At 70.1% G+C, this 54,737-nt stretch carries 56 protein-coding genes and 4 pseudogenes (1 of these 60 running past the window's edge); 21 read left to right on the top strand and 39 right to left on the bottom strand.

The features are described from left to right. The first annotated feature begins 339 nt into the window (after positions 1-339). From ACTWQA_RS30290 to cysK, 4 genes are read left to right on the top strand one after another with little or no spacing between them, the layout of a single operon-like run. Positions 340-1,350, top strand: a complete 1,011-nt coding sequence (locus ACTWQA_RS30290; RefSeq protein WP_443162453.1) for a zinc-dependent alcohol dehydrogenase — start codon at positions 340-342, stop codon at positions 1,348-1,350. A 22-nt stretch (positions 1,351-1,372) separates the two neighbouring features. Then, on the top strand, positions 1,373-1,864 hold the full coding sequence (locus ACTWQA_RS30285) for a hemerythrin domain-containing protein (RefSeq protein ID WP_443162452.1): 492 nt from the start codon (positions 1,373-1,375) through the stop codon (positions 1,862-1,864). Between the two features lie 46 nt (positions 1,865-1,910). Continuing rightward, on the top strand, positions 1,911-2,141 hold the full coding sequence (locus ACTWQA_RS30280; protein WP_443162451.1) for a hypothetical protein: 231 nt from the start codon (positions 1,911-1,913) through the stop codon (positions 2,139-2,141). A 49-nt stretch (positions 2,142-2,190) separates the two neighbouring features. After that, positions 2,191-3,636 (top strand): cysteine synthase A, encoded by a 1,446-nt coding sequence (gene cysK, locus ACTWQA_RS30275; protein ID WP_443162450.1) that lies wholly within the window; start codon positions 2,191-2,193, stop codon positions 3,634-3,636. On the opposite strand, the gene ACTWQA_RS30270 is transcribed toward cysK, so the two are convergent. The 7 genes from ACTWQA_RS30270 to ACTWQA_RS30240 form a co-directional block, all read right to left on the bottom strand. Then, positions 3,606-3,956 carry a hypothetical protein gene (locus tag ACTWQA_RS30270; protein ID WP_443162449.1) on the bottom strand — a complete coding sequence of 117 codons (351 nt, stop codon included), beginning with the start codon at positions 3,954-3,956 and terminating at the stop codon, positions 3,606-3,608. The genes cysK and ACTWQA_RS30270 overlap by 31 nt on opposite strands. 608 nt (positions 3,957-4,564) lie before the next feature. Then, positions 4,565-5,002 carry a hypothetical protein gene (locus ACTWQA_RS30265; protein WP_443162448.1) on the bottom strand — a complete coding sequence of 146 codons (438 nt, stop codon included), beginning with the start codon at positions 5,000-5,002 and terminating at the stop codon, positions 4,565-4,567. Further along, positions 4,999-8,691: a multicopper oxidase domain-containing protein gene (locus ACTWQA_RS30260; RefSeq protein ID WP_443162447.1), complete on the bottom strand. Its 3,693-nt coding sequence runs from the start codon at positions 8,689-8,691 to the stop codon at positions 4,999-5,001. Before ACTWQA_RS30260 ends, ACTWQA_RS30265 begins: the two co-directional genes overlap by 4 nt. A gap of 247 nt (positions 8,692-8,938) precedes the next feature. Beyond that, a complete protein-coding gene (locus ACTWQA_RS30255; protein ID WP_443162446.1) occupies positions 8,939-10,162 on the bottom strand; it encodes an MFS transporter in 1,224 nt (407 codons plus the stop codon). A 124-nt stretch (positions 10,163-10,286) separates the two neighbouring features. Next, positions 10,287-11,567 carry a TIGR04053 family radical SAM/SPASM domain-containing protein gene (locus tag ACTWQA_RS30250; RefSeq protein WP_443162445.1) on the bottom strand — a complete coding sequence of 427 codons (1,281 nt, stop codon included), beginning with the start codon at positions 11,565-11,567 and terminating at the stop codon, positions 10,287-10,289. Next, positions 11,564-12,979: a nitronate monooxygenase gene (locus tag ACTWQA_RS30245; RefSeq protein ID WP_443162444.1), complete on the bottom strand. Its 1,416-nt coding sequence runs from the start codon at positions 12,977-12,979 to the stop codon at positions 11,564-11,566. The genes ACTWQA_RS30250 and ACTWQA_RS30245 overlap by 4 nt, the downstream gene beginning before the upstream one ends. Beyond that, entirely contained in the window at positions 12,972-14,075 is a 1,104-nt protein-coding gene (locus ACTWQA_RS30240; protein WP_443162443.1) for an Acg family FMN-binding oxidoreductase, read from the bottom strand. The genes ACTWQA_RS30245 and ACTWQA_RS30240 overlap by 8 nt, the downstream gene beginning before the upstream one ends. Before the next feature lie 249 nt (positions 14,076-14,324). On the opposite strand from ACTWQA_RS30240, the gene ACTWQA_RS30235 reads away from it, so the two are divergent. The 3 genes from ACTWQA_RS30235 (at position 14,325) to ACTWQA_RS30225 (ending at position 19,189) form a co-directional block, all read left to right on the top strand. Next, the gene (locus ACTWQA_RS30235; RefSeq protein WP_443162442.1) at positions 14,325-16,637 is read left to right on the top strand and encodes a phosphoketolase family protein; all 2,313 of its coding nucleotides are present in this window, start codon (positions 14,325-14,327) and stop codon (positions 16,635-16,637) included. After that, positions 16,613-17,776 carry an acetate/propionate family kinase gene (locus ACTWQA_RS30230; RefSeq protein WP_443162441.1) on the top strand — a complete coding sequence of 388 codons (1,164 nt, stop codon included), beginning with the start codon at positions 16,613-16,615 and terminating at the stop codon, positions 17,774-17,776. Before ACTWQA_RS30235 ends, ACTWQA_RS30230 begins: the two co-directional genes overlap by 25 nt. A gap of 90 nt (positions 17,777-17,866) precedes the next feature. Beyond that, complete coding sequence (locus ACTWQA_RS30225; RefSeq protein ID WP_443162440.1) at positions 17,867-19,189, top strand: wax ester/triacylglycerol synthase domain-containing protein; 1,323 nt, start codon at positions 17,867-17,869, stop codon at positions 19,187-19,189. A 14-nt stretch (positions 19,190-19,203) separates the two neighbouring features. Here the strand turns inward: ACTWQA_RS30225 and ACTWQA_RS30220 are convergent, their stop codons facing one another. The 4 genes from ACTWQA_RS30220 to ACTWQA_RS30205 form a co-directional block, all read right to left on the bottom strand. Continuing rightward, entirely contained in the window at positions 19,204-20,901 is a 1,698-nt protein-coding gene (locus ACTWQA_RS30220; protein ID WP_443162439.1) for a sensor histidine kinase, read from the bottom strand. A gap of 180 nt (positions 20,902-21,081) precedes the next feature. Next, a complete protein-coding gene (locus ACTWQA_RS30215) occupies positions 21,082-21,960 on the bottom strand; it encodes an HAD-IC family P-type ATPase (protein WP_443162438.1) in 879 nt (292 codons plus the stop codon). Then, positions 21,950-23,467, bottom strand: coding sequence for a cation-translocating P-type ATPase (locus ACTWQA_RS30210; protein WP_443162437.1), 1,518 nt, complete (start codon positions 23,465-23,467; stop codon positions 21,950-21,952). The genes ACTWQA_RS30215 and ACTWQA_RS30210 overlap by 11 nt, the downstream gene beginning before the upstream one ends. Beyond that, a complete protein-coding gene (locus ACTWQA_RS30205) occupies positions 23,398-23,577 on the bottom strand; it encodes a cation-transporting P-type ATPase (RefSeq protein ID WP_443162436.1) in 180 nt (59 codons plus the stop codon). Before ACTWQA_RS30205 ends, ACTWQA_RS30210 begins: the two co-directional genes overlap by 70 nt. 121 nt (positions 23,578-23,698) lie before the next feature. Between ACTWQA_RS30205 and ACTWQA_RS30200 the strand changes: the two genes are divergently transcribed. After that, entirely contained in the window at positions 23,699-24,652 is a 954-nt protein-coding gene (locus tag ACTWQA_RS30200) for an Acg family FMN-binding oxidoreductase (protein WP_443162435.1), read from the top strand. Positions 24,653-24,687: 35 nt separating this feature from the next. After that, complete coding sequence (locus ACTWQA_RS30195) at positions 24,688-25,377, top strand: CBS domain-containing protein (RefSeq protein WP_443162434.1); 690 nt, start codon at positions 24,688-24,690, stop codon at positions 25,375-25,377. A gap of 130 nt (positions 25,378-25,507) precedes the next feature. On the opposite strand, the gene ACTWQA_RS30190 is transcribed toward ACTWQA_RS30195, so the two are convergent. The 4 genes and pseudogenes from ACTWQA_RS30190 to ACTWQA_RS30175 all read right to left on the bottom strand — a co-directional run bounded on the left by ACTWQA_RS30190 (position 25,508) and on the right by ACTWQA_RS30175 (position 27,933). Next, on the bottom strand, positions 25,508-26,281 hold the full coding sequence (locus ACTWQA_RS30190) for a DUF6544 family protein (RefSeq protein ID WP_443162433.1): 774 nt from the start codon (positions 26,279-26,281) through the stop codon (positions 25,508-25,510). Beyond that, positions 26,278-26,451, bottom strand: a pseudogene (locus ACTWQA_RS30185) (universal stress protein); the annotation flags it as partial. The gene ACTWQA_RS30190 and the pseudogene ACTWQA_RS30185, both read right to left, overlap by 4 nt. Positions 26,452-26,728: 277 nt before the next feature. Then, complete coding sequence (locus ACTWQA_RS30180; RefSeq protein WP_443162432.1) at positions 26,729-27,709, bottom strand: nitroreductase/quinone reductase family protein; 981 nt, start codon at positions 27,707-27,709, stop codon at positions 26,729-26,731. A gap of 11 nt (positions 27,710-27,720) precedes the next feature. Further along, positions 27,721-27,933: a PLD nuclease N-terminal domain-containing protein gene (locus ACTWQA_RS30175; RefSeq protein WP_443162431.1), complete on the bottom strand. Its 213-nt coding sequence runs from the start codon at positions 27,931-27,933 to the stop codon at positions 27,721-27,723. A 181-nt stretch (positions 27,934-28,114) separates the two neighbouring features. On the opposite strand from ACTWQA_RS30175, the pseudogene ACTWQA_RS30170 reads away from it, so the two are divergent. The 4 genes and pseudogenes from ACTWQA_RS30170 to ACTWQA_RS30155 all read left to right on the top strand — a co-directional run. After that, positions 28,115-28,771: pseudogene (locus ACTWQA_RS30170) on the top strand (DUF4389 domain-containing protein); the annotation flags it as partial. A 524-nt stretch (positions 28,772-29,295) separates the two neighbouring features. After that, on the top strand, positions 29,296-29,664 hold the full coding sequence (locus ACTWQA_RS30165; RefSeq protein WP_443162430.1) for a helix-turn-helix domain-containing protein: 369 nt from the start codon (positions 29,296-29,298) through the stop codon (positions 29,662-29,664). A gap of 11 nt (positions 29,665-29,675) precedes the next feature. Continuing rightward, a complete protein-coding gene (locus ACTWQA_RS30160) occupies positions 29,676-30,011 on the top strand; it encodes a hypothetical protein (RefSeq protein ID WP_443162429.1) in 336 nt (111 codons plus the stop codon). A gap of 269 nt (positions 30,012-30,280) precedes the next feature. Then, positions 30,281-31,201, top strand: coding sequence for an NUDIX domain-containing protein (locus ACTWQA_RS30155; RefSeq protein ID WP_443162428.1), 921 nt, complete (start codon positions 30,281-30,283; stop codon positions 31,199-31,201). A gap of 628 nt (positions 31,202-31,829) precedes the next feature. Here ACTWQA_RS30155 and ACTWQA_RS30150 read toward each other — a convergent pair. Next, a complete protein-coding gene (locus ACTWQA_RS30150) occupies positions 31,830-32,348 on the bottom strand; it encodes a hypothetical protein (RefSeq protein ID WP_443162427.1) in 519 nt (172 codons plus the stop codon). Between the two features lie 218 nt (positions 32,349-32,566). Here ACTWQA_RS30150 and ACTWQA_RS30145 point away from each other — a divergent pair, with 218 nt between their 5' ends. After that, positions 32,567-33,214 (top strand): hypothetical protein, encoded by a 648-nt coding sequence (locus ACTWQA_RS30145; protein ID WP_443162426.1) that lies wholly within the window; start codon positions 32,567-32,569, stop codon positions 33,212-33,214. A gap of 86 nt (positions 33,215-33,300) precedes the next feature. Here ACTWQA_RS30145 and ACTWQA_RS30140 read toward each other — a convergent pair whose 3' ends face one another. From ACTWQA_RS30140 to ACTWQA_RS30125, 4 genes are all read right to left on the bottom strand, one after another. Further along, complete coding sequence (locus tag ACTWQA_RS30140) at positions 33,301-34,140, bottom strand: universal stress protein (protein WP_443162425.1); 840 nt, start codon at positions 34,138-34,140, stop codon at positions 33,301-33,303. 18 nt (positions 34,141-34,158) lie between these two features. Continuing rightward, entirely contained in the window at positions 34,159-34,665 is a 507-nt protein-coding gene (locus tag ACTWQA_RS30135) for a nitroreductase/quinone reductase family protein (RefSeq protein WP_443162424.1), read from the bottom strand. Positions 34,666-34,777: 112 nt separating this feature from the next. Beyond that, positions 34,778-35,692: a sigma-70 family RNA polymerase sigma factor gene (locus ACTWQA_RS30130; protein WP_443162423.1), complete on the bottom strand. Its 915-nt coding sequence runs from the start codon at positions 35,690-35,692 to the stop codon at positions 34,778-34,780. After that, the gene (locus ACTWQA_RS30125; RefSeq protein ID WP_443162422.1) at positions 35,689-36,504 is read right to left on the bottom strand and encodes a universal stress protein; all 816 of its coding nucleotides are present in this window, start codon (positions 36,502-36,504) and stop codon (positions 35,689-35,691) included. The genes ACTWQA_RS30130 and ACTWQA_RS30125 overlap by 4 nt, the downstream gene beginning before the upstream one ends. 147 nt (positions 36,505-36,651) lie before the next feature. On the opposite strand from ACTWQA_RS30125, the gene ACTWQA_RS30120 reads away from it, so the two are divergent. Next, complete coding sequence (locus ACTWQA_RS30120; protein WP_443162421.1) at positions 36,652-37,293, top strand: response regulator transcription factor; 642 nt, start codon at positions 36,652-36,654, stop codon at positions 37,291-37,293. A 5-nt stretch (positions 37,294-37,298) separates the two neighbouring features. Here ACTWQA_RS30120 and ACTWQA_RS30115 read toward each other — a convergent pair whose 3' ends face one another. From ACTWQA_RS30115 to ACTWQA_RS30050, 14 genes and pseudogenes are all read right to left on the bottom strand, one after another. Beyond that, positions 37,299-37,817, bottom strand: a complete 519-nt coding sequence (locus tag ACTWQA_RS30115) for a Kae1-like domain-containing protein (RefSeq protein ID WP_443162420.1) — start codon at positions 37,815-37,817, stop codon at positions 37,299-37,301. A gap of 8 nt (positions 37,818-37,825) precedes the next feature. Next, on the bottom strand, positions 37,826-38,482 hold the full coding sequence (locus ACTWQA_RS30110) for a Sua5/YciO/YrdC/YwlC family protein (RefSeq protein WP_443162419.1): 657 nt from the start codon (positions 38,480-38,482) through the stop codon (positions 37,826-37,828). Between the two features lie 9 nt (positions 38,483-38,491). Beyond that, positions 38,492-39,148, bottom strand: coding sequence for a CBS domain-containing protein (locus tag ACTWQA_RS30105; RefSeq protein WP_443162418.1), 657 nt, complete (start codon positions 39,146-39,148; stop codon positions 38,492-38,494). A 100-nt stretch (positions 39,149-39,248) separates the two neighbouring features. After that, positions 39,249-40,091, bottom strand: a complete 843-nt coding sequence (locus ACTWQA_RS30100) for a universal stress protein (RefSeq protein ID WP_443162417.1) — start codon at positions 40,089-40,091, stop codon at positions 39,249-39,251. A gap of 487 nt (positions 40,092-40,578) precedes the next feature. Continuing rightward, positions 40,579-40,821 carry an ATP-binding protein gene (locus tag ACTWQA_RS30095; protein ID WP_443162416.1) on the bottom strand — a complete coding sequence of 81 codons (243 nt, stop codon included), beginning with the start codon at positions 40,819-40,821 and terminating at the stop codon, positions 40,579-40,581. A 1-nt stretch (position 40,822) separates the two neighbouring features. Then, positions 40,823-41,816, bottom strand: a pseudogene (gap, locus tag ACTWQA_RS30090) (type I glyceraldehyde-3-phosphate dehydrogenase). 369 nt (positions 41,817-42,185) lie between these two features. After that, on the bottom strand, positions 42,186-42,704 hold the full coding sequence (locus ACTWQA_RS30085) for a flavodoxin family protein (RefSeq protein WP_443162415.1): 519 nt from the start codon (positions 42,702-42,704) through the stop codon (positions 42,186-42,188). A gap of 10 nt (positions 42,705-42,714) precedes the next feature. Then, entirely contained in the window at positions 42,715-43,185 is a 471-nt protein-coding gene (locus ACTWQA_RS30080; protein ID WP_443162414.1) for a CBS domain-containing protein, read from the bottom strand. 305 nt (positions 43,186-43,490) lie between these two features. Next, positions 43,491-43,943, bottom strand: a complete 453-nt coding sequence (locus tag ACTWQA_RS30075; RefSeq protein ID WP_443162413.1) for a pyridoxamine 5'-phosphate oxidase family protein — start codon at positions 43,941-43,943, stop codon at positions 43,491-43,493. An 11-nt stretch (positions 43,944-43,954) separates the two neighbouring features. Next, the gene (locus ACTWQA_RS30070) at positions 43,955-44,878 is read right to left on the bottom strand and encodes a universal stress protein (RefSeq protein WP_443162412.1); all 924 of its coding nucleotides are present in this window, start codon (positions 44,876-44,878) and stop codon (positions 43,955-43,957) included. A 13-nt stretch (positions 44,879-44,891) separates the two neighbouring features. Beyond that, positions 44,892-45,098 carry a universal stress protein gene (locus ACTWQA_RS30065; protein ID WP_443162411.1) on the bottom strand — a complete coding sequence of 69 codons (207 nt, stop codon included), beginning with the start codon at positions 45,096-45,098 and terminating at the stop codon, positions 44,892-44,894. A 269-nt stretch (positions 45,099-45,367) separates the two neighbouring features. Then, the gene (locus ACTWQA_RS30060; protein WP_443162410.1) at positions 45,368-45,727 is read right to left on the bottom strand and encodes a spore germination protein GerW family protein; all 360 of its coding nucleotides are present in this window, start codon (positions 45,725-45,727) and stop codon (positions 45,368-45,370) included. Next, on the bottom strand, positions 45,727-45,987 hold the full coding sequence (locus ACTWQA_RS30055) for a hypothetical protein (RefSeq protein WP_443162409.1): 261 nt from the start codon (positions 45,985-45,987) through the stop codon (positions 45,727-45,729). The genes ACTWQA_RS30060 and ACTWQA_RS30055 overlap by 1 nt, the downstream gene beginning before the upstream one ends. A gap of 223 nt (positions 45,988-46,210) precedes the next feature. Further along, on the bottom strand, positions 46,211-46,723 hold the full coding sequence (locus tag ACTWQA_RS30050) for a hypothetical protein (protein ID WP_443162408.1): 513 nt from the start codon (positions 46,721-46,723) through the stop codon (positions 46,211-46,213). A 171-nt stretch (positions 46,724-46,894) separates the two neighbouring features. Here ACTWQA_RS30050 and ACTWQA_RS30045 point away from each other — a divergent pair, with 171 nt between their 5' ends. From ACTWQA_RS30045 to ACTWQA_RS30025, 5 genes and pseudogenes are all read left to right on the top strand, one after another. Next, positions 46,895-47,908: an Acg family FMN-binding oxidoreductase gene (locus tag ACTWQA_RS30045; protein ID WP_443162407.1), complete on the top strand. Its 1,014-nt coding sequence runs from the start codon at positions 46,895-46,897 to the stop codon at positions 47,906-47,908. Positions 47,909-48,023: 115 nt separating this feature from the next. Continuing rightward, positions 48,024-48,128, top strand: a pseudogene (locus ACTWQA_RS30040) (MBL fold metallo-hydrolase RNA specificity domain-containing protein); the annotation flags it as partial. Between the two features lie 187 nt (positions 48,129-48,315). Next, positions 48,316-48,963 (top strand): DUF305 domain-containing protein, encoded by a 648-nt coding sequence (locus tag ACTWQA_RS30035; RefSeq protein ID WP_443162406.1) that lies wholly within the window; start codon positions 48,316-48,318, stop codon positions 48,961-48,963. 191 nt (positions 48,964-49,154) lie between these two features. Then, complete coding sequence (locus ACTWQA_RS30030; protein WP_443162405.1) at positions 49,155-49,709, top strand: AMIN-like domain-containing (lipo)protein; 555 nt, start codon at positions 49,155-49,157, stop codon at positions 49,707-49,709. Positions 49,710-49,750: 41 nt separating this feature from the next. Continuing rightward, positions 49,751-49,906 carry a DUF4342 domain-containing protein gene (locus tag ACTWQA_RS30025; RefSeq protein ID WP_443162457.1) on the top strand — a complete coding sequence of 52 codons (156 nt, stop codon included), beginning with the start codon at positions 49,751-49,753 and terminating at the stop codon, positions 49,904-49,906. A gap of 112 nt (positions 49,907-50,018) precedes the next feature. Here ACTWQA_RS30025 and ppk2 read toward each other — a convergent pair whose 3' ends face one another. The 3 genes from ppk2 to ACTWQA_RS30010 all read right to left on the bottom strand — a co-directional run bounded on the left by ppk2 (position 50,019) and on the right by ACTWQA_RS30010 (position 52,524). Beyond that, complete coding sequence (ppk2, locus tag ACTWQA_RS30020) at positions 50,019-50,819, bottom strand: polyphosphate kinase 2 (protein WP_443162404.1); 801 nt, start codon at positions 50,817-50,819, stop codon at positions 50,019-50,021. Positions 50,820-50,928: 109 nt separating this feature from the next. After that, entirely contained in the window at positions 50,929-51,486 is a 558-nt protein-coding gene (locus ACTWQA_RS30015) for a CBS domain-containing protein (protein WP_443162403.1), read from the bottom strand. A gap of 195 nt (positions 51,487-51,681) precedes the next feature. Continuing rightward, entirely contained in the window at positions 51,682-52,524 is an 843-nt protein-coding gene (locus ACTWQA_RS30010; protein ID WP_443162402.1) for a universal stress protein, read from the bottom strand. Positions 52,525-52,687: 163 nt separating this feature from the next. Between ACTWQA_RS30010 and ACTWQA_RS30005 the strand changes: the two genes are divergently transcribed. Beyond that, positions 52,688-53,128, top strand: coding sequence for a pyridoxamine 5'-phosphate oxidase family protein (locus ACTWQA_RS30005; protein ID WP_443162401.1), 441 nt, complete (start codon positions 52,688-52,690; stop codon positions 53,126-53,128). Here the strand turns inward: ACTWQA_RS30005 and ACTWQA_RS30000 are convergent. Together ACTWQA_RS30000 and ACTWQA_RS29995 are read right to left on the bottom strand one after the other, a co-directional pair. Continuing rightward, positions 53,123-53,455 carry a universal stress protein gene (locus tag ACTWQA_RS30000; RefSeq protein WP_443162400.1) on the bottom strand — a complete coding sequence of 111 codons (333 nt, stop codon included), beginning with the start codon at positions 53,453-53,455 and terminating at the stop codon, positions 53,123-53,125. The two genes, ACTWQA_RS30005 and ACTWQA_RS30000, sit on opposite strands and share 6 nt — an antisense overlap. Before the next feature lie 88 nt (positions 53,456-53,543). Further along, positions 53,544-54,737, bottom strand: the 3' portion of a protein-coding gene (locus ACTWQA_RS29995; protein ID WP_443162399.1) for a cation-translocating P-type ATPase. The gene runs 1,260 nt beyond the window's last position; 1,194 of the gene's 2,454 nt are visible here — the last part of the coding sequence; the start codon falls outside the window, past its right edge; the stop codon is at positions 53,544-53,546.

Genomic DNA, 54,737 nt, shown 5'->3' with positions numbered 1-54,737 from the left:
ACGGACAACGCGCGGTCCGGTTGCACGACCCATCACTCGTGACACCTATTCAGGCCATTTCAATAACAGCCCAGCAAGCCAGAGCAGAGGAATAGCGCACGGTCGGAATAACACCTTTCCACCAGTATCCTCCTTCCATGCCCGGCCATCGCACCACCGCGCCAAGGCAAGCCCGTAGGGCCGGAAGTCCCTCGTACCGAAGCTTTGGTGAGGGTGCTGCTCCGCGATAGGGCCCCGACATGGGGGACGGACGGCCATGCAGAGCGGGACTTTCGGCCCTGATTCCCGGGCCACCCCGGCGGCGAAGGTGGGGACAGGACCAAAAGGAGAGTGGAGAGCATGCGCGCTGCCGTTGTCACCGGATTCGACAAGCCCCTCGAGATCCAGGAGCTGCCCGTCCCCGAGCCAGAGCCGTACCAGGTGCTCGTGCGCATCGAGGCCAGCGGCCTGTGCCACACCGACATCCACGCCGCTCACGGAGACTGGCCGGTCAAGCCGTCTCTGCCCTTCACGCCGGGGCATGAGGGCGTGGGGATCATCGAGAAGATCGGCTCCGCGGTGATCGGCCGCAAGGTGGGTGAGCGGGTGGCCATCCCGTGGCTCGGTTCTGCCTGTGGCACCTGCGAGTACTGCGTCAGCGGTCGTGAGACCCTGTGCGAGTCCCAGCAGAACACCGGCTACGCCCTTAACGGCGGACACGCCGAGTACGCCGTGGCCCACGCCGGGTACGTGGTCCCCGTCCCCGACGGGGTCTCCCCCGTCGAGGCTGCGCCGCTGGCCTGCGCGGGTGTGACGACGTACAAGGCCGTCAAGGTCTCCGGGCTGCGCCCGTCCGAGCGGGCGGCCATCTTCGGCATCGGAGGGCTCGGCCACCTGGCGCAGCAGTACGCGCAGATCTTCGGTGCGCAGACCGTCGCGGTCGACGTCACCGAGGAGAAGCTGAGGCTGGCCAGGGAGCTGGGCGCCACACACACGATCAACGCCGCCACCGGCGACCCGGTCGCGGAGATCAAGGCGCTGGGCGGGGTGGACGTGGCCATCGTGCTAGCCGCCAGCCCGCGCGTGCTGGAGCAGGCCCACGCCTCGCTGCGCCGCGGCGGCCGCCTGGTGCTGGTCTCCCTGCCCAAGGACAACGCGATGAGCCTGCCCATCTTCCAGACCGTGCTGGGCGGCATTACCGTCATCGGCTCCATCGTCGGCACCCGCGCCGATCTCGCCGAGGTCTTCACGCTCCACGCCCAGGGACGTACCAAGGTCATCTACGAAACGCGCAAGATCGAAGACATCAACCAGTCCTTCGCCGAAGTCCTCGCCGGCACCGTCCCCGCCCGCCTCGTCTTCCAGATGTGACCGCGTCCAGAAGGATCGCACCATGTGCAACTACTGCGGCTGCCGAGAGTTCCCGCTGATCGGCCGGCTCTCCCAGGAACACTGGGACATCGCCGAGTGCGCAGGAGCGCTGCGCCGCGCCATCGGCGAGGCCCGGCACGACGACGCCACGGCCCTGCTCGACGAACTGCTCGCCCGACTCATCCCGCACACCGCCACTGAGGAGAGCGGACTGTTCGCCGAGCTACGCGCCGAGGGAGCGCTCGCGGATGAGGTGCAGCGGCTCTGCGCCGAGCACACCGACATCCACGGCGTGCTCGAGACGATCGACCGGACCTCACCCGACTGGCCCGCCGTGCTCAAGGCTCTGGACCGGCTGCACCAGCACATCGATCACGAGGAACACGGGCTGTTCCCCGCCGCCGTCATCATGTTGCCGCTCGCCGCCTGGGACCGCATCACGCCCGAGCAGCCGGGCTTCCTTGAGGGGCGAACGGCCCTGGAAGACAGGTCCAAAGTCCCTCCGGGCAGGTGACCTGTGGCCGTGCCGGCGGGTCCAGCTCCGGATCTACGGTTTTGATATGTCCGATGAGCGCCACCTGATCCGCCGCCTGCCTGGCAGGTGGTCGGTGGCTCCCATGACGGGCCTGCACCCTGACGGGCGGCGAGTCGCACTTGTGAAAGCCCATCCCCAGACCCGCCGCCCGTTCGCCCCGCAGGCTCAGGTCGCCGGTTTCGCGACCCCCATGACCGGTTTCCACGTCCGGCGTGTCTTCGACGAGCGCTGTCCCGCGGCCCTGATCCGCTCATAGCGGCCCTCAGCGGCACTTGTCACCGACGACTCGGACGGACATCACCCTCATGCTCGAAGACCTGCACGCGGCCACGCGCCGCGACCCTGCCCTGTACGGCCACCGCAAGCTGGAGGCCATCCTCTACCCCGGCGTATGGGCGGTGTGGATCCACCGCTTGGCTCATCGGCTGCACCGCCGCCGCGTGCCGTTCCTCCCCCGGCTGATCTCGCAGCTCGCCCGCACCTTCACCGGGATCGAGATCCACCCGGGTACCCGCATCGGGCGGCGGTTATTCATCGACCATGGAGCGGGCGTCGTCATCGGCGAGACCGCTGTCATCGGTGACGACGTCACGCTCTACCACCACGTCACGCTCGGCGGCCGCGGCTTCCACTCCGACGCCAAGGGAACGCCCCGCCACCCGGTTCTCGGCGACCGAGTCACCGTCGGCGTCGGCGCCTCCATCCTCGGCCGGGTCCGCGTCGGCGACGACGCCTCGATCGGCGCCCACGCCCTCGTGCTCGCCGACGTGCCGGCAGGTGCCCGCGTGCCCGGCCCTGTCACTCCATCCGTCATCAGGAGAGAGCCTGTGCCCGACATCCACCCCAACGTCCTGTCCCTCATCGGCGCGACCCCGCTCGTGAGCCTGTCACGCTTCGGCGCGGACTTGCCCGCCCGGCTGGCCGCCAAGCTGGAGTCCGCCAACCCGGGCGGCAGCGTCAAGGACCGCATCGCCCGCGCCATGATCGAGGCCGCCGAGGACACCGGCCTGCTGCATCCGGGCGCCCACATCGTCGAGCCCACCAGCGGCAACACCGGCATCGGGCTGGCCATGGTGGCGGCCGCGAAGGGGTACCGGCTGACGCTCACCATGCCGGAAAGCATGAGCCTGGAGCGGCGAGCGCTGCTGACGGCCTACGGCGCCGAGCTGGTCCTCACACCCGCCGCACTTGGCATGAAGGGCGCGATCGCGGAGGCGGAACGGCTGGCCGCAGAGCACGGCTGGTTCATGCCCCAGCAGTTCGCCAACCCGGCCAACCCCGACGTCCACCTGCGCACCACCGCCCAGGAGATCTGGGACGACACCGCCGGCGAGATCGACCTTCTCGTCTGCGGCGTCGGCACCGGCGGCACGGTCACGGGCGTGGGCCGCTTCCTGCGCGAGAAGAAGCCGCAGGTGCGCGTGATCGCCGTCGAACCCGCTGAATCAGCGGTGCTGTCGGGCGAGGCCCCGGGGCCGCACGGAATCCAGGGCATCGGCGCCGGCTTCGTCCCCGAGGTCCTGGACACCACGGTCTACGACGAGGTGATGCCAGTGTCCGTGGACCAGGCCCGGGACGCGGCGCGGCGGCTGGCCCGTACGGAGGGCATTCTCGCGGGCGTGTCCGCAGGCGCGGCCCTCCACGCCGCGTCCACAGTCGCCGCCCGCCCGAAGAACAACGGCCGACTTGTCGTGGTGGTCCTCCCCGACACCGGCGAACGCTACCTCAGCACCCCGCTCTTCACGCAGTAGAGACGACAGGAGGAATCCGTTTCATGACCATCCACGCAGACACGAGCAGCCAAGCCGCCTTGCGAGTTCACCAGGATATTGGTGATCCCCGAGCTGACAGACCGGACGGTCCTGACGTCCACGTTGGCGCAGGTGAAACTGCCCGCCTTGATGGTGTCGTTGAAGTTCCGCACCACCAGGGCGCCGTTCTCCACGTTGATGGTGATGTGGTCGCCGACGTTGCCGGCGTTGACGGACAACTTCCCGCCGATCGCCGTCACGTTGGTTAGCGCCTGCGCGGGCGTGGCGGTGATCGCCGCTGCCGAGATGGCCAGCAGCACCCCCGTGGCGAGAGCGCGGAGGCTGGTCCTGCGCGAGATGCTGAGATTCACGTGTCTCCTCGTGTGTCGTGGGCCCCCTAGCCCGCGAGGAAGTACATCGCGCCCAGCGCACGGGAAACACGTCCAAATACGCCCTTGTTCGCGGGCGATGTCGGTAGACACGCGAGCCGCAGGTGCTCGGCCCGCTCACCGGACCTCCAGGCGGGTGGCGTCCAGGCTGATGACGATCCGTAATCGGAACCGAAGGTGGTAGCCGTCAACTCAACCTGAACGCCGACACGATGCTGGTGTTCTCCGCCGCCACCAGCCCCGCCTACGGCTCACCCGGGGTGTAGTTGAATGCCGCGATCGGTCCGCGTTTCGGGCCGGGGCTGCGAACGGCGGTCCTGGCCGGAGTGATCTTATGACTGGCCGGCAAGCTGCTGCCGATGATCGGCTATGCGGGTATGGTCATCTTCCCTTCCAGCTCGTCGTCTTGAGCGCCAGGCTGGCCCGGGTGGAGTTCACGGCGATCGCGATCGGTTCGCGGCGCTACCGTGATCGGCCGTCGCGGTCGAGGGATCAGCGCCGGTACTCCCCTGGTTCGGTCTGCGTCACCTCTATGGGAATCAGGTCGCTGGGAGGGCGGTGGCCAGCAGGACGACACCGAGCGACCCCACCAGCGAGGCCACCGCCATGGCGCGCGCCAGCCGGGGACGTGCCGTGCCGGACGCCCAGCCGTGCAGGGCGGCGGCGACCATGACGGCGCAGAACAGCAGCAGCTTGGCGGCCAGGATCCGGCCGTAGCCGGGCTCGGCGAGCGAGGCCCAGGTGACGCCCTTGTGCCAGGCGATGGCCACACCGGTGGCCAGCTGAACGGGCAGGAACAGCGCGACAGTGAGCAGGCCGAAGCGGCGGCCCACGGCGGTCAGCACCTGGCCGCGCCGCTGCTCGTCCAGCAGTCGCCGGGCCAGCGGCAGCACCACCAGCGACACGGTGAGCTGGCCGCCGACCCACAACGCGGCCCCGAGCACGTGCAGGAACCGCACCACCGACCACCACGTCATGGCGCGCTCACCTTGAACTGGCCGTGTGCGCCTGCCTCGGCCCGGCGCATCGTGTGGTCCACGACCGGGTACGTGCCAGGCTCCGGGAAGGCCAACTCGGCGAAGCCGCCCTGAGCGGGGGCCAGGTCGAGCACCTGTGCCCCGCCTGGGTCATCGGCGCGGAGCAGGTAGGCGCCTTCCTTGTAGACGGTGTCGAACGGCGCTCCCACCACATGCAATGCCGTGCCTGAGCTGGGGCCGGCGGCCACGGCCCAGATGCGGACCCGCTCTCCGGCCTTGGCCTGCAGCGGGGCGTGGTCGTAGCCAGCGGCGGTGCCGTTGAACATCCAGCCGTCCGGTTCACCTTCCCAGATCTTGGTGACTTGAGCCTGTGTGCCGGGCTCGCCAAGGTGCAACTCACCCTGCACCAAGAGGTACTCGCGGTCCACCTTGGGCAGGTTCGGCGGGTCGATGATGACCGCGCCGTACATGCCGTTGGCGATGTGCTGGGTCATCGGCATGGTCGAGCAGTGGTACAGCCAGGCTCCGGCGAAGTCCGCCTTGAACCGATACGTCAGCCGCTCCCCCGGCTGGATCGTCCGCATCGGGCCGTCCGGCGCGGTCGCCCCGGCATGGAAGTCAATGCCGTGACCCATTGAACCGCCGTTGACGAACGTCACGACGAACACATCGCCGACCTTGCCACGCAGCACCGGCCCGGGCATGGTCCCGTTGAACGTCCACACGCGTTGCCGCACCCCTGGCGCGACCTCCTGGATGATGGTGTCGTCGGCGCGGATCTCGATGTGGTGTTCCGTGCCGCCGGGAGCGGGCTTCAGGGTTGCGTCGTACGGGGTCCAGCCCGGTGACATCGGTGCGGCCAGGTCCAGCCGGGTGGGGCCTCCTCCCTGCGAGGCGGCGTGCGTGCCGTGTCCGTTGTGGCTGGTGCTCGCCTCCGGCTGGGATGCTGCGGCCGTGCCGGTCGGGACAATCCGCATGGTCATGCCGGCCGCGCGGTGCCCGGCGACCGTGCACCAGCCGTCCACGGCCTCCCCCAGCGGTTGGAGCTTCAGCGTGGCGCTCTGGCCGGAGGCGAGCATCGGGGTACGCTCGCCGGTTTCGAGGCGCAGGTCGTGGCGCTGAGCATCGGCGTTGGTGACACGCAGCGTCAGGACCGTGCCCGCGGCTGCCTCGATCACGGCGGGGCGGATGCTCATGCCGGACAGTGTCACCTCGATCGTCCGGGAACCGGTCGCGGCCACCGTGGATGGACCGGAGCCGCCGGTCGTGGCGACGACGACTGCCGCGGCGGTCAACAGGCAGCCGACGGCCACCCCGGCGATGGCCGGCAACGATTGCCGCCACGCCCTGCCGCCGTTCGCCGAGCCATCCGCCCCCGCGGACTGTGCGACGTCAGCCGTCGGCTGGGCAGGGGTAATGCGAGCTCGGGTCAGGGCGGTGACGGCCAAGGCGACGAACGCCATGGCCGAGCCCAGGACGAGCGCCCAGCCCAGCAGCGTCACCGGTTGCGGAACCGGCAGGGCCAGCAGCGGCACGCCCAAGTTGAGTGCCGCGAGCCGCGCCGGCCAGCCGCGTTCCAGCAGCGCTGCGTTCTCCTTGAACCGGGCCGGCCCGCCGCCCAGCACCGCGGGCAGCAGGTGCAGCAGCGAGCCGAGCAGCACCTGGGCGACGAATCCGACGAGCATCGGCGGCAGCAGCGGCTCCACTGCCACTGCGACCTCGGCTGCGGGCCGGGTGGCGATGACCACCAGGTTCGCGGCGATCGTCAGCTCGAACCAGACGATCGCCGCCGCCAGCATCCACGAGGCCCCGGTGTGCGGGCGCCTGCGCCGCAGCGCGTCGACCAGCGGCACGAGCACCGCCAGCCCTCCCGCGGCGTACGCCACCAGCCCTGCCAGGGCCACCCACCGCCAGCCCGCCAGCAGTCCGACGACGGCCACCGTCAACCCGGGCGCAGCCAGCCGCAGCCCCACGCGTGAGGCTCGCCGGGTCCCCTCCGCCATGCGCGTACGCAGGACTGTGGGCCAGAGCGTGAACAGCGTGCCGAGCACGGTCAGGCCGACCCAGCCGAACAGGTTCACCACGGCGTGCGCGGCATGCAACCGCTCGTGGACCGCCCCGTGCCCGACGTGCGCGGCCAGCAGCCCACCCAGGACGCCGCCGACAGCGAGCGCTCCGGCCGCGGCCACGTACCAGCCGATGACATGGCCGAACCGGCCGGGCAGCGCCTGGCGCACCAGCCGGACGAGCACGGCGGCGTGCCACAGCACCACCCCCACCACCAGCACCGCACCGGCGGCAGCCACCTGCCACGGCCCGAACGCGACCCCGGCCAGCACCGCCACCGTCGCCACGTTCAGCAGGCCCAGCCTGGCCAGGCTGCCGCGCTGCGGCGGGGTGCGGACGCGTAGCAGCGCCACCGTGAAGTGCTCACTCCAGATCAGGATGGCGGTGCTGACCGCGCCCAGCAGGAACACGTGGATCAGCAGCCAGCGCGGCGCCGGCAGCACTTCGCCCGCCAGCGCCGCCACGACGGTCAGGGCGAGCCAGCCGACGACGACCGCGTTCGCCCGCAGATGCCACGAGGCACGCGGTCGCTGCGGCTGCGGTGCCTCGAGCGGCGGTTTAGCCCTTTCTATACGGATATCGACCGGACCCACTTCGATGACCTTCCTATGGTGACCGGAGCGCGTGATCGCGATCGCGCACCCGGCGAACATCAGCAGAGCAACCGCCGCGAGCACGCCACCCAGCGTACGCACGACTTGGGCGGTGGCCAGGTCGCCGGCCATCCGCACCACCACCGCCGCGTGCAGCGCCACCAGCGGCATATAGAGAACGGGCCGGTACGGCAGCCGCACGCGCAACACCGCGGGCAGAATCACCGGGGCGTGCCCGAACACCATCGACATGACGAAACCGAGGAACAGCGCGTGAAGCGCGGCGTCGTACAGATACCGGCCCGACGCCAGGCCGGTGGCCGCCCACAACATCCCGGCCACCGCCAGCCAGCAGTACCCGGCCAGCAGGCAGACAGCCGCATACCGGGAGAGCCCGGCACCGCGCACAGTACGCCGCGCCACGTCATAGAAGCCGAGCCACCCGGCGGCCACGACCATCCCGACCCCGGCCGCACGCGCGCCCGCGACCGGAGCGAGCAGCGACACCACGGCCCCCACGCCCACCAGCGCGGCGGCGGCCAGCAGGCCCGCCCAGGCGCGGGGGCGGAGGAACACGACGTGCGCCAGCTCCAGCCGCTCGGCAGCGATCGTGAGCACCAGAAAGACAGCGAACCAGACCACCAGCTCCGGCACCGGCCGCCCGACAAGCCATAACACCCCGGCCACCGGCCACGCCACCGCCCCGCCGAGCTGCAGGAACGTCTCACGTGACCACCGCCGGCCGAGCAGCGCCAGGTAGATGGCCACCAGCCAGCCGCCACCGGCGGTCAGTGCCACGCGGCCGACCTGCTCGGCACCGACGGCAAGGGCGACCGCACCGGCTGCAGCGAACGCCGGCGCCACGTAACCCCAGGGGCGACGCAGCGCCACCGCACGCTCGAGCGCGATCAATGTGCCGAGGAAACCCAGAGCCATCAGCGGCCCGTGCTGCTCGATGAACGATCCGGGTGCCGGAATCTCGTCGACCAGCAGCGCAAGCCCGCCGACGACCCCGGCGACCAACGCCACCGCCGCCCCACCCATCAGCGGCAACCGCCCCCAGGCCACTCGCCGCCCAGACAGTCCTCGCCGGCTGGCCCGTCCCGGCTGACCGGGGAGTCCAGGCTGCGCTGCCTGCGGCGGCGCGCTTGGAGTCTGCGGTGTCACCACGGTCTGTCACGCCCTCCGTTACGCGGGTGGTCATGGAGAAGCAGTCAGCGGTCCGGCCGCACCGGGGCGTGCCCGGGTGCGGCCGGACCACGGGCCAACGAGGAGGTCAGCGGGCACCGACATGCTCGGCCGTACGGCGGACGGCCACCGAGCGGATCACGGTCACCGTCAGAGCCAGGGTGAGCGCGGCGGTGATGGCCAGCAGCGCCAGGCCGAGCCCGTAGGAGCCGAGCTGGCCGTACAGGAAGCCCATCACCAGCGGGGGCACGAAGCCGCCGAGGCCGCCGGCGGCGCCGACCAGGCCGGTGACCGTGCCGACCTTGTCGGCCGGGGCGACTTGGGCGACGAGGGCGAAGGTGGCGCCGCTGCCCGCGCCGAGTGCGGCAGCCATGGTCAGGAAGGCGATGGTGCCAAGCGGCATGAGGCCCGGCGTGAGCGCCTGCACCCCCGCCATCACGGCGATGAGGACGAAGACACCGGTCAGCACGGGGACGGGGCCGATGCGGTCGGACAGCCAGCCACCGAGCGGCCGGGCCAGGACCGCCAGCACCACGAACCCGGCCATGCGGTTGGCGGCATCGGCCAGTTCGAGGCCGTAGCCGGTCTGCAGGTAGGCGGGCAGGTAGACGGAGAAGGCGACGTAGCCGCCGAAGGCGACCGCGTACAACACACACGCCTGCCACGTGATCGACAACTTCACCGTGGCCGCCATACGCGTCATCAGGGGCTGGGTCGCGACGGTACGGCCGGGCGCGTCCCGCAGCACCAGCCACGCGACGACGGCGTAAGCAGCCAGGACGACCGCGGTGATCAGGAACGGGGTGGCCGCGCCGCCGGTCCGCACCAGGGGGACGGTGGTCAGCGCGCTGATCGCAGTGCCGCCCATCCCTGCCCCGAAGATCCCCACCGCCAGGCCGCGCCGGTGCGGCGGAAACCAGGCGTTGACGAACGGCACGCCGACAGCGAAGACGGTCCCGCCGATACCCAGGAAGAGCCCGCCCGCCAGCAGCGCGGCCAGCGAGGTCTGCCCGGCCACGCCTATGAACAGCACGGGCACGATGGTGGCGGCGGAGATCAGGGGAAACATTACCCGTCCGCCGAAGCGGTCGGTCAAAGCGCCGACCGGGATGCGGCCGAGCGAGCCGACGATCACGGGCACGGCGACCAGCAGCGCCTGCTGCCCAGCCGACAACTCGAGCAGCTCTTTGAAACGCGGCCCCAACGGGCTGAGCAGCGCCCAAGCCCAGAAGTTCACCGCGAAGCCCAGGGTCGCCAAGCCCAGCATCAATGCGGGCTTGCGGCCGGTCGCGGCGGTCGGTGCGTTCGTCATGTCTTCCTCACGTGATCGTGTATTCATGGGTGGCTGCGGCTGAGTGCCGCGCAGGTGTCCTGGTCTCATCTCAGCTCACAGGTCCTGGAGCGGGGTATGGACCAAGGTCCCGCCCTTTGGGGACTTAGGGCGTGTGGAGGTGCCGGGCGAGGTCGCTCTGGTAGGGGAAGCTGCCCGGCTCGTAGCCGCACCAGGGCTCCTCGGCGAGCACGTCGCCGGTGCAGGCGTACGCGCGGGACCGGGAGCCGCCGCAGATGGTGCGGAACTCGCACGCCCCGCACCGCCCGCCCAGCCGGTCGGGGTCACGCAGCGCGGCGAACAGGGGCGCGGACCGGTAGATCTCGGTCAGCGGCCGCTCGCGGACGTTGCCCGCATCCAGCGGCAGGAACCCCGACGGGTGCACGGTCCCGGTGTGGGAGACGAACACGAAGCCGCGTCCGGCGTTCACATCGACAGGAGGGCGACGCACCCGGTTCTCCCCCACCAGCCCGGCCTGCCGTGCCTGATGGCAGAGGTCCTGGTAGAGCGGCCCCAGAGCCTCGGCGTGGTCGGCGCCATGTTCGGCCAGGATGAGCCGCTGGATGGCCACGCGCCGGAAATGGTGGGCCTCGGTGGTCTTGACCGGGATCGTGGTGCCGAGGTCGTACAGGAAGTGCAGCACGTCCTCGGCCTCCTCCGCAGTCAGCGCGGACAGGGCGCGGCCCCGGCCGGTGGGCACCAGGAAGAAGACGCTCCACAGCAGCGCGCCCTGGTCGCGTACCAGCCGGGCGATGTCCGGCAACCGGGCCAGGTTGCGGCGCGTCACGGTGGTGTTGATCTGCACCTTGAGCCCGGCCTCGCGGGCCGCCCGCCAAGCTGCCATGGTCCTGCCGAACACACCGTCGTAGCCGCGGAAGGCGTCGTGCCCGGCGGCGGTAGAGCCGTCGAGACTGAGAGAAATCGCCATAGCGCCCGCCTGGCGCAGCCGGGCAAGGTTGTCCGGGGTGAGCGCCGGGGTGGCCGAGGGCGACACGGCAGGCGAAAGACCGAACTCGCGAGCCCGCCGTACCAGCTCGAACAGGTCGGGCCGCTCGAACGGATCGCCGCCCGTGATCACGAACAGTGGCGCGGGCCGGCCGAAGTCAGCCACTTGCCGCATCAGTTCCCCGGCCTGCTCGTTGGTCAACTCCTCGGGGTGCCGGTCGGGCACGGCCTCGGCGCGGCAATGCAAGCACGCCAGCGGACAAGCCCGCGTAGCCTCCCAGATCACGATGAACGGGCGGTCCGCGACATCCCTCCGCACCCGCCGCAACGGCGGTCTCCCGGACGACCGCTTATCGGCGCCGGCGCGCTCGGCCCGGGGTGCGGTGCCGTCCGGTCGGCCGATCTCGTGCGCCGACCGGACAGCCTCCGACCACTTCGTCATACGTGGGCTCCCAACAGGATCTGGGCCACCACGTCGGCCGCCGAGTGGTCATCCGGCAGGCCATCGAGGAAGCCGGCGTCCTGGCCGAGGGTGAGCAGCGGCGGCTCGTCGTAGCCGTCGGCGCGGTGCTGCCCGAGGCCGATGGCAGCGAGCAGGCCGTTGCACAGGCAGCGGCGGTCGGCCGCCTCCTCGGCCGGACGGCCCTTACGCACGTAGGTGTCGACCGGCTCGGCCGGGCAGCGGTAGCCGATCGCACCGTCCGGTTTGGCGTACGGGGTGCGCAGGTAGCCGAGGTCGCACAGCCGCGGGCGCGCCTCGTACACCTCCTGCTCCGACAGCGTTCCCGCCACATCGGCCACCTTGAACGGGAACCCGGTGGGCGAGGCCCGCGGGTCGTTACGCACCCGGAGGGCGCCGCTTGCCGCCTGCACGCGCAGCTGCCTGCGAAGGACGGGATCGAGCCCGGACTCCCGGCACAGCGCGAACGCCGACCCCACCTGGATCCCCTCCGCGCCCGCCACCCAGGCCCGCTCCAGCCCGCCAGGGGTGCCGTACCCGCCGGCCAGCCAGAACGGCAGCCCGAGCGCGGCGACCTTGGCCGTGTCGACCTCGTCGCGCGGCCCGTACACCGGCTCGGCCTCAGGATCGAGTGTCATCCTGCCCCGGGGTGGCGCGCTGTGCCCGCCCGCCACCGGCGACTCGATCACGAACCCGTCCGGCCTGGTGACCGGGGAGCGCGCCAGGTACGCGGCGAGCACGTGCGACGACACGATCGCCAGCAGCTTGGGCCGGGCCAGCGGCGTCAGGCGGTGGCCGAGCAGCCGGACCGGGTGGATACCGATCGTGTGCCCTTCGCCGCCCGCGACTGCCACCGAGATCCGCGCCGGGCGGTGCTCGGCCAGGTCGTCGAGCAGCTGCGGGATCTCCGCCGGGATGCCGGCGCCGACCAGCACGTAGGCGGCCCCGGCCAGCATCGCTCCGTAGACGGCCGCCGGGGTGGCGAGCTGGATCTTCTCCAGGTAGTTCACCCCGACGGGCCCGTCGGGGTCCTCCTTGGCCAGGAAGACCTCGGCGAAGTTGGCGACCACGGCGAGTTCGTCGCGGGCGCGGTTCGCCCGCAGCCCAAGCCGGGGAACCGGACGGTACGGCACGTCCCGGCCGGTCCCGCCGGGCACGAAATAGCGGCCGAGCACGCGCTCAGCGATCTCGGGCACCGGGAAGCAGGCGAGCGCTCGGCGCAGATGGCCGCCGAGGTCGCCGCGCTGTAGCCGCCGGGCGAGGGTGACGTCCAGCGCTGTCCCCGACACCACGCCGAGCTGCCCGGTCGCGGCGACCGCTCGGGCCAGCCGCCAGCCCGACACGCCCACGCCCATCCCGCCCTGGATCAGGGCGGGCCGCACCGGCTCAGCCACGCCGCGCTCCCCGCGTGCGCAGGTTAAGGACCTCGAATACGGGACGGCGGGGCACCCGTGGGACCGGCGGGCCGTACCCGAGCCTCACCAGCATCTGCACATGACCCAACGGCCCGGCATGGTCGCCACGGTGCTGCGGCGGCCGCAGGTCGAGCGGCTGGCTGAACAGCGAGGCGGCCACGCCGTGCGCGGTCGCGGTGAGCAGCACCCGCTGCAGCGCCTGCCCGGCGCGCAGCCAGTCGAGCGGACTATCGCCCTTGGTGAACAGGGCGGCGAGCTGCGGATCCGGTTCGAAGTCCGCCTGTTCCCGCCCGGGCTCGCCGGCCGCGCCCGGGCGAAGGTCACGAACGGCCTGCGCGCCGCCCAGGGCGAAGTCGCGCATGGGCAGCTCACCGTGTCTCGGGCGGGGACCGAAGGCGTGCTCGGGCACGCCGTCGGAGCGCGTCTGCGAGCCGGTCCAGCGGGCCAGCTCGGCGCGGTAGGACTCCTCGGCGGTCAGCGTGCCCTCGGCCACGGCGACCATGTCGAGCACCCGCCGCGCCGTCCGACCCTTGACCAGGACCAGCGTGGCACCCTCCGGGTAGGCCGCGGTGACCAGATCGAGGAAGACGTTCCTCGGCAGCGGCCGGCCGTCGAAGGGGAAACGGTTGGTACGCCGGTGCGGGATCATGCCATACAGCAGCCGCTCGTCGTGGTCGGGCGGGCTACCCGGTGTGGTGCGTACCGTGGCCAGCAGGTCGGGTCGTTCGCCGGGGTCGGGCAGCAGCTGGACTTGGGGGTCGTGCCCGGTCATCCGGATCGCCAGCCGCAGGTTGAACAGGGCGGCCCCGCAACTAATGCCGAGCCCGCGCCCCAGTGGATCGGTGACGGCCAGCAGCCGGTCGAGGTCGGCGTACAGGTCCATGGTGGCGTCGTCGGCACGGCGGAAGCGCCACGGCTGGGTGTTGTGCACCGATGGCGCCGCGACGGCGGCGTGCACCAGCCTGCGCACGCCGGCCCGCGTGGCGAAGGGCTTCTCCCTGTCGGCGGACTGCGGGACGGTATAGGGCCCAGCGCCGGGGACACCGGACTCAGGGATCGCGCCGGTTCCGGTCATCGGGCCATTCCCAGCGCAGAGGTAACAACGGACATGAACCCAAGATCCCGCGCAGGACCGTGGTCACAGCAGGGACCAAAGTCCTTCAAAGCGCGTCCGATGGACCATTTCGCCAAGACACCGCGACGCTTTGGCGGCCAAGCCGCAAGCTCGCAGCCGGCTGCATGGGAATCCAGGGACCATGTTGCTCTGCGACGTCGGGACCAAGGTCCCTAGGCCGATCGCGATAGATCCGAGATATTCGGACCCATGACACCCCTGCAAAAAATTGATGCGTACTGGCGTGCCGCCAACTACCTGTCGGTAGGGCAGATCTACCTGCTGGACAACCCGCTCCTGACCGAACCTCTCAGACCTGAGCACATCAAACCGCGCCTGCTCGGCCACTGGGGCACCACCCCCGGCCTGAACTTCTGTTTCGCCCACCTCAACCGGATCATCGCCGAGCGCAGCCAGGACATGATCTACATCGCCGGTCCGGGCCACGGCGGACCCGCAGCGGTCGCACATGCCTGGCTGGAGGGCTCCTACTCGCAGAAGTACCCCGACGTCTCGCAGGACGCTGCGGGCATGCGGCGATTGTTCCGGCAGTTCTCCTTCCCCGGCGGCATCCCCAGCCATGTCGCGCCCGAGACGCCGGGCTCCATCCACGAGGGCGGCGAACTGGGCTACTCGCTCGCCCACGCGTTCGGGGCCGCCTTCGACAACCCCAAACTGGTGGTGGCCTGCGTCGTCGGTGACGGCGAGGCGGAGACCGGCCCGCTGGCGGCCAGCTGGCACTCCAACAAGCTGCTCGACCCCTACCGGGACGGCGTGGTGCTGCCGATCCTGCACCTGAACGGCTACAAGATCGCCAACCCCACCGTGCTCGCCCGCATCCCCGAGGACGAGCTGGTCAAGCTCATGGAGGGGTACGGCTACCGACCGCACATCGTCGGCCCGGACCATGAGCAGATGGCGAACACGCTGGACGAGGTGTTCGACCAGATCGCCGCCTACAAGGAGGGCCGCGCGGACCGCCTGCCTATGATCATCCTGCGGACGCCGAAAGGCTGGACCGGCCCCCGTGAAGTCGATGGCAAGCCGGTCGAGGGCACGTGGCGGGCCCACCAGGTGCCGCTGTCCGGCGTCCGCGACAACCCCGAACATCTGGCGATGCTGGAGGAGTGGATGCGTTCCTACCGGCCCGAGGAGCTGTTCGACGCCAACGGCCGCCCGGTCCCGCAGATCTTGCAGACGGTGCCGGAAGGGCCGCTGCGGATGAGCGCCAACCCGCACGCCAACGGCGGTGAGCTGCTGCGCCCTCTGGCGCTGCCGGACTTCCGCGACTACGCGATCGAGGTCAAAGCGCCCGCGACGCAGACCAGCGAGCCCACCCGGGCACTGGGGGCGTTCCTGCGCGACGTGATCGCCGCCAACCCGCACAGCTTCCGGCTGATGGGCCCGGACGAGACCGCCTCCAACCGGCTGCAGGCCGTCTTCGACACCACCGACCGAGCCTGGAACGCCGCCATCGAGGAAACCGACGAACACCTGGCCGCCGGCGGCCGGGTGATGGAGGTGCTGTCCGAGCACCTGTGCCAGGGCTGGTTGGAGGGCTACCTGCTGACCGGCAGGCACGGGCTGTTCAACTGCTACGAGGCGTTCATCCACATCATCGACGCGATGTTCAACCAGCACGCCAAATGGTTGCAAGCCTCGAAGAAGATCCCGTGGCGGCGGCCGGTCGCCTCGCTCAACTACCTGCTGTCCTCGCACGTGTGGCGCCAGGACCACAACGGCTTCAGCCACCAGGACCCCGGTTTCCTCGACGTCGTGGTCAACAAGAAGGCCGAGGTCGTCCGGGTCTACCTGCCGCCGGACGCCAACACCCTGCTGTCGGTCGGCGACCACTGCCTGCGCTCTCGCGATTACGTCAACGTGATCGTGGCCGGCAAGCAGCCCGTACTCGACCTGTTCACCATGGACGAGGCCATCGCGCACTGCACCCGCGGACTCGGCATCCTGCCCTGGGCCTCCACCGATCAGGACGCCGAACCCGACGTGGTGCTCGCCTGCGCCGGCGACGTACCGACCATGGAGACGCTGGCCGCGGCCGCCATCCTGCGTGAGCACCTGCCCCACCTGAAGGTGCGGGTCATCAACGTCGTCGACCTGATGCGGCTCCAGCCGCCGTCGGAACACCCGCACGGCATGCCGGACGCCGAGTTCGACACCCTGTTCACCACCGACAAGCCGATCATCTTCAACTTCCACGGCTACCCCTGGCTGATCCACCGCCTCACCTACCGCCGCCACGGCCACCACAACCTCCACGTACGCGGTTACAAGGAGGAGGGCACCACCACGACACCCTTCGACATGGCCATGCTCAACGACATCGACCGCTACCACCTGGTCATGGACGTCATCGACCGCGTCCCCGGCCTCGGCACCACCGCCGCGCACCTGCGCCAGCAGATGACCGACGCCCGGCTCCAGGCCCGCGCGCACACGCGCGAGCACGGCGAGGACTCGGTGGAAATAGGCTCGTGGACATGGCCGGCCGCATTCTCGTCCTGAACACGGGATCCTCGTCGATCAAGTACGAGCTCGTCGACGTCACCACTCGCGACCGTCCGGCCAGGGGCTTGGTCGAGCGCATCGGCGAGGACATGGGCCGGCTCACGCACCGGGCCGGCGACGGGCCGCCGTACACACGGGAACGGCCCGTCCCCGGACACGGCGAAGGGCTGGAGGCGATGATGGAGGCGTTCGCCGCGGCGGGACCCGAACTGGCGCCCGTCGCGGTCGGGCACCGCGTCGTGCACGGCGGCACCCGCTTCACCGAGCCAGTGCTCGTCGACGACGAAGTGATCGCCGCCATCGAGGAGCTCGCCCCGCTCGCGCCCCTGCACAACCCCGTCAACCTCACCGGGATCGAGGTCGCGCGCAAGGCGTTCCCAGGGGTGCCGCAGGTGGCCGTATTCGACACCGCATTCCACCGCACGCTGCCGCCCGAGGCGTACACCTACGCCGTGCCGCGCGAGTGGGGGGTGCGGCGCTTCGGCTTCCACGGCACCTCCTGCGCCTACGTCTCCCGCCGCGCCGCCGCCCTCCTCGGCCGCGACCTCGCCGAGCTCAACCTGATCGTGCTGCACCTCGGCAACGGCGCCAGCGCCACCGCGATCGCCGGCGGACGCAGCATCGACACCTCCATGGGCATGACGCCGTTGGAAGGGCTGGTCATGGGCACCCGCTCCGGCGACGTCGACCCCGCCCTCGCCGGCTATCTCGCCAGGGTGGACGGGCTGGACGCCCAGCAAGTGGAGCACGCGCTCACCCACCGCGGCGGCCTGCTCGCGCTCACTGGCACCAGAGACATGCGCGAAGTACGCGCGCGCGACGACGACACCGCCTGCCTTGCCCTGGACATCTACACCCGACGCATCCGCAAATACGTCGGCGCGTACTATGCGCTGCTCGGCCGGGTGGGCGCGATCGTGTTCACCGGCGGCGTGGGCGAGCACGATGCGGCCACCCGCGCCGCGTCCCTGGCCAGGCTCGAACGGCTCGGCATCACCGTGGACCCGGCACTCAACCAGATGGACACGACCGGTGAGCGGGCCATCTCCCCTTCAAGCGCCGAGGTGCCGGTGCTGGTCATCCCGACCGACGAGGAATGGGAGATCGCCCGCCAGACCCACGCACTCATCTCCTGACCGCGGGGAATCCATGACCGACGCCCGATTCCAGGGCACGAGCACCCCGAGATCCGCGCTGGACCTGGAACAGGCACGAGGGAGAGCGTGATGGACGACACGAAAACCCAGGACGTGGGGCTGGATCGAGCAAGCATGGGCGACCTGCTCAACCTCGTGGTCGACGTCGGCCCGGTTCCCATGCAGGCAGGAGCCTGCCTGATCCTGGACGGCGGTCCGGCCTTCGACGTGACGCACGCGCGGCGGCTCATCGCCGAGCGCATCGGGACGGTGCCCCGGCTGCGCCAGCGACTGGCGCCCACCCCGCCCGGCTGCGGCCGGCCGCTGTGGATCGACGACCCCGGCTTCGACCTCGACCACCACCTCCAAGTCATCGCCTGCCCGCCACCCGGCGACGAGGACGCGCTGCTCGACCTCGCTGTGGCCGTCATCGGCCAGCCGCTCGACAGATCCAAACCCTTGTGGACGATCACCCTGGTAACCGGACTCTCGGAAGACCGGATTGCCCTGATCGCCTGCTTCCACCACGTGCTCGCCGACGGCATCGGCGGCCTGGCTGTCCTAGGCTGCCTCGTCGACGGCGCACCCGCGCCACCGCCGACGTTCTCCTACCCGGTGCCGCCGCTTCGCCGAGCCGCCGCCGACGCCTGGGCCACCCGACTGCGCGCACTCGCCCACCTGCCCCACCTCTGGCCGACGCTCAAGCGCGCCGCCGCCGAATTGGGGACGCCGCGACGAGCAGCCCGCTGCTCACTCAACCGCCCAGTCGGCCCACGTCAACGGCTGGCGACCGTCACCGTTCGGCTCGACGGCATCCGCCGATACGCCCACGCTCACGCAGCCACCGTCAACGACGCCGCCCTGGCGGCGATCACCGGAGCCGTTCGCGCACTGCTGAGGGGCCGCGGGGAGAGCATTCCCGACCTGGTGGTGTCCGTGCCCGTCTCCGCCCGGGCGTCGACCACAGCCGCCCGGCTGGGCAACCAGATCGGTGTCATGCCCGTCCGCCTGCCCACCGAGGACGGCCTCGCGGACCGGCTGCGCCGAACCGCGGCCATCACCCGCGCCAGAAAGTCCACGACCATAGGTGGTTCGGCCGCCCTGCTCACCGCCGTGAACTGGATCCTCGCTCGCCTGCACCTGCTCGGCTGGCTGCTCAACCACCAGCACCTCATCCACACCGCCGCCACCAACCTACGCGGGCCAACGGAGCCAGTGTCCTTCGACGGCGCCATCGTGCGTACGATCATCCCGATCTCCTTGGCCCGGGGAAACGTGACCATCGCCTTCAGCATGCTGTCCTACGCCGGCATCCTGGCCGTCACCATCGCCGCAGACGCCGACCGCACTCCCGACCTTCCGTCCCTCGTCGCCGCGCTCCAGGAGGAGTTCGCGCAGATGGGCCTGACCTGACGGGCTGTCGGGGGCTAGAGGGGGACGTGCCAGTGCAGCCGCGTCCCGCCCTTCTCCGGAGCCTCCAGCTCCGCAGTGCCGCCTAGGCGGGCGGCCCGTTCCTCGATGTTGCGCAGACCACTGCGGCGTCCGCTCTCACCAACTCCGACGCCGTTGTCGGCGATCATAAGAGTGAGCTGCTGGTTCGCGACCTCGACCAAAACCTCCGCCCGGGTCGCGCGGGAGTGGCGCACCACATTCGACAAGGCCTCGCGCAGCACGGCGAGCAGGTGCTCGGCCACGGCGTCGGGCACCAGGGTGTCGATCTGGCCCTCCATGCGCAGCCCCGGCATGAAACCCAAGTGCCCACCGGCGCCCTCCACCAGGTCGACGACCCGTGTGCGAAGGCTCGGAGCGGCCTGCTCGCGCGGAGTCTGCAGGGCGAAGATCGACGAGCGGATCTGCCGGATCGTCTCATCCAGCTCATCGATCGCGTGCTGCAGCCGCTTGCCCGCCTCCGGCCGCTCGACCAGCCGGACCGTGCTCATCAACGTCATCGCGGTGGCGAACAGCCGCTGGATGACCACGTCGTGCAGATCCTTGGCGATGCGATCCCGATCCTCCAGCAGCCCGAGCCGTTCGGCGTCGCGGCGGGTCTCGGCCAGCTCCAGCGCGATCGCGGCCTGACCCGCGAACGACACCAGCATCTGCTGATCGGCCCCGCTGAACGGCAACCGCCCGCTCCGCTTGGCCAGCGCCAGCACCCCCCGCACCCGCGGCACCGTACCCAGCGGCACCATCAACCCGGGCCCAAAGCCCAGCCGCCGCAGGGGCGAGTCAGGGTACGGGTCGCTTGGCAGATCCCGCTCCGATACCAGCACACCCCGCCTGTACGCCTCACCCGCCGGCGTGGCCGCAACCTCGAACGTCATCCCCAGCAGCTCTCCGGCCCCCTCACCCTCCGCCACATCCACGGCCAGCGTCTCACCCGACGCCTCCGGCAACAGCACCTGCACCAGGTCCGCATCACACATCTGCCGGGCCCGCGCCGCCATCGTGGTCAACACCCCATGAACGTCGGCACCGGACAGCAGACTCGTGGTGATCTCCGACGACGCCTGCAGCCAGGCCTCCCGCCGCCGCGACTCCTCATACAACCGGGCGTTCTCCACCGCGACGCCGGCCGCGGTCGCCAGCGCGATGACAACGGCCTCGTCCTCCTCGTCGAAGTCGCCACCGCCGCGCTTCTCAGTCAAGTAAAGGTTGCCGAACACCTCGTCGCGGACTCGCACCGGCACCCCGAGGAAGGTGCCCATCGGCGGGTGCCCCGGCGGGAAGCCGTACGACTCCGGATGATCCGAGATACGGCTCAGCCGCAACGGCCGAGCCTCCTTGATCAACAGGCCGAGCAGTCCGAGCCCGTGCGGCCAGTGCTCGATCTTGGCGATCTCCTCCTCACTCAGCCCCACCGGAATGAACTGGATGAGCGTGCGCTCCTCCCCCACCACGCCCAACGCCCCATAGCTGGCGTCCACGAGCTTGGTCGCGGTCTCCACGATCCTCCGCAGCACCGTCTCCAGGTCCAGGTCACTGCCCACCGACACCACGGCTTCGAGCAGCGCATGGACTCGATCCCGCGTGGCCAGCACGGCGTTCAGCCTCGTCTGCAGCTCTGCCAGCAGTTCATCGAGCCGCATCTGGGGCAACAGGGGACGATGCTCACTCTCGGACATACCGATCAGTCTCGCACTCGGACACCACGCCGCCCACCCCGGTGCCGGGATGGGCGTGTGATCGTGCGCATCACATGAGATATGGACGCTCATCAGCCGTGTCGTCCCGCAGCACGTCGTGCAGGAGATTCTGGATCAGGAGTCGCCGAGACGACCACACGCGTTACGCCAGAGCCGCTCTCAGGCGAGGGTATTGCCGTGGCCCATGGTGCTTTCCGAAGGAGACTTCGCTTCAGAGGCGCGCCTTGCACGCCACTCCTTATGCGCCGTGTCGGCCAGGACCATCACCGGGATCGCCAGCACGGCGAGCGCCCATCCGGTCGCAGGTGGGAAGGCGCCGCCAAGCAGGCCCGCGACACCTGGAACGCCAAGGAAGACCAGGAGCAGCACGGCTTCGACGGCGATCGCGCCCAGTAGCAAGGGATTGGAGCGCCACCGCAACCGCCCGATCCAGCGGCTCTCGCTGCGGCAGGCGAAGGCGTTGGCGAACTGGCCGAGCACCACGGCGGCGAAGGCCGTGCCGGATGCGGCGGCGAGCAGGCCGGGACGTGGGGCGGTGCCGAGGTGCCAGCCGCCGAGCAAGAGCACACCGACGAAGGCGCCCATCTCGGCCAGCGCCTGGGCCGGGCCGAGAACGCCGAAAGCGCGTCCGATCAGGCGGCGGTCCATAAGGGACCCAGTGCGGGCGGGGCCGTGCATCGTGCGGGGGTTGGCCGGTTCCGCGCCGAGGGCGAGGGCGGGCAGCAGGTCGGTGCCGATGTCCAGGGCGAGCACTTGCAGCACGCTGAGCGCGAGCGGGATGGTGCCGCCTGACAGCGCCCATACGGCGAACGGGGTGAGCTCGGCGACGTTGTCGGTCAGGTGGAAGGTGAGGAAGCGGCGCACGTTGGCGTAGGTGGCGCGGCCCAGCTCGACGGCCGAGATGATCGTGGCGAAGTGGTCGTCGAGCAGCACCAGGTCGGCGGCCTCGCGGGCGACATCGGTCCCTGAGGCGCCCATCGCGATGCCGATGTCGGCCTCCCGCAGCGCGGGACCGTCGTTGACGCCGTCACCGGTCATCGCCACCACATGGCCGCGTCCTCGCAGAGCCCCGGGCGATACGCAGCTTGTCCTCGGGCGTCACCCGGGCGACGACCACGCCGTCGCGATCCAGTAACGCGCCCAGTGCGGCGTCGTCGGCGGGCAGGTCGGCGCCGGTGACGACTAACTCGTCGGGACCGAGCAGGCCGACTTCGGCGGCGATGGCGCGGGCGGTGCGTGGATGGTCACCGGTGACCATCGCCAGCTTGATCCCCGCGATCCGACATTTCCAGATCGCCTCGGCGACGTCCTCGCGGGGCGGGTCATGCAGTCCGACCAGGCCGAGCAGGTCGAGGTCGCGCTCTTCGTCCGTGCCGCCGCGGGCGACCGCCAGCACCCGCAGTCCGCGGTCGCTCATGCGGGCCATTGCGTCGTCCACACCAGGTACGGCCCGGCACAGCGGCAGCACGGCGTCCGGGGCGCCCTTCAGATGCAGCCTGCCGTCCACCGTGACGGACGCGCGGCGCCGTACCGGATCGAAGGGGAATCGTGCGGTGATCTCACCGGTCAGGTCGGCGCCGAGCTTCAACGCCTCAACATGCAGTGCGACCTCCATCGGGTCGCCCACCGGCTTGCCGTCACTCATCCGCCCGGTGGAGCTGAGCACGGCCGAGCGCAGCACTTCGGCAGGCGGATACGCGGGCGCCCACACCTCGGCCACGGTCATCTCGTTGCGGGTGAGGGTGCCGGTCTTGTCGGTGCAGATGAATGTGGCCGAGCCGAGTGTCTCGACCGCCTCCAGGTGTCGGACCAACGCGTTGCGCGCGGCCATCCGTTGCGCCGCCCTGGCCAGCGACAGCGTGACCGTGGGCAGCAGCCCTTCCGGTACCAGCGCCACCGTGACGCCGAGCGCGAACAAGAAGCCCTCGCTCGCTTCCATGCCCAGCAGCACGGCCAGGCCGAAGAAGACAGCGCCGACGGCCAGCGCGATCCCGGCGACGATCTTGACGACCTTGCCGAGCTGCACCGACAGCGGGCTGGGCGGCCGGGAGGCCTCCCGGGTCAGCTTCGCGATCCCGGCCAGCCGGGTGCGCGCGCCGGTGGCCACCACAACGGCCTCTGCCTGGCCCTCGACCACGAACGTGCCTGCGAAGGCCCGGTCACCGGCCCGCGGCCGTACCAGGCGGCTCTCACCGGTCAGCATGGACTCGTTGACGGCCAGCGCGTGCACCTCGGCCAACTCCAGGTCGGCAGAAATCCGGTCACCCGCCTCCAGCAACACCACGTCACCGGCCACCAGCTCGGCCGCGCCGATCAGCGCCCGCTTGCCGTCCCGGCGCACGACCGCGTTGGCCGGAATGAGCTCGCGCAGCCGCTGGGCGGCCTGATCGGCGCGGTACTCCTGGGCGAAGGCGAAGCCGCCGTTGAGCAGCACCACGACCACGATCGCCACAGCCAGCTGCGGCATCCCGGCCATCAGCGCCAGCACGGACGCGCCCCACAGCAGCAGGGCGAAGAAGTGCACCATCTGGCGTAACAGCAACACCACCGCGGGGTGCGGCGGGCCGACGGCAGCGCGTTCGGTCCGTCCGCGGCCAGTCGCTCCGCCGCTTCAGTTGCAGGGAGCCCTGACCTCAGCTGGGACACGGTCGTCATATCCGACGCTGTCTCCGCTCACCTCGGGCACCGGGCAGGGGCTTTCGGCACCAAAGCAGGGGCCGTCCGGCCCTACCGGGTCGACGGCGGGTGCGGGAGTGTCGGTCGCGGGAGGTGCGTCATGTCCACTCAACTCGCTACCGAACTCGGCGTCCGGCGGCTGCTGGTGGCGGCCGGGCAGGCACCGTCGGTGCTCAACACCCAGCCGTGGCGCTTCCGCGCAGTCCGCCACGAGTACGTCGAGCTGTACGCCGATCCCGACCGGCGGCTGCGGGTGAGCGACCCGCGCGGACGCAACCAGCACATCAGCTGCGGCGCGGCCCTGTTCAACCTGCGCCTGGCGATCCGCACCTCAGGGCGGCGGCCGATGACGTTCCTGCTGCCCGACCCAGGAGACGGGCTCGATCTCCTGGCCGCCGTCGGTATAGGCGCGCCGCTGCCCGCCTCGGCCGGACCGCGCGAGCTGTACGACCTCATCCCCGTGCGGCGCACCAGCCGCCGCCCCTTCTTCGACCGGCGGATACCCCACGACGTCATGGCCGAACTGCGGCTCGCCGCCGCCCGCGAGGGCGCCGGACTGGCCTGGCTCGACCGCCACAGCACGCTCGACACCCTCGACTACGCCGCCATCGCCGAGGACCAACTCGCCGCCGACCACGCCTACCAGGCCGAGCTGGCGGCCTGGACGATGCCCGGAGCACGCTACGACGGCGTGCCCGCCTACGCACACGGCCCTCATGCCTTGCAGGATCCGCCACCGGTCAGGGACTTCGGGCGGCACAGCGGCGAGGCCCGCTTCGAGCAGCGACCTCAGCTCGCGGTGCTGACCACCATGGGTGACCGACCGGTCGACTGGCTACGCGCAGGCCAAGCCCTGCAGCGGATGCTGCTGGTCGCCACAAAACACGGCCTGTCGGCGTCGTTCCTGAACCAGCCGCTCGATCTGCGTGACATGCGGCGTCGCAGGGATCCGCATCACCGGCGCGGACACCCTCAGATGATCATCAGGCTCGGCTACGGACCATACGTCCCCCGCAGCCCACGCCGGCCTGCCACCGAGCTCTCCCACGCCTGACCGGGACGTATGGACCAGAAGAGGACTGATGCGCGATGCGTATGATCGTCGAGGACGCGATGACCAGCAAGGTCATCTCTGTCACCGCAGCCACCCCGTTCAAGGAAATCGCCCAAGCGCTCATCACCGGCGGCATAAGCGCCGTCCCAGTGGTAGACGACGACGGCCATGTGATCGGCATGGTGTCCGAGGCAGACTTGCTACGCAAAGAGGAGTTCCGGGAGCAGTTCCACCGCGAGGACTACCGGCCGCCGCTGCGTGCCCGGCTCCGCCACCCCAAAGGTAGGCAGAAGGCCGCGGGCGACACCGCCGCCGCGCTGATGACCAGCCCACCGATCGTGATCAGCGCCGCGGCGTCGGTGGTCTCGGCCGCCCGGCTCATGCAGGCCCGTGACGTCAGACGACTCGCGGTCGTCGACGGCAACGGCTGCCTTGTCGGCATCGTGAGCCGCCGTGACCTGGTCAAGGTGTTCCTGCGCGACGACGACAAGATCGCCGCCGAGGTTCGTGACGACGTTCTCGGCCGGGCGCTGTGGTTGGACACCAGCGGCGTGGGCGTCGAGGTGCTTCAGGGCGTCGTCACCTTGTCCGGCCAGGTGGACCGGCGTACCGAGGCCGGCATGGCGGTCCGCTTGGCCGGCCGCGTCAACGGCGTGGTCGACGTCATCGACAGGCTGTCCTGGAAACGGGACGATGTGGCCGTGAGCGCGGGCCGCCGACGATGAGCCGGGCCGTCCTGCCCGGCGACGTGGTCGCTGTCCGAGTCCACGAGGGCACCGGCCGGCTCGGCCGCCGCCTTCCCTGCTCGCACAAGACCATTGCAGGCGGCCGCACTGACCATCACTGACCATTCGCTCAGCGGAACAGCGCGTCGTCGATGGTGAAGCGGATGAACTCCCCGTCGGCCCACCGCTCCGTTCCCGGCCACCAACCGCCTCGTATGCCCGCGGGAATGGTGAACCCGTCGAACGTGGTCTCACCCTCGCACTCGACACCAAACAGGTGCTCACGATAAGCGCCCTTGTCCGGATTGCCCCAACGGCTCATGGTGACGCTCTCCAACCGGCCGTCCGGCGCCACGGTCAGCGTCACCTCGTGATCCTCGGCCCCGACCGGCAGGGTGGCCACCGCGCGCCGCTCGTCCAGCGCCTTCCATCGCACGCGCGGGTCGAGCGCGGCCGCGGGCGCCAGCACGAACTCGCATGCGAGCCGGCCCGCGGCGCTCCTGGTGATGTCCGATCCGCTGCCCGACATCACGGGAAGGGCGCCGAGTAGCCGCCAGCGCATCTCACCCACGCCCGCGCGATAACGATCGAAGCCGTGCACCGGAAGGCCGCCGAGATAGGCGCTCGCGCACCAGACGAACCCCTCCAACGGCAGCAGGATCTGGCTGGCGTGGAATCGCCGCCAGAACCCCAGCTTGATCGTGCCGCGCATGCTCAAGACGATGGCGCGCAGCAGCGGCGTGCCAGGGGCGATCGCGTGCAGAGCCCAGCGCCGCGCCGGTTCGGGCAGCAGATCGGCGGCCGCCGGATCGAAGGCACGCGCCCCCGCGGTCTGCCGTTGCAGCAGGTCCCAGTCATGCTGCGCCTCTTGGGTGAGGTACGGCGGAGCGACGAGGACGGTCATGGACGCCTCCCTGGCGCGCCCACCACGGCCACCGGGCAGCGCGCGCGATGAAGGACCCCGTGGCTGACCGAGCCCAGCGCCGCCGAGGCGAACCCGCCGAGCCCGCGCGACCCGACGACCACCAGATCGGCGCCTTTCGACGCCTGGGCCAGCGCGGGGACCGGGTGCCCGTCGAAGGACATACCGGCCGTCCGCGACGTAGTCCTCGGCCCGGAGCACCTGCCCGAACGGCCGGAACCCGAACCTCGGGTGCTCCAGCCACTCGACAACTCCCGAAACGTGAACCTGATGTCCCACCGCTCAGGCAGGCTCATCGCATCCTCCTCCCGATTCCCATACCTCCAGCACACACCCGGCCGGCCAACGCCCACAGAGGACGAAGTCCCACGCGGCCAGGGACCATCGGCACTGTGTGCGGCGGAGGGCGGCTGTGGCCGGCGGAAATGTTCACGACCACCGAAGCCGTCCGCGCCACCCCTGTGGGTGAAGCAGGCGCACCAACGCGGCGCCACTGAGCGCGGCCACCGTGGCCGCCATGGCCACCCCGCCGAGCACACCGATGGCGACGACCAGCCAGGCGGGCTGGCCCTCCTGCCACAGCGGCGTGGTCACCAGCGCGAACACACCCAGCGCGACCAGCCAGGAGCCCGCTGTCGCGACCACCCACCAGAACGCCCCGCGCACCTGCCGCCGCAGCAGCCGCCACTGCAACAGCCCCATGGCCGCCAGCAGGGTCAGCCCCAGCAGGCCGACCACGGCGGGAGGCCAGCTCAGCATGCGCTCGCCCAAGACGATCGGCAACGCGCCGATGGCCCATGCGATGCAGGCCCCTTGCACTGTCGCCCGTACCCAGTCGCGGGTGGCGACCGCCGGAAGCGCCGTCCGCAGCGCGTACGCCTGCGCCAGGCCGAGGAGCGTGCCCTCCACGGCCCCGGCCAGGATGATCACCCCTGCCTGCAGCAGCGGCCCGATGCCCAGCATCCCCCAGCCGGGCGCCGCCACCCAGGCCCCCGCTACCGCCGGCACGGTGAACCCGGCGATTTCCCCCAGCGTGACCGCTCGTGTCCAGCGCCACCACAAGCTCGTGAATTCGAGTGGCGGGGCGGGCGCCTTCGCCTTCATGCAGATGGTGACCACGGGCGCCGGTTCTCGGCGGACCGTCGCGTGGCCGTCCCATACGACTCCCTCCAGCACGAGTTGCACCGGCGCGCCGCCCTCGAGGTTGCGCCACCACAGCCGCCGCGGGCTGGTGACCACCGTGAGCGTGTCGCCGTCCCGCTCGTACTGGACGGGCAGGCGGATGGCGGCGCCGCTCCGGCGGCCGGTGACGGTCAGCAGCACGATCCGCCGCGACAGCAGGTCATGCAGCGGGGTCCGGAGCAGCCATGCGACGACCGGGTTCACCAGGCGGGTCTGGAGCCGATCCAAGGCTTTCCACATCACGGGCATGGCCGCCGACCCCACAGCAGGTAGGCGATGGGACCGACCGGTTGCACGAAGATGGCCGGCCACCACAGTCCCTTGCGCCCCCGCACGTCCTCCCGTGGCCGGAGGCAGAGATCTACCGCAGCGGCTGCGGTGAGTGCGACCTCCACAGACGTCAGCGCGATCAGCGTGCCCTGTTGCTTCTTCGACATCTCGTCCCAGCGCATCGCGGACTCCCTTCACCCGTCTCTCGCCACCAGGGTGACGGCCTTCCCCGGGGCGGGTCAGGGCAGGAAGTCACGCGTCCGGAGTCGTTGGACCTTTCTTCCCGGCAATCGGTGTCCATCGGCGCGCAGGTCGGGACTTTCGACCGCAGGCGCCCGTGCGGGACGGTGATGCGCTGGGAGAATGACTACCTATCCCGTACGAGTCGAGGCCCGGCTCGAGGAGGCGCTGAACCGGGGCCTCTGGATCGTCAAATGGTTCCTGGCGATCCCCCACTACATCGTGCTCGGCTTCCTGTGGATCGCCTTCGGCGTCCTCACCGTCATCGCGTTCTTCGCGATCCTGTTCACCGGCCACTACCCCCGCGCGCTATTCGACTTCAACCTCGGCGTGCTGCGCTGGACCTGGCGGGTGGCCTACTACACCTACGGCGCCTTGGGGACCGACCGCTATCCGCCTTTCACCCTCGGCCCGGCGCCGGACTACCCGGCCACCCTGGAGATCGACTACCCCGAACGGCTCTCGCGCGGCCTGGTGCTGATCAAGTGGTGGCTGCTGGCCATCCCGCATTACCTCATCGTGGGCCTGTTCACCAGTGGCAGCGTCATCTCCTGGCGCGGCGACCTGCCTGACGGCGGCGGCGTGCTCTACACGCTCGACTGGGGCGGGCTCATCGGGCTGCTGGTCCTCATCGCCGCCCTCTTCCTGCTGTTCACCGGCCGCTACCCGCACGGCCTCTACGACCTCGTGCTCGGGATGAACCGGTGGGCGCTCAGGGTGGCCGCCTACGCGACCCTCATGACCGACGCCTACCCGCCGTTCCGCCTGGAACAGGGCGGCCACGAGCTGCCGCGGATGGAGCAGCCGCCCGCCCACCTTCCGGTACGGCACGGCGCGGGCTCGATCGTGGCCATCACCATGGGCGCCCTGCTCGCCTTCGCCGGGATCGCGACGGCGGCCACCGGCGCCGGGATGGCCCTGCTCGGCCAGGCGCGCGACGCCGACGGCTTCATCAGGACCAATGCCGAACGGGTGTCCACCTCCACCTACGCCCTCACGACCGAACAGGTCGCCATCGCCGGGCAGGGCGTGCCCTTCCTGCGTGAGAGCATCGGCCGCGTCCGGATCGAGACCTCCCGCGCCGGCGCCCCACTCTTCGTCGGCATCGCCCGCCAGGACGACGTCACCGCCTACCTGGGCGGCGTCGCCCACGAGCGCATCACCCACCTCGCCTTCTCGTCCGGCTCCGGCGACATCGGCTACGACCGCCATCCCGGCGTGGCCCCGAACTCGCCCCCGCCTGCACAGACCTTCTGGGCGGCCACCGGCTCGGGATCCCTCACGTGGGACATCCAGCCCGGAGAATGGGCCGCCGTCATCATGAACGCCGACGGCGCACCCGCGGTGAGTGCCGACCTCCGGCTGGCGGTCACGTTGCCCTGGCTGGAGGAGCTGATCGCAGGACTCGTCATCGCCACGGCGGTCCTGCTGATCACCGGAACCGCGCTCATCCTCTTCGGTATCCGCCTGGCCGTCAGCCCTCCGGCGCGCGAGCTCACGCACGCCGCGCCCACACTGTGAACAGGTCGCTCGCCGCGGGCATGTCGCCGCCGCAGGTGGCCAGGAAGCTGCGGGTCTCACGCAAATCGGCCTATGTCTTGCACAAGGCCTGGCGTACGGCGAAGACGAGGCGCTGTTGTCGAAAGACCCGCGTAGGCAGCACTGCAGGCTGAACGCCGCGTAGATGGAGCGGTTGGAGGCCGGGTTGGACGCCGCTCCAGGCCAGCTCACGGAGATCCTCGATCGCGATCCCTTCGCCGGCGCCGGCGACGAACGCACTTACCGCGAGACGTTCACCTTCTTCGACGGCGGTCAGGAGTTCGGCACCCCGATTCCCTGGACGAACGACCGGGGCGATGTCGACATCATCGAGCTCGCCGATGGCGTCGCGCTGAGCGTCATCAGGAGAACCGGAACGCGAGCCGGCAGCCCCACCGCGGAGGTGGAGGCGAGGCTCGAAGTCCCCGCCACAACACGTACCGCAGGGACGGTCAGGCGCCTGATCCAAGCGTTTCGCTGATCGCGGTGAGGCCCTGACTGCGGGCGTGGTCGGCGACCGCGATGGCTTTGACCTTGCCCAGGGCGATGCCGACAATCGGGCCCGCTCGGCTGCCGCAGCGACCGAGTGAACCAAAGCAGGAACTGAGTGAGCGAGGGTCAGCCCATCCTGAGAGGTGGCTCTGCTCTTGTATGACGAAAGGATCTTGTCGTATGCCAACTCTGATACGTCGCGCTATCGCCGAGGTGGGGGTAGATGCGTCCACGGTCGATCTGGCCGGCGAATCCCTGGTGACGGAGTTCGAGCCGGACTGGTCTGCGACGGGCCTGGTCGACGCCGACCCAGAGGGCGACGGCGCCCGCATTCTGTGTGGCCAGGAGATCGGCGACATCGTCATCATCGCCGAACTGTGGGAGGATGCCCCGCCCCTGACCGCCGACGGTTGGCAGGACATCGCTGAGGTGTCTGTTGCCTGGCGATCTGCGTTCATGGACTTCGGGACGACGGGCGACGAGGACCTGGCCAAGCGGCTGGAACTGCCCGGCTCCGGCGATTACCGGCTCCGCGTTCACGGGCGCAACCGTGACGACGGCGACCCCCGCGAGGACAGTGACCCTGTAGAGGAGTACCTGATCCAGGTGTGGTCCGCCCCGCAGGACCAGCCCATCACAGTCACGTCGACCAGTGAGACAGCAACTGTTGCGGAACGGCAGTGGTCAGGTCCGCCCGATGACGGCAGGTCTGCCAGTGCTTTCAATAGCCTGAGGGTAGGCGGAGATCCCCTACACCCTGTCCCGGCACCAAGCCCCGATCCCGGCCACAGGAGCGAGACGCCAGGCGGCGTCCGGGACGGTGAGACTCGCGCTGTGGCCGCCGCGCGTGAGCTGAGCGAGGAGATCGGGCACCGCGTCCGGCCCGGCGAGGTCGGACGGGGCGTGGCGCCGTGCCCGGGGGTCTGGAGCCCGGACGAGAAGGTCCGCTACCGGTCGGTCGATTCCTACTTCTTCCTCCGGGTGGTCGGGGTCGACGTGGACTTCTCGGGGATAGAGGAACTCGAACGGTCCCTCCTCGACACCTTCAGCTGGTGGACCCAGCCCGAGCTCCGGTCCGCCACGGAACGCGTCCTTCCCGTCGGGCCGGCGGATCTGCTGAGTCGCGTGCTCGATGGGGACGTGCCGGTCGAGCCCGTCGCATTGCCGTGGAGCGAGTGACGTTCACCTTGGGACCTACGTGAGGTCGAGGGCGCCGTTGTCCAACTCGTCGACGTCCATGAGCTTCAGGTATGCGGCGTCGATGCCGTCATAACGGACTGTCTCCAGGCCGCCGCGGCGGGGGTAGAGGTCGGCACAGGCTGGGCCGTCCTGGATCCCGTCGTGCCGCCCGGCGGTTCGGGTGGTGCGGGCCGCTGCGAGCCGACGGGGTGGGCGTGCCGGTCAGGGTGCTGGAGGAGGTGCTGGCGCTCGGGGAGGTCGTGGGCGCCGTGCTTGCGGGATTGCTCGAGGGCGGCGTCTGGGCGGCTTTGCCGCCGCCGCCGGGGAACCGCATCCGGCCACGAGAAGTGCCGCGAAGGCGGTGCCTCCAGCCGACCGAAGGGATCGGGAGGATGGTGCGCAGATCACAGGGACTCCGGGGGTTAGCGTGCCTACCGACGCCTATGGCGGTGACTCGGCGTACGTCTGCTTGTACGGCATGCATCCCCCGATCTTGGCAAATGAACGCCCCACGCCCGAATCGCAGCGAAGTTTCAGGCTCGTTCAACGGCGGTTCACACCGCCTGGTCCGGGACAGCGCGACGCCCGCCTCCGGCGGCGGCCGGAGGCGGGCGGGTGGCTGTGCGCATTACTTGAGGTAAGGGCTGCGCTGGACGAGGGGCAGGTTGCCGAGTCCGAGCGTGGTGCCGGCGTTGGCGAGGGCCAGGCCGATGAGCACGATCGCGTAGATGATGTGGTCGTCCATGAAGGGGTTGTTGGCCAGGGGCAGCTCGGCCGCCCACATGACGACCAGCATCAGGGTGCCGGTGGCGGCGGCGATCCGGGTGCCGACGCCTAGGACGAGCGCGGCGCCGATGCCGAGCAGGCCGGCCATGAACAGCCAGTCCACCCAGGCCTGTCCGGCCAGGGCGCTGAAGAAGCCGCCGAGCGCGTTCTCGCCGGTGCCCTTGAGGAACCCGGTCGTCGGGCTGCCGCCCTCGATCCAGGCGCGGTTGGCCGGGGTGGCGAACCCCCAGCCGAAGGTCTTGTCCAGGAACGCCCACAGGAAGACCCAGCCGATCGAAATCCGGGCGATGGCCCAGACGTAGTCGACCGGGTTCTTGCCGGCGGCGGTGTGCCTGGCGGGCGTGTTGATGGTGGCGGCCATGACGGCCCCCTTTCGCTGCGGATGCGTCGTTCTTGTCACATCCCAAGCACACCGTCTGCGGCCTTCGGGGAGCAGTGCCGTACGGCCTTCAGCGTCAGGACCTTGGTCCCGTCCCTACGGAGGTAGACCGCCGTCCAGCGACACGAGAGGACGAACGCCCGCTACGCCACCGACTTTCGGCACTGTCCCGCATCGCGCCCCCTTGATGCGATCGAGGCATGAGGAGAACGCGCAATTCCGGAAGGCGGCTACGACGAGCACTGCTGGGACAGGCGGCCGGGCTCGTCGCCTATGCGATGTTCGTGCGCCCGCGGCTGCTCCGCTGGGGAGCAACTCGGGAGGAGGTGCACGGCCAGCTTCTAGGCGACGCCGTCATTCCGCTCCCTCATATCGTCGCGACCCGCGCCATCACCATTGACGCGCCGCCGGAGGCGGTGTGGCCATGGCTGGTGCAGATGGGCGGATACACCCGGGCCGGCTGGTACGGCTATGACGCGATCGACAACGGCGGTATGCCCAGCGCCCGCCGCATCATCCCCGAGCTGCAGAAGCTCGACGTGGGCGACCTGCTCCTGACCAGCCGCTCGGGTACCGGTTACCGGGTCGAGCTGGTGGAGCGCGAGCGCGCGCTCGTCCTGGCGATCCGGGCCTTCCACGTCACGGAGACCTGGGCGATCGTCCTGCGCGGCCTCGGCGGTCACACGAGGATGTTGTTCCGGCTCCGCGTGTTGTGCCGCCCTGGCCTGTTGGGCATGATCTACCTGTTCCTGTCGCAGTCGGCCGACTACTTCACGGTCAAGAAGCAGATGACCACGATCAAGGCTTTGGTCGAGGACGGGGGCCGGCAGGCTGGGCCTGTCCCATGACGGCTCCCGCTCCCGGATCTACGTCAACGGCGTCGTGGACGTGCAAGACGAACTGCTCTGGGGCGCGAACGCCTTTGTGAGCATGGTCACGACTCGTGCACGACGGCGACTGGGCACGGCGCGTGGTGCGCCATCGCCTGGCTGACGGACCCGAGCAGCAGCCCGCGTACCTCGCCGAGGCCGCGCGTGCCGACCACCAGCAGGCGCGCCTTCCACGCGGCCTCGAGCAACGCCGGACGCGCGGGCTCGTCGACCAGCTCGACACTGGTCTGCAGGTCATGATGGTGACGCCGCCAGACGGCCAGCTTTTCCCACGCCAGCCCTTCGGCGCGGATGATCGATTCCCTCGCGCCGGCGTCCGTGCCTCTGCCCTGACGGGCGATGAGCGCCTTGAGCGGCGCCCCGGCCCGCACCGCCTCCCCGGCCGCGAACCCCAGCGCGGCCACAGACGCCCGCGAGCCGTCGAAGCCCACCACCACTTCGCGGGCGCCCCGCGCCTCCGCGTCTCCGCGCACGATGATCACCGGGCATGCGGCCCAGGCGATGGTATGTCCGCTCACCGAACGGGCCACAAGCCCTCCGAGCGCGCTGTACCCGCGGGTGCCCACCACGATCAACTCCGCCCCCTTGGACAACTCCGCCAGGAGCGCGGCCGGCGACCCCCGGTCGGTCAACGTGTTGACAGGCAGTTCCGGATATCGCGTCCTGGCCCAGGCGGAGGCGGCCTTGACCAACCGCCGCGCCGGGCGGCGGACCAGCTCGAGCGGGACCAGTTCGCCGGGCCACTCGTGATAGTGCCACTCCCACGCGTGGCACACGGTCAGCGGCAGCTTCCTGTCCGCGGCCTCCGCAGCGCCCCACCGTAAGGCCTCGTGCGCCGACGGCGAATCCTCGTAGCCCACCACCACGCCGAGTTCGTCCCTCATGGTGACCTCCTCTCCTCATCACCGTCTCCTGGACGGGCCGGTGCCGTTTAGGGGCGTCCCGCTCGTCTTCAAGAGACTTTGGTCCTGACCAGGGCGCCGGCGTAGGAGAGCACGCTGAAGGCCATGGTCACGTTTCCCGGGCGAGCGCCATTGGGATGTGATGCGGAAGACCGGCACCTGAGCCGCGATCCGCCCGTACTCCTCCAGCGGCGCGTGCCGGTCCACGGGAACGTGGGGGCGCGCGCCAGGGGCGCAGGCGAGGTAGCGGCGCAGTATGGGAGCGCGCGCCGCGGGCTCGATCTCTTGGAGGTGGACGTTCTCGCGCCGCCCGTGCCGCAGCACCGCGTACCCTCCCGCCGCACGTACGTTGCGTACCCAATTCGCGTTCTGTCCCAGCATCGCCACCAGGTAGCGCTCGCCTTGATAGTCGGCGATGACCAACGGGAAGGAGATGATCCGGCCGGTACGCCGCCCTCTCACCTCCAAGGTGACCAGGCGATTCACCAACCCGGTCGAGTGGAGCATGCGCCAAGCCCCGTTCATGGCACGGGCCACGCGATTCGGCCGTCCGCCGCGATAGAGCCAGTGATGCCAGCGTCCAGATCGTTTCACGAGTCCGCCTCCTTGACGTTGCCGGTCAGCTCGCCCATGCCCGCAGCCCTTGAGGGCTGCCGTAGCGGCGCATCAGGGCCAGCGACTCTTTCTCCAGCGCACGAACCCACGTCGGGGTCAGCCCCAGCTCCACGGCGATCTGCCGGGGCGTGTGCGTCTCGTGCCCGTCCAGTCCGAACCGCAGCCGCATGATCAGCGCCTGCCGCGGGGCGAGCCCGTCGATGAGGGAGGCAAGCACCTTCCGCAGCGCCTTCTCCTCAAGGGACTGTTCCGGGGACGGACCGCGCTCGTCCACCACCAGGTCACTGAGGGTGGACTGGTGCCGCCCCTCACCCACCACCGCATCGAGGCTGACGCAGTCCCGGGGCAGCCGCCGCAGGAAGGCGAGCTTCGCCGGCGTCTGCCCCGCCTCCTCGGCCACCTCTCGCTCGGTCGGCTCACATCCGAGCCGGTGCGTGACCGTGACCTCCGCGCGGGCGACGTTGGCGAGCTGGTCCTGTACGCCGATCGGCAACCGCACCGGGTGTGCGTGCTCCAGCCCCCTCTGGATGGCCTTGCGAATCCACCAGATGGCGATCGTGGAGAACCGGTTGCCCCTGGTGTGGTCGAAGCGCTCGACGGCCTCGATCAATCCCAGATTGCCGTCCTGGATCACGTCCGCCAGTGACATGCCGCGCTGCGCGTACCGCTTGGCGATTGACACCACCAGCCGCAGGTTCGCCTCGATCATGTGCTGTCTCGCGGCCCTGCCGTCGGCGACGAGGGCCTCCAGCTCGGGCTGGACGGCTCCACGTTCCATCAGTTGGGCGGCGCGAGCTCCCGCCTCCATCCGTTTGGCGAGCGCCACCTCCTCCGCGGCCGTCAGCAACGGGACACCGCCGATCCGTGCCAGATAGTCGCTCAGCTGCTCATACGGCTCGTGCTGCGCGTCGATGGTCACCGCTCGCTCCTGACCACCGCGAGCGGGCAGGGCGCGTGGTGGAGCAGTTCCTGGCTGACCGAGCCCAGGAGCATCCCTGCCACGGTGCCGTGTCCGTGTGAGCCCACCACCAGCAGGTCGGCGCCGGTCGCGGCCTGCCGCAGCACCTCGATGGGATGGCCGCGCACCTCCTCTTCGACGACGTCGACGTCCGGATGCCGCTCGGCGAGCGCCTCCACCGTGTCCTCCACGGCACCCGGCTCGTAGGGGCCCGCCGGTCCCCACCTGCCTGCGATGGCGTGAACGGCACGCAGCCGCGAACCGCGCAACCGCGCCTCATTGACGGCGAAATCCAGCACCCGGTGGCACGCAGGCGAGCCGTCGACCCCAGCGACGATCTCACCGCGCGTTGACAAGGGCAGCTCGCGGACCACCACGACGTCGCAGGGCGCATGCCCGGCCACGCCGAAGGCGACCGATCCGACCAGCATCCCCCGAAAACCGCCGATCCCGTGACTGCCGACCACCAGCAGCTCAGCGTCCCTTGCCGCGCCGATCAGCGCGGTGCGAGGGTCATCAGGCAAGAACGTGGTAGTCACGCTGATCTTCGGTTGCTCCCGGCGTGCCCGTTGCTCCGCCGCCACCAGCACGGCCTGGCCGCCGTCGCGCATCCATTCGGCCACCTCGGCGTAGCGGCCGGTCTCGGTCTCGTACGCCCACCGCGGCATGGCGTGCGCCACGGTCAGCGGCACGTCACGCAAGGCCGCCTCAAGTGCGGCCCAGCCGACGGCCTCGAGGCCTGCCCGCGAGCCGTCCACGCCTACCAGAATCATGGTCCCTCCTCGATCTCCCCTACAGGACACGCTTGAACAAGGGGGCGAGGACAGCGCCGAACGGCCTCACGAAAGGGGACTTTGGCCCTCCAAATGCAGGACTTCGGTTCCTTTCGGTCATCCTGATCCTCCGATAGCGTCCTCAATATGATTCGTGTGTTTCTCGTCGACGATCACGAGGTCGTACGCCGGGGTGTGGCGGCCCTGCTGGATTCCGAGGACGACATCGAGGTCATCGGCGAGGCCGGCACCGCCGAGTCCGCGATCGCCCGCATCCCCGCGCTCCAGCCGGACGTGGCGGTGCTGGACGTGCGGCTGCCCGACGGCAACGGCGTGGACGTGTGCCGTGAGGTGCGCTCCCGGCTGCCCGGGCTGGCCTGCCTGATGCTGACGTCGTTCGCCGACGACGACGCGTTGTTCGACGCGGTGATGGCCGGGGCTTCCGGCTATGTGCTCAAGCAGATCCACGGCTCCGATCTGGTGGGCGCGGTCCGCACGGTCGCGTCCGGCCAGTCTCTGCTCGACCCGCAGACCACCGCCGCCATGCTGCAGCGCCTGCGCGACCAGGCCTCCAGGAAGGACCCCCTCGCCGCGCTGACGGAGCAGGAGCGGCACATCCTCGACCTGATCGGCGAAGGACTGACCAACAGGCAGATCGGCGAACGCCTGTTCCTGGCCGAGAAGACCGTCAAGAACTACGTCTCCAACCTGCTGTCCAAGCTCAACATGCAGCGCCGCACCCAGGCCGCCGCACTGGCCGCCCGGCTCCGCCACGACCGGCGCGAATGACCGGCTCAGGGCACGTGACAGCCGCGCCGCGGCGACGGCCGCCTGTCCGTAGCGATGCCGCCGTTGTTGACCGCGACTCGCTCGCCGATATACGGCTCGAACCCGGCCGCCGCCAGCCGGGCCAGTACGTCGGTGGCCAGCAGCCGGTTCTGGAACACTCCGCCTGACAGGCACACCTGGGTGACGTCGTGCTCGGCCGCGGCCCGCTCGCACAGCGGTACGGTGACGGCCGCGATCGTGGCGTGGAACGCGGCGGCGATCCGGCCGATTGGCTCGCCGTCCGCCTTGGCCTCCAGCAGCTGCCGCAACGTGCTCACCCCGTCGTACACCCATAGCCCGCCCTGTCGCTCCAGCCGCCACGCCAGCGGCTCGCTTCCGGGGAACGTCCCCGCGGCCTGCTCCAGACGCATCGCCGCCTCGCCCTCGAAGCCGTTGACGTCGCACAGGCCCAGCAGCGCGGCAGCGGTATCGAACAGTCGGCCGGCGCTGGAGGCGATCGGGCAGTCCACCCCTCGCGCGATCATCCGGCCGATCACCTCTTTGATCGGGCAGATCGGTAGGGATCGGGTCCAGGGTGGTCTCGCCGCCGAGCAGGTAGCCGAGCGCCATGCGGGTAGGCCTGCGGACGGCGGCGACGCCGCCGGGCATGGGCGCGTAGGAGAAGCGGCCCCTTGATCCGCCGCAACCGGGCGACGGACTCGCCGTTGATCGCGTCACAGACGAGCTGAAAGCCGCCCAGCCCTTTGACCGCGACCACCCCGCCACCCGCGACGACGTCCACGGCCGCCCTGAGCGCCGTCTCCCCGGTCATGCTCAGGAACCGAAGCCGGGGGCCACACGACGGGCAGGCGATCGGCTCGGCGTGAAAGCGCCGGTCGCCCGGGTCGTGGTATTCGCCAGCGCAGGCCGGGCACATCTCGAAACCGCGCATCGACGTACGCGCCCGGTCGTACGGCAGGCTCTCGATGATCGTCGCGCGGGGACCACAGACCGTGCAGGTGATGAACGGGTAGCGGTAGCGCCGGTTGGCCGGGGCGAACAGCTCACGCAGGCAGTCGGCGCACGTGGCCAGATCGGGCGGGATCTCACGGGCAGCGCCCGGCACGGCCTCGCTCTCCACGATGTCAAACCCGGCGGCCATCGCGTCAGCCGTCCAGGGCGTGACCTCGATCCGCCACGCCGCGTCCACGCATGCCTCCTACATGCCCGAGGGGACGATGAGCAGGTCGTCCTTGTCCGGGACCACCTCGTCCACCACGTCGATCACGCCCTCCACGGCGCGTACCGCTTCGACGAGCGCGATGGCCTGGGACCTCCGCTGCACCCGGCCGCTGATCGTCACCACACCCGAGTCGACCGCGACGGACAACGCCGCAGGATCCGTGAGCACGGCTCTGATGTCCGCCTCCAACTCGGCGGGGGGACGGGTGAAGACCCGCAGCACGTCACGCTGATGCAGCGTGCCGATCATCCGCCCGGTGGCCACATCGATCACCGGCAGTTGCTTGACGCGCTTGGCATGCATCAGCCGCGCCGCGTCACGCACGCTGGTGCCCGGCGTGACGGTGATCGCCGGAGAGGTCATCAGCTGGGCGGCCCTCACCCCCGCGGCCCTTTCGTGGTCGCGACGCCGGGCCGGCGACTCGAAGATCGACACGCTGTGCCGCACCGGGTCGGCCTCCTTGAGCAGCAGATCGTCCTCGGAGACCACGCCCACCGGTCGCCGCTCGGCGTCGATGACGGTGACCGCGCCCACCGCGTACCGCTTCATCGCCTCGAGGATCTCGGCGAACGACGCGTTCTCCAGCACGGCGATGGCCACCCGCCCCATGACGTCCTTGACTTCGATTGACATCACGCCCACCTCCATCCCCAACGCTCCCCCGCCACCGCCTCAACCGACAGTGGCAGACGTCCTTGATGCCAGGTGACCAAAGTCCCTGACCAGGCAGGACCTATGCGCGAACCACCGCCACGGGGCAGCGGGCGTGATGCAGCACGCCCCGGCTGACCGAGCCCATCAGCATCGAGCCCAGGGCGCCACGCCCGTGCGAGCCCACCACGAGCAGGTCCGCCCGCTCGGACGCGTCGGTGAGCGCGTCCACCGGATGCGCGGACAGCGCCTCCTCGATGACCCTGACCTCGGGGTAGTCCTTGCTCAGCGCTGCCACCCGGTCCCTGACGAGCTGGTGCTGCGCCGTACGAACCTCGTCCATGTCGACGGCGGCCTCCGGCGCGAACGCGTGCACCGGCAGCTGCCAGGCGTGCACCACCCACAGCGCGCTGCCCCGGAGTTTGGCCTGTTCGAAGGCGTAGGCCAGCGCGGGCTCGCACTCGGCCGAGTCATCCACCCCCGCCACGACCTCCCCATGCACCGGCCGCAGGTCGCCGTGCACCACGACGACCGGGCAGTGCACGTGACCGGCGACGTGCATGCTGACCGATCCCAGGAGCGCACCGGCGAACCCGCCCAGCCCGCGGCTGCCGACCACCAGCTCGGTGGCGTCCTTGACCTGCTCGCGCAGGACCACGGCAGGCCTGCCTTCGATGTTGTGCGTCTCGACCTCGACCGTGGGCTGGCGCTCGCGGGCGAGCGCCTCGACCTCCCGCAGGATCCTGCGGCCCTCGCCCAGCAGCACATCAGGCAGGGCGACGTTGGGGTATGTGCCGATCTGGTACGGCGAGCGGTCCACCGCGTGCACGATGCGCAGCGGCTCCCGCATACGGAAGGCGTCGTTGGCTGCCCACTCGACGGCGGCTCGCGAGGTCACCGAGCCGTCCACTCCTACGATGATCATGATGTCCTCCTCCTTCTCAGCTCCATCGCACCGCGCTCATGTTCGTCATGTGCAGGGCCGGAGGTCCGTCGCCCGAGGGCCGAAGGACCTTGTATGCCCATGCCCCTTCACACGACCTGTCAGCGGTTACCAAGAAGCCGCAGAAAGCCATCGGTCTTCAGGCCGTGGATGAATGCGTCCCCGCCAGGGGATGGCCCGCCGAAGGCGGGGCAAACCAGAGCGCACAGCGCAGGACCCAGAACCTTGACGAAATCACTTGCAGTAGTGAAGTGGCCGGGTCTACAGTCGCTGTTGGTCGAACGAGTGAGCGATAACCAAAGCCACACGGGAGATCGCTTTTATGGAACAAGGCGGCCGGGCTGGTCGTCTCAGGACGTGGAGACTTCGGGGTTGCCCGGTCTGTGAAGCGTCAAGCACCCCGTTCCATAACCCGTGGCGTCCAACGCCGTGGGTTGCCGCCGAAGGCGGCACGGGAATCCTCGTCCCTTCAGGACGAGGTGCAGGTCAACCGCATGCGTAACCGCACGGTGGTGCCCTCAGGACCGGTGGTGAAGCCGAGTTGGTCGGCCAGTCGGCGCATCAGCCAGATCCCTCTCCCTCCAGGGGCGGCGGGAGAGGCCAGCCGCTCCCCTGCCAGCCTCTGCGCCCTCGCCGCGCGGTGGAGGGCGTTGCGCGTGCTCGCCAGGCACTTCTCGTCGAAGTGCAGGGCGAGCACGGCAACGGTCTTCATGTCACACCATCCGCTGGGCCATCTCGACCACCCGGTTGGCATAGCCCCATTCGTTGTCGTACCAGCCGAAGACCTTCACCAGGTCCCCGCTCGCCTGGGTGAGAGAGGAGACGAACACGCACGAGGTGGCATCGCCGACGATGTCGCGGGAGACCAGCGGGTCGGTGCTGTAGCGCAGGATGCCGTGCAACTCATCCCTGGCGGCGGTGGAGAAGGCATCGTTGACCTCCTGCGCGGTGACGTCGCGGCTGAGCTGGGCGCTCAGGTCGGTGATCGAGCCGTCCCACCGGCACCCGGATCGCGATGCCGTCCAGCCGGACGTTCAGCTCCGGCAGCACCTGGCCGACCATGCGGGCGGCGCCAGTGGTAGTGGGCACGATGTTCACGGCGGCCGAGCGGGCCCGGCGCGGGTCCTTGTGCGGGGCGTCCAGCAGCATCTGGTCGCCGGTGTAGGCGTGGATCGTCGTCATGAAGCCGCGGACGAGGCCGAACCGCTCGTGCAGCACCTTGACCATCGGGGCGACGCAGTTGGTGGTGCACGAGGCCAATGAGACGATCTCGTGGATGGCCGGGTCGTAGGCCGCGTCGTTGACGCCGGGCACGATGGTGGCATCCAGGCCCTTGCCTGGGGCGGAGAGCAGGACCCTGCGCGCGCCCGCCTTCAGGTGACCCGCTAATGCCTCCCTGGTCCGGAACCGGCCGGTAGCGTCGATGACGAGCTCGACGTCGTGGGCGCGCCAGTCGATCTCGGCCGGGTCGGCGCAGGCGCTGACCGCGATGGTCGTGCCGTTGACCTCCAGCGCCCGGGGGGAGGCGGTGACGGGCAGGTTGAGCGGGCCGTAGGTGGAGTCGTGCTTGAGCAGGTGGGCCAGCGCGGCCGCGTCGGTGATGTCGTTGACGGCGACGATGTCCAGGGCGGTGTCCAGGTCGGTGCAGAGCGCGCGACGCAGGACAGCCCGGCCGATCCGGCCGAACCCGTTGATTCCGATTCTCATGCCTGTATCGTCCGGCGCCTGGGGCTCGGTGCTTAGAGGCGACGGTCCCGCGTGCGGTGGGACCTTTGGCCTTCATCGGTGCCGGGCGTCGCCGCCGCGAACGGCGGACAGACACCCGCCGAGGGGAGGGACGTCCTGCCCGGCTCGCGCCGCCTCGGTGGCGGGGGCATTGTGACTGCGGCCACCGCCACCGATCGGCTCGCCGGGAGGGAGGGCGCCTCAGGGATGGGGATCTCTTTCGCGCCTCGGCGGGTGTCTTCTCCCAGAATCGTCGTGCGGGTCGTGTGCAGGCAGGGCCGGAGGTCCCTGATTCATCGGGACGTTCGGCCTACCCGGCGGGCCAGGTTGCGGAGCGTCGGGGTGCTCGCGTCATGGTGCAGGGACGGGGAACGACGCCGCGAGGCTCTCTCCCCACTGCCTCGCCCGCTCCACCTCTCCCTCTACCAGAGGGCCCTGGCCGCCGGTGACGTAGAAGCTCTGAGCCGGCGCCACCGCTCCGATGCCGACGCGGCGCAGCCGCTTGGCGATGCCGCGAGCGGCCGAGCCCGGCATCCGCGGCTTGGCGATGCGGGTGTCGAACGCGGCCGAGCCCAACGCAGCCGAGGGCGTACACAGCGCGCCCAACCATTCCCGTACCCCAATGCCCGGCGAGATGAGCGGCCCGGTGGCCTGCTGGGCGGCGGACTGGCGGGTCGAGGCCCTGCTCAGGGAGAAGGCGTGCGTCGGCCCGCCCACTACGAGCAGCCCGACCTCCGGCTCCACCACAAAGGGTGCGGAGCCGACCTCGACCACCTCGGCTCGCAGCCGGGATGCCAGCCCTTCGGCCACCGCCTCGGCGATCTGCTTGGTGTTGCCGTACATCGATTCATAGACGACCAGCGCGTCCATCACGCGCCTCCTATCGGCTCTCGTGGGGCAGGACAGGTTCGAGGTGGAACATCCCGGTGACCACCTCAGCCGGCCCTTCGGCGGGCTTGGCCCGTCCGGCGACGGCCACCAGCACATCGTGAGCCGTGACCATCCCGACCAGACTGTCACCGGACACCACCGGCACCGCGTCGCATCCGGCGTCGAGCATCACGGCCGCAACCCGGACCAGCGGCGTGTCCGGCCGCACCCGAGGCCGACAGCCACGCCCCAGCAAGGCGCGGACCTGGCGGCTGGACTGCTCCTCGGGGCCACCCTGCCAGGACGCCGCGAGCTGCTCGCGGGTCAGGATGCCCAGCACATTCGTCCCGTCGACGACCGGCAGGTGGTGCACGCCGGCGCGACGCATCAGCTCCCACGCCATCAGCGGTGACTCGTCCGGCTTGACGGCCACCAGAACGTGGCTCATCACCTGACCGGCGGTCAACGACTCGATGTTCATGTCTCCTCCTGGATGCGAGGCCGTACCACCGCGACCGGGCAGGCCACGTGGTGCAGCACGCCGTGACCCACCGAGCCGCACCTCCAGCCTCACGACAACACGCTCGCCGCACCCGGGGACAAAGTCCCGGATAGGGGTGCCTTTGGTCCTCTCAGGCGCTGCGCAGGTCGAGCATGAACGCGGCGGCCAGCGCCGGCGCGCATGGCCAGGAGCCGGCACAAGCGGCACAGGCATGCGTGCTGTCGGCCCGGTGGATGTCTAACGCATCGGCGGCTCGCACGAAATACGTCTCGCTCAGCGGATCGTTAGGCCACGGGCACGCGGGCTCGCGCGAGATCCGGGACACGCATCCGCATGAGCGAGACGCCTAGCCCGTAGGTGACGAACCAGCCTTCCGGCTCGATTTCAATGACGCGGCAGGACGCCCGCCGCTCGCTAGGCAGCATGCGTGCCAGCTTCCTGCCTAGCTCGCCGTCCTCCAGGTTGCCCGCCGAGTGCACGACCGCCCTCCCATGGAAGCTGACGGTGGCGGGCGGGATGGGCGCGAGGAGCGACATGATGCCACCCCGGTGCACCGGTACGGTCACCGCGACCTGCCCGCTGAGCTCAATATGCCTGGCCTTCCAGCTGTCGGTCGCCACCACCACGTACATCCGGCGGCCGGCGACCATGTAGATGACGCCGCTGGATCTCGGCCGCCCATCCGGGGTGACGTGACCGACGACCGCGAACGACGCCTTGCCCAGCTCTCGCCACACCTGCTCGCTCGTCAGCTGCGACGCGGCACCCCGGCCACCGGCTCGGGCACCTTGAGGATCAACGGCTGTCGACATGACATACCTCTTCCCTCTCGGGTCACCCGTACGGCGACCCATCCCCTTGCTACCGGCCGGCTCCCGGCGCCGGATAGGGGCGAACGACCTGCCCGCCCTGGGACGAAAGCCTCGTCTTTCACTCCAGGGCGCCCCTCGATGATGTGGGATCTTGGTTGAGGATCGCGATCCCGTGCACCACCCGGCGGCCGACCATGAGTGCGGTGGCCGCAGGCCCGCCGCCGCACCGTGAGTGTCCCTATGCCGGTTCCTTCCGGGGCCGTACCACGGCGATCGGGCAGACCAGTTGGTGCAGCACCGCGTGGCTGACCGAGCCGAGCACCGCGGAGGCGAAACCGCCCAGGCGCGCGCGAGCCCACCACCACCAGGTCAGCGGTGCTGCCTGCCCTGACCAGAGCGTTCACCGGATGGGCGACGATCTCCTCGCCGGTGATCACGACGTCCGGGTTCTTCTCCCGCCAGCACGCCGCCCTCTCGCCTGCCGCGTGGATCTCCTGCTCGTAGACGTCCTCCAGCAGGGAGCCGCGTGCGGCCACGTACGGCGAGAACATCGGCACCTGCCAGGCGTAGACCACGTGCAGTTCGACGCCGCGGGCGCGTGCCTGGTCGACCGCGTACTGCATGGCGGCCTCTGAATGCGCCGAGCCGTCGTACCCCACGGCTATCCGACCGTGCTGCACCGCGGAAGGCCCGCGGACGATCATGACCTGACCGGTGGCGTGCCCGGCGACGCCCATGCCCACCGAGCCGACGACCATCCCGGCTAACCCGCCGAGCCCCCGGCTGCCCAGCACCACGCTGTCGGCCGATGCCGACTCACCGATCAGGGTGTCGATCACGTTCCCCGGCACCAGCTCCATCGTCACCTGGACGTCACGGGTCAGGTCCAGCGCCCCGGTCTGCGGCCGCCTGTAACACAGCCGCGCTGTACTTCGTCCCGTCGGCGGCGTAGGGCTCCTGCTCGCATACGTGCACGATCCGCAGGTCCAGCCCTCTGCGCTGCGCGTCGGCGGCGGCCCACTCCACGGTCGCCGTCGCCGGTGCGGATCCGTCTACGCCGACTACGATGTGCCTGAACATCACACACCTCCTTCTTCCGCCCCCAGACTCACGTGGCGACCGCAGCGGCGCCCGAGGCCGAGGTCCCGGATGCGGGGGCCGTTGGTCCTCTGGGCAGGTGCGTCCCGCGGTGCCGGTACACCCAGCGCACCAGGGCCGAGTCGAACCGGCCCGCCATCCAGCGCCCGACGAATCGCTCCACAAGCGTCAACCGTTCGCTTTTGGCGAGGTCGTCCGGCAGCGCGCGGGCCGGGCGGTGGTTGCCGCCCGGGCCCTTACCGGATGAGCCGTCACCCCTTGCGGGAACGCGCCGCGAACCGCATCCTGGCGATGGCCCGCACCGTCAGCAGGGCGACGACGGCGACCGTCAGCCCTCCAACAATGATCTTGTTGATGTCCACCGCGGGCTGCCAGCGCACATCGCCATCCTTGATCACGTACACGCCTGCGGGAGTGGCGCCGAGCCCGAACCCGCCACCTGAACCCTCGCCAGGCCGTTCCCCCTCCTGCTTGCCGCCGCCCCCGCCACCACCACCGCCGATTCGGGCGACCGGGATGACGGTGACGCCATCCTGCGTGACCGGTTCGCCGAAGACCCGCTCGACCCTGGCCACGTCCTTGACCGTGCCGCTCACGTCGATAACGTCCATCACTGCTCCTCGATTCTGAAGACCGGGTAGTACACGGCAACGCGTCGCAGCTCCGCGTGGGACGCGTCGGCGTCGACGCCGATGTAGTAGCGGGCCGCCCTAGCCGCGGCCCTGGGTGAGGCGCGGCCATCACGCCTGATGTAGGCACGGAGGACCGAGGGCCACTCCTCCGGCGGCACCTCGCGCAGGACGGGCGCGAGAGACACCTGCAACCGCCGCGGCGCCCAGGCCGTCGAAGATCCGCGCCCTTGATCAGCCATCTTCGCGCCTCCTTCATCCGCATCATGAGCGATATCGCCGCGGCGAGACAGGGGCGAAGGTCCCGAACACGAAGCCGACGGCCCACGGGCCAAACCCGCCCCTCATTAACGTCGCCAACGAGGGCTATTCCGGTGATCTGCTTCCTGGGCGACAAGACCGAAGCGGACGCGGAGAACCTGTCCTCTCACCGGCAGACGCTTGCCGTCGTCGTCTGGGGCGTCATCAGGTGTGGTCGGCGCGATTCCACCAGATCGTGGTCGCTGCGGCGCCGGCTGCTCCGGTCGCCGCCACTAGCAGCAGGCCGAGCGGGCCCGGCGGGTCCTGGCCTTCTCCGGCGATGCCGGCGTACAGGCCGGGCACCGACCACGGAAAGTAGGCTCCGTAGCCGAGCGCGGCGATCACCTGGGCGCAGAACACGAGGGCGAACAGGGCGCCGACGGCGGCCAGGTAGCCGCGGCCAATGCTGGCGGCCAGGGCCAGGGGCGTGGTGGCCAGCGCGGCCGCGGCCAGGAGGCGCCCGAGGCCGATAGCCGCGGTCGAGGCCGACCAGGCGGGCAGGCCGAGCAGGGCGCCGATGAGCAGGCCGAGCCCGGCCAGCAGGACGGCCAGCAGCAGCGCCCAGACGGCAGCGACGGCGAACTTGGCGGCCACGATGGCGGTGCGGGGCGTCCGACACACCCCACCGGCAGGGCCGATCGTCCCGATCCGTCCCCCGGTAGCCACCGGATCAGTCATCGGGCGCGCCCAACTCTCCGCGGCATGACGCCCGCCCTAAGCGCGGCGGGGTGGCCGACAGGGCTGTAGATGTTCAACCGGCTGCGCGTGACTCTATGGGACCTTCGGCAGGACCTCCGCCCCTGATGGGACGGGCCCGCGCAGGCCAGTGTCGACCTTGGGAGGTGCGTCATGACCACTGCACACCACACCATCGACCTCGCAGTCAGACGGTTGCTCGTAGCAGCCGGAGAAGCGCCGTCGGTGCACAACACCCAGCCGTGGCGGTTCGAGGTTCGCGGCGACGATGTGTTCGAGTTGCTGTCCGACTGGGACCGCTGGCTGCCGGTGAGCGATCCGCGCGGGCGCTCCCTGCACGTCAGCTGCGGGGCCGCGCTGTTCAACCTGCGCATCGCGGCTCGTGCCGCCGGACGCAGGCCGGACGTGCGGTTGCTGCCCGACCCCGAGAAGGCACCGGACCTGCTGGCCACCGTCGACCTCGAGGCACGCGGACTTCCGACGGCAGAGGCGCGGGAGATGTATGACCTCATCCCGGTCCGGCGTACCAACCGGATGCCGTACGACGAGCGGCTGATCCCGGCGCACGTGCTGAGCGCATTGCGTACCGCGGCCTCAATGGAGCGTGCCAGGCTCATCCTGCTGGATCGGCGCTCGGCCGACGACATGCTTGACTACGCCGCCCTGGCTCAGGACGAACTGGCCCGCGACAGCAAATACGTGGCCGAGCTTGCGGCCTGGACGAGCGGGCACGGCGTACCCTCCTACGTGCACGGACCGCTGGCCGATGGTGTCGTGGATCCGATCCGGGACTTCGGGCGCCGCGCCTGCAGCGCGCGTTTCGAGCCGCGCCCTCAGCTCGCGGTGCTCACCACTGCCGGGGACGAGCCGATGGACTGGCTGCGTGCCGGGCAGGCGCTGGAGCGGGTGCTGCTGGTGGCGGCCAGGCACGGGGTCTCGGCGTCGTTCCTCAACCAGCCGCTCGACCTGCGCGACATGCGACGCCACAGCGACCCGCACCATCGACGCGGTCACCCACAGATGATCATGCGGCTCGGCTACGGCCCGATCGCGCCTCGAGCCCCGCGCCGGCCCGTGAGCGAACTCCTGGTCGAGCACACCGGACGAACGGCTCAACGGCATGGGAGTTCCGCCCCTGCCCGAGGAGACACGTCCGCGATGCGATGAAGGCAGGCCGCCGGGGACACGGCCGCCCAGTTGATGACCACACCCGCCGTTACCATTCCCGCTACCACGCAGCCTCGTCGACGGCGCCACCGCGCTCAAGATCCACGGCCACTACGTGCCCGTACGAGCCGAGATCGTGAACCTGTCAGGGTCCTCCGTGCACTCCGACGCCGACGAGACCACCGCATGGCTGCGCACCGCCCGCCGGGCCCCGAAAGTGGCTTACGTTCACCGGGTGGCCGACCACCCGCTCGTTGGGGTGATTGGTCCTGCCCACAGGTGCTGTTGGTCCCGACCTCAGGTGTCGGAAGACCCTGCCCCTCGCCGACCAGGCCGGTTCAGGCTGGGCCAGGAGGGACCCGCTATCAGCGGTCATGGAAAGCAAGGGGGCCGAGATGAGACAGTCAATGATCGCGGGAATCGCCGCCGGATCGGTGCTCGCCACCGCCGCGGTGACCGGCGTCGCCATCGCCGCCAGCAACGCCCAGCCACCACAGGCCACCGGGTGGCATCAGAACGGACAAAACTACGGTCCGATGCGTGAAATGTGGCCAACGGGCCGGATGCACGGCATTCGCGTCGGCAGTGAGTTCGACTACCTGGCCGAGATGGTGGCCCACCACCAGGAGGCCGTCACCGCGGCCGGACAACTGCAGCACTCGAGCCGGGCAGAGATGCGCGCCCTGGGCTCCTCGATCGTGCAGACCCAGAGCGCCCAGATCGCCACCATGAAGAAGTGGCTGGCCGCCTGGTACCCGGGACGCTCGACAACGGTCGATTACCAGCCGATGATGCGCGATCTGTCCAAGCTGTCGGGCGATGCGCTGGACAAGGCGTTCCTGCAGGACATGATCCCCCATCACATGGCGGCGGTGATGATGTCCCAGCAACTGCTCATGCGCGGACAGGCGGAACACCAGGAGATCAGGGCGTTCGCGGCCAGTGTGCGTGACAGCCAGCACACCGAGATGTTTCAGATGCAGCAGTACCTGAGCGACTGGTTCGGCACCGACTGGTGGAACATGCCAGGCATGCGCGGCGGGATGGGCTGGTGACGACCCGGCGGGCCGAAAGTCCCGGTCTGGATCGGCACCGTCGCTCGCCCTGCCCCAACCCGTAGAGTCCCTCGCATTCTCAGGCGGTAGTCCCGTGATGGCCTAAATCCGCGAACTTTAGGACGTTCGCCGGTGTTACCGGGACATGGACAGTGTTCACGCTGGAATCAGGAGCACTCACGGGAAAAGAGATGATCACCATGCTCCCGATCCGCCCCTTCATCGCCACCGCGGCGGCCGCCTCGGCCATGGGACTGCTGGCCGTACCGGCGCAGGCTACCCAGCAGGCCGCCATCCCCACGCTGGTGGGCATCAGGGCCGCGCACCATTACGGCCTGGACCGACTGGTCTTCGAGTTCCGTGGCCGGGCGCCGGCCCAGCGCGACGTCCGCTACGTGACCAAGCTGATCGCCGACGGCTCCGGCCACACCGTCAACGCCGTCGGTAGCGCCCTGCTCCAGGTGCGCTTCGGCCAGGCCGACGGCCACGACGACAACGGAAAAGTCACCTACGGGCCTGCCCGCAGGACCTACGCGCTGCCCGGTGTCATCCAGGTCGTCACCACCGGGGACTTCGAGGCGACGCTGACCTTCGGGGTCGGTCTCGCCAAGCGGGTGCCCTTCCGGGTCTACACGCTCACCCAGCCGAGCCGCGTCGTCGTCGACATCGCCACCCCCTACCGGACCGTGCTGGTGCGCGACTACTTCCTCAACACGGCCAACTACAACATCGGGCGCAGGCCATAGTCAGCCGGATCATCGTCAAGGACTCCCATGGCCACACCGTGATGGAGATCCCCGTGACCGTCGGCGTGGTGGCGTTCATCGCCGCTCCCGTCGTCACCGCCGCCGCCGCGCTGGCCGCCGCCGCAGCCGAATGGACCATCCAAATCCACCGCAACCCCCAGGATGAGCAGGACCCGCCGCCGATTCCTCCAGCCTGAAGACCATTAGGGCGAGCTAGGACGTGGACCCGGCCACACGGCGCCGGAGTGGAGTGAGCCGTGTGGACGCCGGGCTCGCCGTAGCTCTGCGGAGCGGTAGGCGGTGTGGCGTTCATTCGTGAGCGAGCTCCGCAGCCACGTCTGGAACGTGCGTCTCCAGACGGGGCGGGCGGCGATAGCCCGTAGAAGGTGGTCGCTTCGGGATCTCCAGCGGCGTCCGCTGCACCTCCCGGTAGGGGATCGTGGACAGCAGGTGGGAGATCATGTTGATCCTGGCCCGCCGCTTGTCCCCGCTCTCCACCTCATACCAGGGTGCCTCCGGGATGTGCGTGTGGATCATCATCTCGTCCTTGGCCCGCGAGTACTCCTCCCACCGCGTGATCGACTCCAGGTCCATCTGCGACAGCTTCCACCGCCGCATCGGATCCTCCAGCCGGGCGCGGAAGCGCCGCTCCTGCTCGGCGTCGTCGACGGAGAACCAGTACTTGCGCAGCAGGATTCCATCCTCCACCAGCAGGCGCTCGAAGATCGGGCACTGGTGCAGAAACCGCGTGTACTCCTCCTGCGTGCAGAACCCCATCACCCGCTCGACCCCGGCCCGGTTGTACCAGCTCCGGTCGAACAGCACGATCTCCCCGGCGGCCGGAAGGTGCTCCACGTACCGCTGGAAGTACCACTGTGTGCGCTCGCGCTCGGTGGGCGCGGGCAGCGCGACGATCCTGGCCACACGGGGGTTGAGGTACTCGGCCACCCGCTTGATGGTGCTCCCCTTGCCGGCGGCGTCCCGCCCTTCGAAGATCACCACCACTCGCCGTCTCTCGGCCTTCACCCACTCCTGCAGCTTCACCAGCTCGGCCTGCAGCCGAAAGAGCTCCCTCTCGTACGGCTTACGCCGCAGCCTCTGGTCGGCCATAAGCGAACCCTTCCTACACGGCCGCTAATATGCTGCCGGACCCATCGTGCCAGGCCGACCGTAACGTACGGTCCGTCGGCTTGCGAGCTGAGGCAGCGGGGCTGCCTCGCTACAGCAGCGGAGGCACGACCATGATGTGCTCCGCGTCGCAGGCCACCTCGTACTCCACGTCGACGACGCCCTCGACGGCCCGCACCGCCTCTACCAGAGCGATGGCCTGAGAGCGCCGCCGCACGCGGCCGCTGACCCTCACGATGCCCTGGTGGACCTCGATGGTGAACGCCTTCGGGTCGGGGAGAACGGCTCTGACGTCCGCCTTCAATTCGGTGGCCGGGCGGGTGAAGACCCTTAGCACGTCACGTTGGTGCAAGGTGCCGGTGATCCTCCCGGTCACCGGGTCGATCACCGGCAGCTGCTTGATGTGCTTAGTGTGCATGAGCCGAGCCGCGTCCCGCGCGCTGGTGCCTGGGGTGACGCTGATCGCCGGGGAGGTCATGAGCTGGGCCGCCATCACGCCGGCCGCCTTCTCGTGCTCTCGCCGCTGCTTGCGGGATTCGAACATCGACACGCTGTGCCGTACCGTGTGCGTCTCCTTGAGCAGGAGATCGTCCTGCGACACCACACCCACCGGCCGCCGGTCGGAGTCGATCACCGTCACCGATGCCACCGCGAAAACGCTTCATCGCGGCCAGGATGTCGGCGAACGAGGCGTTCTCCAGCACTGCGATGGCCACACGCCCCATGACATCCTTGACTTCGATCGACATGACATCGCACCTCACTTTCACCTTTCGCAGTCCCCTCGAGGCGGCTGCGCCCGGCACCTCGAACGTCCCGGATGCGCAGGTCTCAGGTCCTTGCGCTAGGCACGGACCACCGCCACCGGGCAGTGGGCATGGTGCAGAACGCCGCGGCTGACCGAGCCGAGCAGCACCGACCCCATGGCGCCGCGCCCGCGCGAGCCCACCACCAGGAGATCCGCCCGTCCCGACGCGTCGGTGAGCGCCTCCACGGGATGCGCCGATTGCACATCCTCGATGATCTTCACTTGCGGGTAGTCCTTGGCGAAGGCCTCCAGCCGGTTCCTGACGACCTGATGCTGCGCCGTACGGACCTCGTCCATGTCATAGGCGATCCCCGGAGCTAACGCGTGCACCGGCAACTGCCAGGCGTGCAGCACCCGCAGTACGGCGCCCCGCAGCTCCGCCTGCTCGAAGGCGTAGGCGAGCGCGGGCCCGCACTCGGGCGAGTCGTCCACACCGATGACGACCTCGCCCTGGGGCGGCCGGTGCTCGCCCCGGACCACCACGACGGGGCAGTGGACATGCCCGGCTACATGGGTGCTGACGGAGCCCAGCAGCGCGCCGGCGAAGCCGCCGAGCCCGCGACTGCCCACCACGATCTCGGTCGCGTCTTTGGCCTGCTCACGCAGGACCACGGCAGGCGTGCCCTCAACCTGCTGCGTGGTGACGTCCACGGCGGGCTGGCGCTCGTGAACGAGTGCCTCGGCTTCGCGCAGGATTCTCCGCCCTTCGCGGAGCAGCACGTCGGGCAGCCCGACGTCAGGGTATTTGCCGATCTGGTACCAGCTGCCATCCATCGCACAAACCACCCGCAGCGGCACCCGCATGCGGCAGGCGTCGTTGGCCGCCCATTCCACCGCGGCCCGTGAGTTCACAGAACCGTCCACTCCTACGATGATCACGATGTGTCCCTCCTTGGTCGTACCTCCATCGAACGCTGCCCGCACCTGCCGGGTGCAGGGCCGGAGGTCGGTCGCTCAAGGGACGAAGGGCCCTGTCTGCCCAGCCACGAGATCGCGAGAGTAGCGTCATCACTGTGACCGTCACCACGGAGGAGAGATACGAATGACGACCCATGGCGATTCGCGTCCCGCCGCGGCCGAACCGGCGCTGGAGGTCCTCGATCGTGAGGAGTGCCTGCGGCTGGTGGCGCCGGGCGGCATCGGCCGGGTGGCGTTCAACGGCTCGTACGGGCCGACGGTGCTGCCCGTCAACTACAAGATCCACGAGGATGCCATCGTCTTCCGCACCTCCTACGGCGGCCCTATGGACCAGGACCTGCGCACCGGCCTGGAAGGTGTGGAAATCAAGATCGGTTTCCAGGTGGATCGGATCGACGAGGCTAGGCAGGAGGGCTGGAGCGTCCTCATCCAGGGCCCGGCGCACCATGTGCCGCCGGACGAGGTTCCCGATGTCGACGTGACCCCGTGGGCGGGTGGCGACCGCCCTCTGTATATCCGCATCGTCCCGCACCAGGTCACGGGCCGCCGCATCCACCGTCTATGAGGCCGCGGTCGGACAGCCCCTGAGCCGCCGGGTGTCGGCGGACTGCGACTCGTGCCTCAGCCGCTCTGTCACCACACCGATCGCCAAAGCCGTCGCGACCTTCTCCGCGGACGGCCGGTGACGGGCTTGCACCGCCGCGGCGGCCAGCAGCTCGGTCAGCGTCTGGTGGTCACTGGCCGCCGTGAGCGGGTGCTCATCTGCCCACGGCGCGCGTACGTGCACGATCCGCAGGACCACCCCGCGGCGAGCGGCATCGTCGGCCGCCCAGGCCAGCGCCTCGTACGACGATGGCGATCCATCGACTCCGACCACGATCGGCCTGTTCATCGCCGTCTCCTTGCATGGGTCCCCGATCCCCCATCGTCAGAACAGGCCTGGCACAAGCCGGGCCTCTAGAGGCCGAAGCCCTCCCTCATCAGAGACGACCATCCCCGGTCGGCGCGGGCTTGGCGGCCGTACGAACTCGGCGAGCCAGGTCGCACAGCGGCGGGGTGAGTATGGCGGCGCCGAGTGCCATGGCCCAGCCCAGCGGCGGGATCGGGGCAAGAGCGAGCAGTGTGCCCAGCGGCGGCACCAGCGTGACCAGCGCCTGCAGTGCGGCCGTCCCGCTCACGGCGACCAGTACCGCCCGGCCGTGCCACCAGCCGCGCTCGAACGTCCACCGGCGGGCCCGGGCCACGTAGGCGAGGGTGAGCCGGGCGAACACGAGGGTGAGCACGGCCTGGGTCCTGACCTGGTTCTCGTCCCAGCCGAGCCGTCGGGCGACCTCGACGGCGGCAACGACGAGCAGGCCGACGATGAGCGAGCGGATCCCGATCCTCACCAGGACCGATCGCGACAGCAACCCGTCCCGGCCGGGCCTGGTGGCGAGGGGATCGCCGGGGGCACGGTCGATGCCCAGGGCGATGGCAGGGATGCCGTCCAGGACCAGGTTGATCCACAGCAGTTGCACCGGCAGCAGTGGGATGACCAGGTCCGGCCAGGCGAACAGGCCGACCAGTACGAGGAAGATCTCGGCCAGGTTCCCGGCGAGCAGGTAGCCGATCATCGAGGCGACGTTGTGGTGCAGGCGGCGGCCCTCGCGCACGCCGGTCACGATCGTGCCCAGCTCACCGTTGGTGACCACCACGGCCGCGGCCTCGCGGGCCACGTCGGTGCCCTCCTCCCCCGCCATGGCCACGCCCACGTCCGCATGCCGCAACGCCGGCGCATCGTTGACGCCGTCGCCGGTCATCGCCACGACGTCGCCGCCGTCGCGCAGCGCCCGTACCAGATCCAGCTTGGTGGCCGGGTCGACGCGGGCCAGCACGCCCGCTTCCCGCAGGCGGACCGGGCGGTCCTCCCCGCCCAGCTCTGTCCCGGTCACCACTGGCTCCGGCTCGATGCCGACCTCCTCAGCCACCGCCCGGGCAGTGTCCGCGTGATCGCCCGTCACCATGATCACCCGGATACCGCCCGCCCGGGAGTCGGCCACCGCCTGCGCAGCCGAGGGACGGATCTCATCACTCAGCCCCACCAGGCCGACCGGCCGCAGCCCTGTCGCATCCAGATCGTCGGTGTCCCCCATAGCCAGGGCCAGCACCCGCAATCCACGCCTGGCCAGTTCTGG

Origin of the sequence: Nonomuraea sp. 10N515B (assembly GCF_052245915.1) — a bacterium.
Lineage (GTDB): Bacteria > Actinomycetota > Actinomycetes > Streptosporangiales > Streptosporangiaceae > Nonomuraea.
This window is presented reverse-complemented; position numbering and strand designations above follow the sequence as displayed.

Bases quoted from the DNA above. Each gene is read 5' to 3' on its own strand.
- ACTWQA_RS30290 (WP_443162453.1), top strand. From the start codon at position 340: ATGCGCGCTGCCGTTGTCACCGGATTCGACAAGCCCCTCGAGATCCAG.
- ACTWQA_RS30285 (WP_443162452.1), top strand. From the start codon at position 1,373: ATGTGCAACTACTGCGGCTGCCGAGAGTTCCCGCTGATCGGCCGGCTC.
- ACTWQA_RS30280 (WP_443162451.1), top strand. From the start codon at position 1,911: ATGTCCGATGAGCGCCACCTGATCCGCCGCCTGCCTGGCAGGTGGTCG.
- cysK (WP_443162450.1), top strand. From the start codon at position 2,191: ATGCTCGAAGACCTGCACGCGGCCACGCGCCGCGACCCTGCCCTGTAC.
- ACTWQA_RS30265 (WP_443162448.1), bottom strand. From the start codon at position 5,002: ATGACGTGGTGGTCGGTGGTGCGGTTCCTGCACGTGCTCGGGGCCGCG.
- ACTWQA_RS30255 (WP_443162446.1), bottom strand. From the start codon at position 10,162: ATGACGAACGCACCGACCGCCGCGACCGGCCGCAAGCCCGCATTGATG.
- ACTWQA_RS30250 (WP_443162445.1), bottom strand. From the start codon at position 11,567: ATGACGAAGTGGTCGGAGGCTGTCCGGTCGGCGCACGAGATCGGCCGA.
- ACTWQA_RS30240 (WP_443162443.1), bottom strand. From the start codon at position 14,075: ATGACCGGAACCGGCGCGATCCCTGAGTCCGGTGTCCCCGGCGCTGGG.
- ACTWQA_RS30235 (WP_443162442.1), top strand. From the start codon at position 14,325: ATGACACCCCTGCAAAAAATTGATGCGTACTGGCGTGCCGCCAACTAC.
- ACTWQA_RS30230 (WP_443162441.1), top strand. From the start codon at position 16,613: ATGGCCGGCCGCATTCTCGTCCTGAACACGGGATCCTCGTCGATCAAG.
- ACTWQA_RS30225 (WP_443162440.1), top strand. From the start codon at position 17,867: ATGGACGACACGAAAACCCAGGACGTGGGGCTGGATCGAGCAAGCATG.
- ACTWQA_RS30220 (WP_443162439.1), bottom strand. From the start codon at position 20,901: ATGTCCGAGAGTGAGCATCGTCCCCTGTTGCCCCAGATGCGGCTCGAT.
- ACTWQA_RS30215 (WP_443162438.1), bottom strand. From the start codon at position 21,960: ATGACCGGTGACGGCGTCAACGACGGTCCCGCGCTGCGGGAGGCCGAC.
- ACTWQA_RS30205 (WP_443162436.1), bottom strand. From the start codon at position 23,577: ATGACGACCGTGTCCCAGCTGAGGTCAGGGCTCCCTGCAACTGAAGCG.
- ACTWQA_RS30200 (WP_443162435.1), top strand. From the start codon at position 23,699: ATGTCCACTCAACTCGCTACCGAACTCGGCGTCCGGCGGCTGCTGGTG.
- ACTWQA_RS30195 (WP_443162434.1), top strand. From the start codon at position 24,688: ATGCGTATGATCGTCGAGGACGCGATGACCAGCAAGGTCATCTCTGTC.
- ACTWQA_RS30190 (WP_443162433.1), bottom strand. From the start codon at position 26,281: ATGACCGTCCTCGTCGCTCCGCCGTACCTCACCCAAGAGGCGCAGCAT.
- ACTWQA_RS30175 (WP_443162431.1), bottom strand. From the start codon at position 27,933: ATGCGCTGGGACGAGATGTCGAAGAAGCAACAGGGCACGCTGATCGCG.
- ACTWQA_RS30165 (WP_443162430.1), top strand. From the start codon at position 29,296: ATGGGCCGCCGTCATCATGAACGCCGACGGCGCACCCGCGGTGAGTGC.
- ACTWQA_RS30160 (WP_443162429.1), top strand. From the start codon at position 29,676: ATGGAGCGGTTGGAGGCCGGGTTGGACGCCGCTCCAGGCCAGCTCACG.
- ACTWQA_RS30150 (WP_443162427.1), bottom strand. From the start codon at position 32,348: ATGGCCGCCACCATCAACACGCCCGCCAGGCACACCGCCGCCGGCAAG.
- ACTWQA_RS30145 (WP_443162426.1), top strand. From the start codon at position 32,567: ATGAGGAGAACGCGCAATTCCGGAAGGCGGCTACGACGAGCACTGCTG.
- ACTWQA_RS30140 (WP_443162425.1), bottom strand. From the start codon at position 34,140: ATGAGGGACGAACTCGGCGTGGTGGTGGGCTACGAGGATTCGCCGTCG.
- ACTWQA_RS30135 (WP_443162424.1), bottom strand. From the start codon at position 34,665: ATGCTCCACTCGACCGGGTTGGTGAATCGCCTGGTCACCTTGGAGGTG.
- ACTWQA_RS30125 (WP_443162422.1), bottom strand. From the start codon at position 36,504: ATGATTCTGGTAGGCGTGGACGGCTCGCGGGCAGGCCTCGAGGCCGTC.
- ACTWQA_RS30120 (WP_443162421.1), top strand. From the start codon at position 36,652: ATGATTCGTGTGTTTCTCGTCGACGATCACGAGGTCGTACGCCGGGGT.
- ACTWQA_RS30115 (WP_443162420.1), bottom strand. From the start codon at position 37,817: ATGATCGCGCGAGGGGTGGACTGCCCGATCGCCTCCAGCGCCGGCCGA.
- ACTWQA_RS30105 (WP_443162418.1), bottom strand. From the start codon at position 39,148: ATGTCAATCGAAGTCAAGGACGTCATGGGGCGGGTGGCCATCGCCGTG.
- ACTWQA_RS30100 (WP_443162417.1), bottom strand. From the start codon at position 40,091: ATGATCATCGTAGGAGTGGACGGCTCGGTGACCTCGCGAGCCGCCGTC.
- ACTWQA_RS30095 (WP_443162416.1), bottom strand. From the start codon at position 40,821: ATGAAGACCGTTGCCGTGCTCGCCCTGCACTTCGACGAGAAGTGCCTG.
- ACTWQA_RS30085 (WP_443162415.1), bottom strand. From the start codon at position 42,704: ATGGACGCGCTGGTCGTCTATGAATCGATGTACGGCAACACCAAGCAG.
- ACTWQA_RS30080 (WP_443162414.1), bottom strand. From the start codon at position 43,185: ATGAACATCGAGTCGTTGACCGCCGGTCAGGTGATGAGCCACGTTCTG.
- ACTWQA_RS30070 (WP_443162412.1), bottom strand. From the start codon at position 44,878: ATGGAGCTGGTGCCGGGGAACGTGATCGACACCCTGATCGGTGAGTCG.
- ACTWQA_RS30065 (WP_443162411.1), bottom strand. From the start codon at position 45,098: ATGTTCAGGCACATCGTAGTCGGCGTAGACGGATCCGCACCGGCGACG.
- ACTWQA_RS30060 (WP_443162410.1), bottom strand. From the start codon at position 45,727: ATGGACGTTATCGACGTGAGCGGCACGGTCAAGGACGTGGCCAGGGTC.
- ACTWQA_RS30055 (WP_443162409.1), bottom strand. From the start codon at position 45,987: ATGGCTGATCAAGGGCGCGGATCTTCGACGGCCTGGGCGCCGCGGCGG.
- ACTWQA_RS30050 (WP_443162408.1), bottom strand. From the start codon at position 46,723: ATGACTGATCCGGTGGCTACCGGGGGACGGATCGGGACGATCGGCCCT.
- ACTWQA_RS30045 (WP_443162407.1), top strand. From the start codon at position 46,895: ATGACCACTGCACACCACACCATCGACCTCGCAGTCAGACGGTTGCTC.
- ACTWQA_RS30035 (WP_443162406.1), top strand. From the start codon at position 48,316: ATGATCGCGGGAATCGCCGCCGGATCGGTGCTCGCCACCGCCGCGGTG.
- ACTWQA_RS30030 (WP_443162405.1), top strand. From the start codon at position 49,155: ATGATCACCATGCTCCCGATCCGCCCCTTCATCGCCACCGCGGCGGCC.
- ACTWQA_RS30025 (WP_443162457.1), top strand. From the start codon at position 49,751: ATGGAGATCCCCGTGACCGTCGGCGTGGTGGCGTTCATCGCCGCTCCC.
- ppk2 (WP_443162404.1), bottom strand. From the start codon at position 50,819: ATGGCCGACCAGAGGCTGCGGCGTAAGCCGTACGAGAGGGAGCTCTTT.
- ACTWQA_RS30005 (WP_443162401.1), top strand. From the start codon at position 52,688: ATGACGACCCATGGCGATTCGCGTCCCGCCGCGGCCGAACCGGCGCTG.
- ACTWQA_RS30000 (WP_443162400.1), bottom strand. From the start codon at position 53,455: ATGAACAGGCCGATCGTGGTCGGAGTCGATGGATCGCCATCGTCGTAC.